This is a genomic window from Streptomyces sp. NPDC051364 (genome assembly GCF_040682115.1).
Classification (GTDB): domain Bacteria; phylum Actinomycetota; class Actinomycetes; order Streptomycetales; family Streptomycetaceae; genus Streptomyces.
Genome location: NZ_JBFBAH010000006.1, coordinates 391176 through 445078 on the forward strand (window position 1 = coordinate 391176; position 53903 = coordinate 445078).

Here is a 53903-nt window from a genome sequence, read left to right on the forward strand (position 1 = left end):
AGCATCTGCTCGAGGGCCTGCTGGTCGGGGCCGACGAACGGGTCGATGCCCGCCGCGAGGCTCACCGTCTCGACCATCCGCCCGGTGATCCCGGCGGCGGGCGGCAGGTGCGTGGAGACCACGATCTCCGGGTCCATCTCCCGCAGCGGCGCCAACGAGGCGAGGTAGCGGTCGCGGTCCACGACGTGCACCCACGGGCTGTCCACCGAGGCCCACAACAGCTGCGCCGCCCGCAGGTCCTCGGCTGCGACGGCCCCGGCATCGCCGCCGTCGGCGGTGTCCGCGTCCGGCATGGGCGCACCGAAGCAGTCGGAGCTGAAGCAGGCCCGCGAGCGGTCGTCGTAGAAGCCGACGGTCGCCGGGTTGTCGAAGAGCGGCGGCCGGAAGGCGGCGAGCGAGCGGTCGCCGACGTCCAGGGACTGCCCCGGGTTGAGCAGGAAGATCCTGTCCATGGGCAGCGGCCGCTCGCAGGACATGATCCCGGCGGCCAGGAAGGTGGTCACGAGTTTCGCCTTCGGGGCGGCCTCCAGCAGGGCGAAGATCCCGCCGGTGTGGTCCCGGTCGGGGTGGGTCAGCCAGATCCACCGGACGTCGGCGGGGTCGACGGCCGCGCCCAGCACCTCGAGGAAGTTCCGGTCGGGCAGGCCGAGCCCGGTGTCGACGACGACGGGCTCCCGGGCGTGCAAGACGTACGCGTTGACCGGGAGGAAGCCGATCCCGGGCACTTCGAGGCTGTCTCCGAGGACCGTGATGTCCGGGGCGACCTTGCGATTGGTCATGGCGCACTCCCATGGCCCCCTGGCATGAGAACGAACGCGGCCGCCCGAGGAGGTGGTGCCCCTCCTCTTGTGTCCATGGTGTCCCGCGCGGCGCGGACCCGCACGTGCGCGGGCGGCGCGCATCGGGCACCCCATCGGGTCCGCGCATCAGGATCCGCGCATTCCGGCGGGGCGGACGGAAACGGACAGAAAAGCGAAAAGAGGGGGAATTCCCGGGAAACGACATATCCCCCTACCGGAACCCGGGCCACCGCCCGGTAATTCGATCAGCAGAAGGGGCCGGAGGTGATCAGATGCGGGCGCCGTCCCCGCTCAGCAGCTCCACCGCGACATCCGCGGGATAGCCCGTGGTCGGTCCCGTACGACGGGCGAATTCCCTTACACCGGCCAACTGTTCGGGTCCGAAGCGGAAGTCGAGCGTCGTGAAGTAGCGCTGGAGAAGATCGGCGTCGAAGGCCTCCCAGCGGGCAGCCTGCTCGGCGACCTTGGCGACCTCCTCAAGGGAGAGGTCGCGGGAGTCGAGGAAGGCCTCGTGGACCTGGCGTACGACGACCGGCTCGCGGGCGAGGTAGTCCTTGCGGGCGGCCCAGACGGCGAAGACGAACGGCAGTCCGGTCCACTCCTTCCACATCAGCCCCAGGTCGTGCACGTCGAGGCCGAGCCGGGGCGCATCGTGCAGCGAGGCGCGCAGCGCGGCGTCGCCGATCAGCACGGCCGCGTCGGCCTCCTGCATCATCAGGCCCAGGTCGGGAGGACAGGTGTAGTAGTCCGGCTGGACCCCGTACCGCTCGGAAAGCAGCAGCTGGGCGAGGCGTACGGACGTACGGGAGGTCGAGCCGAGGGCGACCCGGGCCCCGTCCAGCTGCTCCAGCGGCACCTGCGAAACGATCACGCAGGACATGACCGGGCCGTCGCAGCCGACCGCGAGATCGGGGAACGCGACGAGCTGGTCGGCATTGCGGAGGAACTCCACGAGGGTGATCGGACCCATGTCCAAGTCCCCCTGCACGAGCCGCTCACTGAGCTTCTCGGGGGTGTCCTTGGTCAGCTCCAGGTCCAGCAGCGTGCCGGTTCTGGCCAGTCCCCAGTAGAGGGGAAGGCAGTTCAGGAACTGAATGTGGCCGACGCGGGGCCGGCTGCGATAGACGTCCACATCGCGAGACTAGCCCCCGGGTCTCCGTCAGCCTTCGGGCGGGCCTCAAACGTCCGGGTGACGTGATCTTTCCCTCTGGTCTCCGCCAGTGGGTGCGTGCTAGGCTCGTCGCAAGTTGCAGTTTGGTTTCCCTTGCAGTACGAGGCCTGCGGAGAATGTGACCCGCAGGCTTTTGTAGTTTTCAGACTTCTTAGCAGGTTCTGGAGCAGGGCGACCCTTTGGCCCATAGGAGGGCTCATGGCTACCGGAACCGTGAAGTGGTTCAACGCTGAAAAGGGCTTCGGCTTCATCGCCCAGGACGGCGGCGGCCCGGATGTCTTCGTCCACTACTCCGCGATCAACGCCTCTGGCTTCCGCTCCCTCGAGGAGAACCAGATGGTGAACTTCGACGTCACGCAGGGTCCGAAGGGCCCGCAGGCGGAGAACGTCACCCCGGCCTAGTCGCCTGGGCCAACTCTCGCGGTTGGATAGCAGTACCCAAGGAGCCCTGCCTCCTCCGTTCCGACGGAGATCGCGGGGCTCCTGCCTTTGCGTTGAACGCTTTTAAGGCCTTTGTACGCAAGCCGCCCCGGTCACCGTTGCACGGTGACCGGGGCGGTCGGCGTCTGAGCGCGGGCCCGCTACGCCGGAGGCGCCGTCGGGGCTGCCGTGATCTTCAGGTCCAGGATCAGGACCACGTTGTCCTTCGTGATCAGGCGGAGGTGGTACGTGCCCGGGGCGACGTCCGTGGTGAACAGCTCCGGCAGCACGATCTTGCCGTCCGCGCCGGTCGGGGCCAGCAGCAGGCTGGTCACCTTCGCGCCGTCCTTGTCCTTGAACCACGGGCCCTTGGCCTTCGCCGGGTCCACCGGCACCCAGGCACCGTCCTGGTTCTTCTCGACCAGCCCGGCGGTGACCTGCGCACCCTCCACCGCCTTGTCCTGGGCGGTGGCCGTGACCTGCACTCCCGTGAAGCTGCTCCCCGCCACGACCTCCAGCGGCTTCGCCGCGTCGGCGTCGGTACGGGTCAGCTTGTCCGCGACCGGGGCCGGCTTCGCCGTGACGGTACCGGTGAAGTTCACCGTGAGCTGGGCCTCGGTGTTGTAGGCCGCCACCCGCAGGGTGAACCCGCCCGCCTTGGCCCCGGCCTTCAGGCCGGGCAGGGCTGCGATGCCCTCGGCGTCGGTCTCGACCACGAGGAAGGTCTTGCCCTCGGCGCCGATGAAGCTGCCCGTGGTGTCGCCCTTGAGCTCGAACAGGATGGGCTTCGCGGCGGCCGGCTTGCCGTCGCTGAGCACCGCCTTGATCCGCGGGACCGCGGTGAACGCGGACCCGGCCTCGGCCTTGAGCTCCGGGCTGCCGAGCAGCTCCAGCTTGGCCAGGGTCGGGGCAGGCGTGGGCTTCTGGGGCTCGGCCGGCTTCGACGGCGTGGGCGTCGGAGTCGGAGTCGGCGTGGGCTTCGGCGTCGGCGTACTCGGAGTGCTCGGCTTCGTCTGCGACGGCGTGGGCAGCGTCGTCGTGGGCGGCGTCGGGTAGTTCCCGACGGGCGGGTTCGGCACCCCGGCGGCACCGTTCTGGTACTGGTGCATGTACCCGACCACGGTGTTCACGTACTCGCGCGAGTTGTTGTAGCTGAGGATCGCCCGGTCGAGCTGCGCCTGGTCCGAGAGGTTCCGGTCGCCCGCGCACAGGTAGAGGCCCGCGCCCAGCGCCGCGTCGTAGATGTTGTTCGGATCGCGCTTGGAGTCGCCGTTGCCGTCTGCGCCCCAGGTGGCCCAGGTGGACGGGATGAACTGGAGCGGGCCGACGGCGCGGTCGTAGACGGCGTCCCCGTCGAACTCGCCCTTGTCGGTGTCCTTGATCTCGGCGAAGCCGTTGCCGTCGAGGCGCGGGCCGCGGATCGGCTTCTCGGTGTAGCCGTCGGCCTTGAGGCCGTAGCCGGAGGCGTGCACGGACTCGACCCGGCCTATGCCGGCGAGCAGTTGCCAGGGCAGCTTGCAGCCGGGGAGCGCGGCGGCCACGGACACCTCGGCGCGCCGGTACGCGTCGAGGGCGGTCGCGGGAATGCCGCTGGCCCCCTCGTCCGCGCCGGTACCCGCGGTGGGCGGTACGGCCGGGTCGGCGAGCGGGTCGGGCAGATCGAGGCGGGCGTCGCCGCGGTCGGTGGCCTGGGGGCTGTCCGGGGTGGGCTCGGACTCGCCCGCGTCGGCGGTGGACGTGTTGGTCACCACCGCGGCGGTCGTCAGGCTGGCCGCGAGCGCGGCCGTGCACAGGACCTTGCGCGAGGTGTTGACGAGGTGACGGTGAAGCGGCTTCACAGTGCGGCGATCCCCCCAAGGCGGCCGACAAGGTATACGGCGGGTCGAGCCGTGAATATCCACTGTCTATCAGGTATTCGGATACGACTCGCCGCCGCCCCGGTAGATGTGACACACCATTCGTCTCGGCTTCACCGGGTCCTCACGACCGAACGAACAAAGGATCTAAGCCCTCGCCGGAATCACCCCAATACTCGCTGGTTTGACCGTTCTTGGCTCGTGAGCGCGCGGCACCGCACGTGAAGGAAATGATCCGGACACGCGGCCGGATTCGGCTAGATTCGGCGCCCATGACCGCTGACGCGTACGAGATAGCCTTCCGCGAGCGGGCGGAGCGCAAGCGGACCCTGGGGGTCTTCCTGTTCATCGCGACGGGCGGCATCTGGCTCTGGCTCGCCTACCAGTTGTTCGCCCCCTTCAGCCTCAGCGGCTCGAGCAGCAGCAGGACGTGCGCCTCCCGCGTCTTCTACGACGAGGGGGACTCCGGGAAGCGCAGCTACGCCGACGCCGAGGGCGACCGCTGCGCGGCCGCACGGGACTCGGCCGACCTGCTCGGCATGCTCGTGGTCTCCCTCCCGCTCGCGGCCGTCGGCCTCTTCCAGTACACCTCGGGCACCGTCAGCCTGGCCATGCGCCGCCACACCGAGGAACTGGCCGTACTCCGGGCCCTGCCCAAGCGCTGAATCACCGGCTCGCCGCGTGCGTGTACACGCACAGCAGAAGCGCGTGCAGGGTGGCCCGTTCCCCCTCGTCGAGAGGGTCCAGCAGGTCGTCGCGGACGGCGGCGACCTCCGAGGTCAGCTCGCGCAGGAGCCGCCGGCCCGGCTCGCTGATGCTCACCAGGACCCGGCGGCGGTCGGCCGTGTCGCGCTCCCGGTCGACGTGTCCGAGCCGTGCGAGTCCGTCGAGCACCTTGACCACGTCGCTCGGGTGCAGCTCGAGCCGCTCGGCGAGATCGCGCTGCGGCTGCGGCCCGTGATCGGCGAGGGCGGCGAGCACGGCCATGTCCCACAGCCGCAGACCGCGCGCGGCGACCCGCTCGGCGACGAGGGCGCGGGCCTCCTTGCCCACCGTGGAGAGCAAGTAGGGAGTGAGGGCGGTCAGTCGGGGCGTCGAGGGGGCAACCATGGCCACATTGTAGGGTGACACCAACCATTGGTGTCACCCTATTGATTGCGCGTGATCGGAGCCCCCATGGACGCCCTGCACACCCGCCTGCTCGTCGCCCGCTTCGGCGACACCTTCCGCTTCTACGACGCCCTGCTCCCCGCCCTGCTCGGCGCGACGCGCACCCGTGGCGGCGCCGAGGGCCCGTACGCCTCGTGGGACGTGGACGGGCAAGGCGTGCTGGCGCTGTTCGACCGTACGGCGATGGCGACGGCGACGGCCGCCACGACGGCATCGCCCGGTGACGGCGGCCCCGGCGGCCCCGATGACCGCACGATGCTGGTCAGCCGCGTCCTGGACGTGGACACCGCCTACGCCGCCTGCCTGGCCCGCGGCGCCACCCCGACCGGCCCGCCGACCGACCGCCCGGAGTGGGGCCCGACCCTGCGCAGCGCCCATGTCCGCGACCCCGAGGGCAACCTGTGGGAGCTCCAGTCGTACTGAGCGTCGCACCCGGGCGCCGGGCCCGCCGCTCACTACGGTGAGGAGCCATGACCGACACCGCACCGATCCGCGTCCCCGACCTGACGGAGCGCCCCCACCGGCTGACCGTCGAGCGCGCGATGATCGCCTCCGAGCACACTCTGTACGCGGCGTGGACCGAGGAGTTCGACCGCTGGTTCGCCGCGCCGGGCTCGGTGGTGATGACGGCCGAGGTGAACGCGCCGTTCTTCTTCGAAACGGAGTTCGCGACGGAGCCGGGGGCTCCACGGACCAGGCATCCGCACTACGGGCGCTTCCTGCGCCTGGTGCCCGACCGGCTGGTGGAGCTGACCTGGCTGACGGGCCGGGCCGGCACGGCCGGCGCCGAGACGGTGGTCACCGTCGAGCTCAGCCCCCACCCGATCGGCACACGGCTGCACCTCACCCACGCCGGCTTCTACGACGAAGCCGCCCGCGACGCCCACGAGTCGGCCTGGCACGAGGTCCTGGCGAACCAGGACGAGGCCCTGACGGGGCCGGGGTGACGCGCGTCACACCCGGCCGCGTCGGCGAGCTGTCACATCCGCCCGGGCTGTTCCGTCAGAGCTGTGTAACGGTCGATACGGCAAGGAGATCACGATGGAAGCTCGGCTCAACTTCTTCGGCAACGCCGTCGCCGCCAAGTTCGCGCGGTACATCAACTCGGCGGGCAAGGTCATCTCGGACTCGACGCTGCCGGCCCCCACGCAGGAGCTGGTGAAGCTGCGGGCCAGCCAGATCAACGGCTGCGGCTTCTGCACCGACATGCACTTCAAGGACGCCGTACACGCCGGGGAGACCGCCGTGCGGCTCAACCTGGTCGCGGCCTGGCGTGAGGCGACGGTGTTCAACGACGCCGAGCGGGCGGCCCTGGAGCTGACGGAGCAGGGCACGCGCATCGCCGACGCCGCCGGCGGTGTCACGGACGAGGCCTGGACGGAAGCCGCCAAGTACTACGACGAGGACCAGCTGGCCGCCCTGGTTTCCCTCATCGCCCTGATCAACACCTACAACCGGATGAACGTGATCGTCCAGCAGCCGGCGGGCGACTACCAGCCGGGCCAGTTCGGCTGATCACGAGCGGGTCTGCCCGACCGCTGCCTCCACCACGGCGGCGGTCGGGCCGTCCCGGCGGAACGACTGCGTCCCGACACGCCGGTCCTGCACCCTCGATGAGGACCCGTCAGGCAGTCGTCCCCTAAGCGGCCTCGGAGCTGGACCGCTGCAACAGCAATCCGAAGACCCAGTACGCGTTCTCGTACCGCTACAGCCGGGGCGGGATCACCATCAACGAGTACGTGTACTGCCTGGTCGGCCTCGGGTCGTACGCCCGCGACTGAGCAGGCCGGACAGCGTCAGCGGGTGGGCCTCATGCCGCGCCGCGCGCAGCTGCGCGGACACCTCCTCCCACGCCCACGAGCCGAGCCAAGCACCTGCCACCCGTGCGGAGTTCGCGATGGCGGCACCGTAGCGGGCCCCTCCGGCAGTCCCGGTCCTCCCTCAGCCGCGGCGGTCCGGCCCGTCCCCGTACAGCGCGTCGATCTCCGCCGCGTAGCGCTCCGCCACCGCCGTGCGGCGGAGCTTCAGGGTCGGGGTCAAGGTGCCCGCCTCGATGGTGAAGTCCTCGGGCAGGACGTGGAAGGCGCGGATGCGGGCCGGGCGGGAGACCGTGGCGTTGGCCGCCGTCACCGCCTCCTCGACCAGGGCGCGGACCGCCGGGTGGGCGGCCGCCCCGGCCGGGTCCAGGTCGATGCCCTCCCGCTTCGCCCACGTCGTGATCTCCTCCGCATCCAGGGTGATCAGGGCGACCGGGTGGGGCCGGTGGTCGCCGATCAGGACCGCCCGCGACACGTACCGGGAGCGCTGGACGGCGAACTCGACCTCCGTCGGGGTGATGTTCTTCCCCGACGAGGTGATGATCAGCTCCTTCTTGCGGCCCGTGATCGACAGGAACCCGTCGGCGTCCAGCTCCCCCAGGTCCCCGGTGTGCAGCCAGCCCTGCGCGTCGAGCGCCTGCGCCGTCGCGGCCGGGTTCGCGTGGTAGCCCGGGAAGACCATCGGCCCCCGGGCCAGCACCTCGCCGTCCCCCGCGATGCGGACCTCGCAGCCCGCGATCGGCCGGCCCACCGTGCCGTGGCGGACGGCCGCCGGGTGGTTCAGGCTGATCACCCCGCCCGACTCGGTCATTCCGTAGCCCTCGTAGACCGCGATCCCGCAGGCCCGCAGGAAGTCCAGGGTCGCCGGGGCGATCGGCGCTCCCCCGGTCAGCGCCCAGTTCAGCCGGCCCCCGAAGGCGCCCCTGACCAGGGAGTACAGGTTCTTCTCCGCCTCCTCGTACGCCGCCCGGGAGGAGGCGGGAAGCCGGCCCTCCGCCGCCAGTACACCGAGCCGTACCGCCTCCCGGAAGCGCGCGGCGCCGCCCTCCTGGGACTCCGCCAGGGACAGCACCACCGAGTGGACCTTCTCGAACAGGCGTGGTACGGACGGGAGATGGGTGGGCCGCGCCTCGGCGAGCTCGGACAGCACGTCCTCGATCCGGCCGCCGAAGTAGCACAGCTCACCGCCTTGCAGCAGCGTCGTGAACTGGATCAGCTGTGCCAGCAGGTGCGCCAGCGGCAGGTACAGGTACGTGGAGTCGCCCGGTCCGCCCCGGGTCAGCGGGAGCGTCGCGTCCTGGATGGCGCCCAGGTTGCCGTGCGTGAGGCGGCAGCCCTTCGGCAGGCCCGTCGTCCCCGAGGTGTAGACGATCGACGCGTCGGCACCCGGGGCCACCCGCCGGGCCCGGTCCAGGAGTTCCGCCTCCGGGGCGGGTTCGATCCCCGGCAGCCCCGGCAGCGCGTCCATCCGTACGACCGCGCGCAGCTGGTCCAGCGCCGGCAGCTTCGCCCGCAGCGCCTCCACCCGGTCCGCCTGCGCCGCGTCGTCGCAGACCACGGCCACCGCCTCCGAGTCCGCCAGGACCCAGGCCAGCTCCTCGTCCCCCGCCGTCGGGTACACCGGTACGAGGACGGCCCCCGCCGCCAGGATCCCGAAGTGGGTGTACGTCCACGCCGGCCGGGTCTCGGCCAGGACCGCCACCCGCTCCCCCGGCGCGACCCCCAGCCCGAGCAGCGCCCGCCCGGTCTGCCGTACGCGGGCGCGCAGTTCGGCGTACGTGACGGTGGTCCAGCCCCCGTCCCCTCTGAACCGCAGGGCGGTCTCGCCTCCGTACCGCTCCGCCGTCCACTCCGTGAACACCGCCAGCGTCTCCGGTCGCACAGCGTCCATCGCCCTCGCCTCCCTGGGGGTACGTCCGAGGTACGTACGTACGGACGACGCTAGGCAGGCCCGCATGCCCTGCGACATGACCGGAAGCGTCACCCCCGCTGACCCCAGCGCTCAATGGGGCTACCGTCGGAGCCATGGGGAGGCGGACGATCACCGTGCACCATGTCCGCGCCGTGCTCGCGGGAGCGGCGCGCAGCGGCATCGACACCGTGCCACTGCTCCAGGAGGCGCAGATCCCGCCGCTGCTGCTCGGCGACGACCGGGCGCGGATCACCCCGGCGCAGTTCGCCCGGCTGTTCCGGGCGCTGTACCGGACCACGCAGGACGAGTTCCTGGGGCTGTCCGCGGTGCCGAGCCGCCCGGGCACGTTCGCGATGATGTGCTACGCCTCGCTCGGCTGCCGGGACCTCGGCGCGGCCGTGGAGCGGGCCGCGACCTTCTACGGCCTCTTCCCGGGCGGCCCCGAACTGGCCCTGGAAGTAACGGATCACGAGGCGCGGTTCACCGTGCACAACGATTTCGCGCGGGACGAGGAGCGCTTCCTGACCGAGTGCGTGCTCGCCATCTGGCACCGGCTGAGCAGCTGGCTGATCGGGCGGCGCATCCCGCTCGCGTACGCGGCGTTCGCGTACCCTCCGCCGCCGCACGAGGCCGAGTACGAGATCCTCTTCGACTGTCCGGTCCGCTTCGGGGCGGACCGTACGGGCGTCGCCTTCGACGCGCACTGGCTGGCCGCACCGCTCGTACGGGACGAGGCCGCGCTGGACGCGATGCTGCGCCGGGCCCCCTTCGACCTGCTGTCGCGGCCGGAGTACGGGACGACGGTCGCGGAGCAGGTCCGCCGGGCCCTGGCACGGCAGTTGCGCAGCTCTCCGCGGCTGCCGGCGCTGGGGGAGGTGGCGGCGCGGCTGGCGGTGTCCCCGGCGACGCTGCGGCGCCGGCTCCGGCAGGAGGGGACCTCGTTCCAGCAGCTGAAGGACCATGTGCGGCGGGACGCGGCGATCGCGGGGCTGGCGGAGAGCGGGGAGCCGATCGCGGAACTGGCGGCCCGGCTGGGATTCTCGGAGGACACCGCCTTCCACCGCGCGTTCCGCCGCTGGACGGGCACGACGCCGGGCGCGTACCGGATCGCGTCCGGTGGTTGGCGGTGACGGGCCGGCGGCCTACGGGATGTTGGCGGTCGACTCGCAGTTGACGGCGACGTCGGCGTTGCCGGCCTCGCCGTCGCAGAAGTCGGTGTTCGCTCCGCCGTCGAGGAAGTCGTTGGCGGGGCCTGCGAAGATCGAGTCGTCGCCGGCCTGGCCGCGGAGCTGGTCCCGGCCGCCTGCTGTGCCGGCGGTCGCGTCCCCGTCGAAGTTGGAGTTGTCGCCGAAGAGGGTGTCGTCGCCGCCCCCGCCGTCGATCTGGTCGTTTCCGGCCGAGGTGACCGACGCGTCCCCGACGGAGCTGTCGCCGATGAGGATGTCGGCTGCGGAACCGCCGGTGATCCGGTCGTTGCCCGCGCCCGTGGCCTGCCCGCCGTCGGGGTCACCGATGTTGTGGTCGCCCAGGGCGAAGACGCCGCCGTCGGCTCCCATGTCGATCAGGTCGTTGCCGCCGGCGCCGACGGCCCCCGCGATGCCCTCGCTGTCGCCGATGACGTTGTCGCCCGCGCCCGGGCCGGCGCGCAGGATGTCGTTGCCCGCACCGGTACCCGTCCCCTGCAAGGGCGCGGCCGAGTCCCCGAGCAGGCCATCGTCGCCGTTGCCGCCCTCCAGCAGGTCGTTGCCGCCGCCGGTGGCGTCTCCGCCCAAGGCGACGCTGTCGCCGGTGATGTGCTCGTCGTCGCCGTCGCCGCCGAACAGGCGGTCGTTGCCGCCGCCGACCGCGGTACCGGCGTCGAGGCTCCTGGAGTCGCCGGTCATGAAGTCGGCGCCCGCGCCGCCGTCCAGGAGGTCGTTCCCGCCACCCACGGCGTTCCCGCTGGCGGTGAACGAGTCGCCGGCCATGTCGTCGTCGCCGTCGCCGCCGCGCAGTTCGTCGTTGCCGCCGCCGACCGCGTTGCCGGTGTCGAGGGCCGTGTCGCCGCGCATGGCGTCGTTGCCGGCCGCCCCGTCGAGCCGGTCGTTGCCGAGGCCGCCGACCAGCCGGTCGTTGCCGCCGAGCCCGCAGATGAGGTCGTTGCCGCCGAGGCCGTCGATGGTGTCGGCCGCCGCCGATCCGACGATCACGTCGTTGCCCGGCGTGCCGGTGATCGTGCCCGTGCCGGTGAGGGTGGCCGCGACGCCGAAGCAGGTCGGCGGCGCGGCGCCGGCGGCGGGCAGCCCCAGGGTGAACAGGGCGGCGGTCGCCGCAGTGACGACACCGGCCGTGATCATGCGTGCCATACCGAGTCCTCCGACGGTCCGTAGCGGCATCGCAGGAGGACTGCCACGCAGCAGCCGGTCCGCAAGCGGTGGCTGCTCCGACTGGCTCACCTTCTCCGTCGTACGGGTGCCGGACCGGGCGGGTGCGATCCCGGGCCAGGAAAGGTGAGCTGCGCGGTCAGCGACGTGCCGACCGGTCGGTCACTACCTTCTCCTCACCTGCCCCCCGCACGAAACGTTCCGTTGGGAGAGCCGCCATGCGTTTGCGAACCCCCACCCGCAGGACCGCCGTCGCCGCCGTAGCTGCACTGGCCGCCGCCTCGGCCGGGATCCCCGCCACGGCCACCGCATCCGAAGCCGGAGCCGGTCGGCCCGGCGACATCGTCGATGTCGCCCCCTCGGCCTTCCGCCCGCTGCCCGGCCAGCCGACCAACACGAAGGCGTGGAAGATCCACTACCGCTCCACCACCGCCGAAGGCGCCCCGAACACCGTCTCCGGCACCGTGATCGTCCCGCAGGACGGCCGGACCGGCCCGCGCCCGCTCGTCACGTACGCCGTCGGCACCGTCGGCATGGGCGACTCCTGCGCGCCGAGCAACAACCTCCCGTACGGCACCGCCATGGAGGCCAACCTGATCCAGCAGCTCACCCTGCGCGGCTGGGCCGTGGTCGTCACCGACTACGAGGGCCTCGGCACCCCGGGGGTCCACACCTACACGGTCGGCCCCTCGGCCGGCCGCGCCATGCTCGATGCGGCGCGCGCCGCCGAGCGCCTCCCGGAGGCGGGCCTGGGGGCCGGCACCCCGGTCGGCATCATGGGCTACTCCCAGGGCGGCCAGGCCGGCAGCTGGGCCGCCGAGCTGCAGGGTTCGTACGCCCCCGAGCTGAAGGTGAAGGGCACGGCGACCGGCGGGGTCCCGGCCGACCTGATGAAGGTGGCCGACTTCAACAACGGCTCGTACGGCTCCGGCCTCATCTTCATGGCGGCGGCGGGTCAGGATGCGGCCTTCCCCGAGCTCCGGCTCGACTCGTACCTCAACCCGGCGGGCAAGGCCCTGGTCGCCGGCATGAAGGAGAACTGCGTGGCGATCGACGCGATCGCCGGCTCCTTCAAGCGGATCTCCGACCTCACCACCCGCAACCCCCTCGAACAGCCGGACTGGCAGGCCCGGTTGAACCAGAGCAGGCTCGGGCGGACGGCTCCGGCCGCGCCGGTGCACCAGTACCACGCGCTCGGCGACGAGCTCATCCCGTACGCCGTCGGGCGGCAGCTGCGCTCCGAGTGGTGCGCGAAGGGCGCGAACGTGGAGTGGGACACGATCTGGGTCGGCGAGCACGTCAGCGGCGTGATCACCCACTCCCTGGCGGCGGGCGACTGGCTGGCGGACCGCTTCGCGGACCGCCCGACGCACGCCAACTGCTGACCGGCGGACCCGGGCCCCAGGAGTCGGCCCCAGGAGTCGGACCCCAGGACTCAGAGGCCTGGGGTCTCGGCGTTGCGGATGATCCGGGTGAGCAGATCCCGTACGGCGGCCGACTCGTCCTCGGACAGCCCCTCGGCGAGCCGGGCGTCGAGCTTCGCCACCAGCGCGTCGGCCTGGGCGAACACCTCCGCGCCGCGCTCGGTCATCCGGATCTCGATGAGCGTGCCGTGGATCGGGTGCGGGGTACGGGCGACCAGGCCGCGCGCCTCCAGCCGGCCGAGCAGGCTGTTCATCGTCTGCGGAGTCACCGAGAGCTTGCGCGCCAGCTCGGCGGCATTGATCCCGGGGTTGTCGCTGAGCACGGCGAGCGCGCCCTGCTGCGCAGCGGTGATCCCCGCCTCGCGCACGGCGGCCTCCTTCGCGGCCTGGGTCACGCGCTCGGCCTGCTTGATGAAGACCAACAGTCGCTCGGAGTAATGCATGCGCCGAGTGTAGGAGACGGTCGCCAGTTCCCGCCGAGATGGCAGGCAGCTTGCGTAGAGCTATTCGCATGCTGTTAGCTGCATGCATACGAACAATCGACAGCCACTTCTGCAAGGAGCCCGACATGACTGCCGTTCGCACCCGCCCCGCCCTCAGCAATGACCTCGCGCGCGCCATCGTCGACGCCGCCCTCGCCGCGGCTCGGGAGACGGAGCTGCGGTTCGCCATCGCGGTGGTCGACGAGTCCGGCCACCTCAGCGCGTTCGCCCGGATGGACGGGTCGGGCCTGATGACCATCCAGATCGCCCAGGACAAGGCCTACACCGCGGCCGCCTTCGGCCTGAGCACCACCGACTGGCACGAGTTCGTCGAGAACGACGCACAGCTGTCGGTGGGCGCCCGGACCGGTATCGACCGCCTGGTCACCTTCGGCGGCGGCCTCCCGGTCGTCGTGGACGGCCAGCTCGTCGGCGGCATAGGCGTCTCGGGCGGCCACTGGTCGGACGACGTAAAGATCGCCGAGGCCGGCCTGGCGGCCATCCCGGCGTAGCCAAATCCAGCCCCGCCGGCGTTTGAGGCGCTGGGGGTCCCCCCAGCGCAGCGAGGGGGAGGGTCCGGGGGCGGAGCCCCCGGCACGGGGCCGGGCAGAGCCCGGGAGACGGAGAAAGGGCGGGGCAGGGAGAGGCTCCGCGCAGCGGCACCCCGCGCCCGCCCTCGGCAACGCGCGCCCGCCCCGGGCCCGGCACGGTCAGCCCGCACCCAACAGCCCGCACCCGGCACGGGATCGGCCCGGGATCGGCACGTGATCGGCACGGTCAGGCCCTGCGGTACAGATCCTCGATCTCCCGCTCGAAATCCCTGGCGATGACCCCCCGCTTCAGCTTCAGCGACGGCGTCAGATGGCCACGGGCCTCCGTGAACTCCCCCGGCAGCACCGCGAAGCGGCGTATCGACTCCGGCCGCGACACCAGCTGGTTCGCCTCGTCCACCGCCCGCTGGAGCTCCGCCCGCAGTTCCTCGTCCCGTACCAGCTCCCGCATCGGCATCGCCGTCTTCTTCCGCATCTGCCGCCAGTGCGCCAGCCCCTCCGGCTCCAGCGTGATCAGCGCCACGACGTACGGCCGGTTGTCGCCGATCACCATGCACTGGCCGACCAGCGGGTGCGCCCGCAGCCAGTCCTCGAGCGGGGCCGGGGCCACGTTCTTGCCGCCGGACGTGATGATCAGGTCCTTCTTCCGCCCGGTGATCGTCAGGTACCCCTCCCCGTCCAGCTCCCCGATGTCCCCGGTGGCGAGCCAGCCCCCAGCCCCCACGCCCCCGTGAGCGGCGTTGTTCCAGTACCCCGCGAACACGTGGCGCCCCCGCAGCAGCACCTCACCGTCGTCCGCGATGCGCACCGCCGTGCCCGGCAGCGGCCACCCCACCGTCCCGAGCCTCGGCTTCAGCGGCGGGGTGACCGTGCTGGCCCCGGTCGTCTCCGTGAGCCCGTACCCCTCGAAGACCTCGATCCCGGCTCCGGTGTAGAACGCCGCGAGCCGCCGCCCGAGCGGCGAGCCCCCGCTCAGGATGTAGCGCACGCGCCCGCCCAGCGCCGCCCGGATCCGCCGGTAGACGAGCGGGTCGTACAGCGCCCGCGCCGCCCGCAGGCTCACCCCCGGGGTCCGGCCCTCGACGATCTCCCCGTACCGCTGCGCGATCCGCGCCGCCCGGTCGAACGACGAGGCCCGGCCCATCCGTTCGGCCGTGGCCCGCGCGGTGTTGTAGACCTTCTCCAGCACGTACGGGATGGCCAGTAGGAACGTCGGCTGGAAGCCCGCGAGATCGGCGAGCAGGTCCTCGGTCTGGATGCTCGGCGCATGCCCGAGCTTCACCCGCGCGCGCAGGCACCCCACGGCCACCATCCGCCCGAACACGTGCGACAGCGGCAGAAAGAGCAGCGTAGAGGCCGCATCCTTACTGACGGACTTGAAGACGGGATGCAGCAGCTCGACCGCATTGTCCGCATCGGCGAAGAAGTTGGCGTGCGTGATCACGCAGCCCTTGGGCTGCCCGGTCGTGCCGGACGTGTAGATGAGGGTGGCCACGGAGTCCGGCGTACGGACGGACCGGCGCGCGTGCACCACTGCGTCGGGCAGGCTCTCGCCGGCCTTGACCAGCCGCGCCAGCGCGCCGGTGTCGAACTCCCACAGGTGCGCCAGCCAGGGCAGGTGCGCCCGCTCGGCGCTGATGATGCGGGCCTGCGCGGTGTCCTCGACGGCGCAGGCCACGGCGCCGGAGTCCTGGATGATCCAGCGGGCCTGGAGCGCGGAGGAGGTCGGGTAGATGGGCACGGTGACCAGCCCTGCGGCCCATCCGGCGAAGTCCAGCAGGGTCCACTCGTAGGTGGTCCGGGCCATGATCGCGAGCCGGTCGCCCTCGCGCAGCCCCTCGGCGATCAGGCCCTTGGCGACGGCCGTGACCTCGGCCGCGAACTCGGCGGCGGTGACGTCCCGCCAGCTCCCGTCCCGCTCCTTGCGGGCGAGCACCACCTCGCCGGGGGCCTCGCGGGCGTTCTGGAACGGGATGTCCCCGAGCGACCCGCTCCCCGGCAGCCCGGCCAGCGCGGGCACCTCCACCTGCCGCACCACCCCGTCGACGACGGTCAACACGGGCGGTACCAGCCTCGGCCCGGCTCCCAGGGCTTCCACGGCGCTCTCCTCGGATCGACTCGAGAGTTACCGCCGGTAATCTATGCACGGGCAACCCCGCTGACCACCCCTCCGCCCACCCCGACCCGAACCCACCCGACACCTCCACACCACCCGCACCACCGACACCATCTGGGATCGGCGGAGGCGGCACCCTGGAAACCGGAACAGCCCCCGGAGCAGCGGGAGTTGGCGCTCGCGTCTACAGTGGGCCGCCTGCGAGAGGGGTGAGTGTGGGGGCACGCGATTTGCCGCGCGAGTACCGGGCCAGAGGGCGGAAGGCTGCCGTCGCCTTGACCGTCCTGGGGCTCATGACGCTCGGGTGGCTGGTGGAGGCGTGGACCGAGGAGCTCATCCCCTACTGGGCGAAGCTGCTGTCGAGCGCGGTGGCGCTGTTCGTCGTGGGGATCGCCGTCACCCTCCCACGGTCCGGGACCTCGGCGGACCGCACCGGCCTCAAGGTCAAGGGACCTCTCCGGACGCGCCGGCTGGCCTGGTCGGAGATCCAGGACATCAAGGCCCAGTCCATCGGGGGCTCATCCCGCGGCGAGGGACTGGTGCCGACCGTGATCACGTACGCCTACAGGGCCGGCGGCCGCCGCCTGATGCTCCTCCACCTCAACGACATGTACTACGACATCGACCGCGAGGTCGGCGTCCTGCGCGCCGCCTGGGCCGAGCTGCGCGACGCCGCCTGAAGGGCGTTGCGCGAGGCCGGCCCCCATCACATCTCAACCTCGCACGGGTGTGCGGCTGCGTCGGCGTCTCCGAGGGGCGGTACGCAGGGACGTTCGCCACCGCCGGGCAGACGCAGTGCCTGGAACTGCCGAGCCCCCAGGGCGCCCGGATCGCCGCCCTCACCTCTCTCGGCGGCGCGGGCGTAACCGTCCAGGTCGAGGTGGTCGACAAGAACGGCACCGCACAGTGCACCGCCGGTGATCTCGACCGGGGCGGCTGCGCCCTGACCGGAGCGGCACCGTTCCGTGCGCTGGTGCGCGCCGGCGACGCCACCGCTACCGGACCGTACGGCGTCCACTTCGTCCGTACGGACGTGACGCAGAACGGCTGTCAGGTCCTGCCCGCCGGGAGTTTCGCCGACGATGCGGCGGCCGTGCGGCTGGAGACCGGCAACGGCGTCTTCTCGCACTGCCTGACCATCCCGGCCGACGCACACTCCACCTCCGAGCTCCTCCGTATCCGCTACGGCCTCCCGGACGACAACGAGCTGTTCCCGCGCTACACGATCAGCGTGGTCGACACCGACGGCAACGGGCCGTCCTGCTACGACCACCCCGCCCCGGGCCAGCAGCTCCGGACGGACGGCCTCACCAGCTGCTCCTTCACCTCCGGCAAGGCGTACACCGTCCTCCTGCAGGGCCAGGACGCCGCGCGCAGCCACACCCTGGACCGCCGGGACGTCACCGCCACGGCCAAGGGCTGCGCCGCGTCCGCCGCTACGGCGGTCGGCGCCCCGGCAACGACCGGAACCTCCGGCCAGAACGGCACCCTGCGCTGCCACCGGATCACCACGGCCGCCGCCACGGACCGGCTGCACATCAACCCCCGGGACGCCCACGACGGCACGAACGTGCTGGTCATGGACAACAACGGCGGCATCGCCTGCCACCAGCGGACCTGGGCGTGCACCCCCACGGGCTCCACCGGCTACCAGGTGGTCACCCAGGTCCCGGAGAACTACCACCTGCCCGCTTCCTACCGCCTCGACGCCTGGCGGATCGCCACGGCCGCCGGGCCCGTCCCCGAATGCCTCCGGGTCGGATCGGTCGCGTACGGGTACGGCCCGCTGACCGGCACGCTCTCCGAGCAGCGCACCGGCGCGTGCGCTGTCCTGCCGAGCGTCTCGGGCGACCAGTTCAGGGCCGACATCACCTCCACCGCCACGGACGGGTCCCCCGGCCCGCAGCCCGCGCTCTACGACAACACGGGGCGCAACCTCTGCACGGGCAGCTCGTCCACGTACGACTGCCAGGGCGCCGACCGGAGCCTGTTCGTCCTCTCTCTGCAGGACTGGGCCGACCATTCGGCCTACCGCGCGAATCTCGTCTGCACCAACGCGCCCTGCGGCTCCGAGGACGTGTCCGTCGGGACGGTCACGCCGGACACCGCGCAGAGCGGTACGGTCGCGACCCGCACCGTGCAGGGCACGGCGCTGGGCATGAACACCACCGTCAAGCTGACCGGCGGCCCGGCGCCGCTGACGGCCACGACCGTCTCGGTCTCCGACGACGCCCGGACGCTGAAAGCGACCGTGGACCTGCGCACGGCACCCGCCGGCACCTGGAACATCAGCGTCGACGCGCTCAACAGCCAGTACCCGCGCGGCACGCTGACGGTGACGCCGCCCGCGGTCTCGGGCCTGGGTACGTACAAGCCGATCACGCCCACCCGGCTGATGGACACCCGTAGTGGGCTGGGCGTGCCGAAGGCCAAGGTGGGCCAGGGCGGCACCGCGACCCTGCAGGTCACAGGCACGGCGGGGATCCCGGCGGCGGGCGTGACGGCCGTGGTCCTGAACGTCACGGCGACCGACCCCACTTATGCCAGCTACGCCTCCGTCTACCCCAACGGCACGACCCGCACCAGCGCGTCCAACCTGAACGTCACCGCGGGCCAGACGATCCCGAACCTGGTCATCGTCCCCGTCGTCAACGGAAAGGTCAGCTTCTACAACAACGCAGGCTCCGTCGACCTCATCGCCGACGTCGCCGGCTACTACACGATGTAACGCCGGAGCACCTCCCCGTGCGTCGGCCTGCACCGGGCCGACGCACGGCGGCCGCCCCGCCCCGGCCCGGTGCAGGGTCCGTCAGTGCAGGGCGAGGCGCATCAGGATTCGGGGGTGCCCTGCCAGGACCGACGTGGTGTCGGCGGCGTGGACGAAGCCGGCGCGCTCGAAGTTCTTCCGGATCCCGGCGTACGCCATCGTCAGGTCGACCTTGGCGTCGCCGTTGTCGAGGGGGTACGCCTCGATCGCCGGCGCGCCGTGGGCGCGGGCGAACTCGACCGCACCGGCGATGAGGGCGTGCGAGATCCCCCGCTTGCGGTAGCCGGGGCGTACGCGGATGCACCACAGCGACCAGACCGGCAGGTCGTCGACGTGCGGGATCTTGCGGTTGCGCGCGAACGAGGTGTCCGCGCGCGGCGCCACGGCGGCCCAGCCGACCGGCTCGTCACCGTCGTACGCGATCACCCCCGGAGCCGGATCCGCACGACACAGCTCGGCGACGTACTCGCCGCGGGCCTCCCCGCGCAGCTCGTTGTTGAGCTTGGACGGGATCCGATGGCTCAGACACCAGCAGACGTTGGCCCCGGCCGACTTCGGCCCGAGCAGGGTCCGGACGTCCCCGAACACCCCGGCGGGGCGAACCTCGATGGTCATGGCACCAGAGTGGCACGCCGTACGGTCCGGGCATCGGCGGCGCTCGCGGTCAGGGCTTCGCCCGGATGGCCTCGAGCGGTTGCCCGGTGCAGGCGTCTGCGCCTGGATGGAAGTCCCGCCGGTCGCAAGGCGGAGCAGACGGAAGGACACCTATCTCGACGGCTCGTCCGACCCGGAAGGGTGGGACGTGGTGTTCATCTGACGCCTAGGCCGCCGCGCCTACCGCGCGCGGTGGTGGGCAGTCGCGGCAGTGGCCCGGGTGCGGGGACCGGAAGGCGCGTTCGCAGCCGTCGCAGGTCTGGAACGGGTCCGGCCGTCTGACCGGCCTCGGCGCCGGAGCGTGTGGCAGGGGCGGCGGGAGCAGCGCCTCGAGGCGGTATGCGAGTACCGAGGCGGGGCTGCGCATCGGCTCGGGGAGGTTCGTGGTCAGGGCCAGCCCGACCGCCTCGGGGTCCGCACCTCGGTCCAGCCAGGTCGATACGCCGGGTGCGAGGCGTTGTACGTCGCGCTCGGCCAGGAGCAGGCGCGGGTCGTAGCGGCGGAGGCCGGCGAGCAGATCGGCCGCCCCGGCGTGCAGCTGCCGTGGCTCGGGTGCAAGATCCGGCTCCGGCGCGGGCGAAGGCTTCCGCCTCGGCTCCGGGCCCGCCCCCGCCTTCGGTGAGGGGTCCGCCTCCGGTGTCGGCTCCGGCTCCCGGTCCGGGTCCGGGTCCGGGTCCGGGTCCGGGTCCGGGTCCCAGTCCGGTGCGGGCTTGCGGGACGGTGGGGGCGGGCCGTCCGGGGTGGCCAGCGGCTTGTTGTACGAGTACGTGCGGGTTGCCACCCGGCCGGTGGGCAGGCGCTCGGTTCGGCGTTCCAGGTAGCCGTGGCGCTCCAGCTCGTGGAGGGCGGAGCTGATCCGCCTCTCCCCCTCCGTGAACCGCTCGGTGAGCGCCTTGATGCCGACCGGGGAGCCTTCGGGCAGCGACTGGATGTACGCCGCGACCCCGATCGCCGTCGCCGACAGCTCGCGGTGCTGGAGGAGGTGGTTGCCGACCACGGTGTAGTGACTGGCGTGCCACGTGTTGACGTGGATGACACCGGATCGGGGGGTCCCGGTGCGAACTCGGGACGAGGCGCGCGAGGGCGCGCTAGGGTGCTGAAGAGCCATGGGGAAGCGAGTCACTTCCTGCTTGGTCAGGCCCTCGACCGGGATTGCAGTCCCGCCGGGGGCCGTCTCATGTCTGCGGTTGTCGGGGCGAGCATATGCCCGCCAACCGGACCGAAATCCAGCTCAGTTGGCACAGTTCACCCGACCGAGCGACGAGGGCCGGTGGGGTTGGGTTGGTTGGTTCTTTCCCCCGGTTCTTTAGGTCTTTATGCGTCTAAGCACGCCGGGTCGCGACGAATCGTGACGCGGCATCGAATGAGACCTCCGCCCACACCACCTTGCACGGGGTCGGCCCTTCCCTTACGCCCCAACGGTCTGCCAGTGCTTCGACCAGGACCAGACCCCGGCCCGCGTCGCGAATCTCCGGGATGCGGTCACCCCGGGTGTCCGTCACCTCGATGAGCAGCGTGCCGGGGGTGACGGTGAGGGCGAGCCGGAAGTCCCGTCCGGGGACGCGCCCGTGGGTGATCGCGTTGGCGGAGAGCTCGGCGATGATCTGCCCCGGCACCTCCAAGGGCAGCCCCCAGGCACGGAGTTGTTCGATGGCGAGCACGCGCCCGAGCCGAGCCCCGCGCGGGGTCGCGGACAGCTGGACGTGAAAGTCGACGAGTTGAGGAATCACGTCACTCAGCGTGGCGGTCCGTGCGTACCGTGGGAACCAACACCGCCCGTACGTCCCGCGTTTGTCCGGTGCTTGTCCAGTGCTGTCGCGGCTGTCCGGACCGACCTGACGGGTACGGGGCGCTGAGGACATCGGCTCGTCGGAAGTGGGCGCGCAATGAGCGTGGACAACATTGACGGTACGGAAGAACCCGGGTGGGACGTAGACCCGGAGGACGAACAGGGCGTAGCGGTGCTCGCCGCGCTGGCCCGCCAGCTCAAGACCTGGCGTGAGTCGGCGGGCATGCGGGCGGCCGACTTCGGGGCGGCCATCCGGTACGGGGAGGACCTGGTACGCAAGGTCGAAGCGGGCAAGCGGATCCCCCGCCCCGAGTACCTGGACAGGGCGGACAAGGTACTGAACGCGGGCGGCAAGATCGCCGCCATGAAGGTGGACCTGGAACAGGTCCGCTACCCGAGGAAGGTCCGGGACCTGAAGCAGAGGGAGGGCAAGGCCGTCGAAATCGGCACCTACAACAACCACAACATCCATGGCCTGTTGCAGACCGAGAACTATGCCCGGGCGCTCTTCGAGATGGCTCAGCCCCCTCAGTCACCGGAGCAGGTGGAGCGGGGAGTAGCCGCACGGCTGGCTCGGCAGTCGATCTTCGAGCGGTCGCCTGGGCCTGCTCTCAGTTTCGTCCAGGAAGAGGTGACCCTGCGACGCACCATCGGGGGCACAATGGTGTTGCGCGGCCAACTCGAACGACTGTTGGAGTTGGCCGGGTTGCGGAACGTCACGATCCAGGTGATGCCGACCATCTGCGAGGACCACGCCGGAATGGGAGGCCGCATCCAGGTGCTGAAGTTCGGTGACGGAACGGCAGTGGGACGCTCCGAAGGAATCTTCAACGGCCGTCCGGTCTCTGAACACAAGCAGTTGCAGATCCTTGATCTGCGCTATGGCATGATCCGGGCCCAGGCTCTCTCGCCCCGGGAGTCACGAGCCTTCATCGAGAAACTGCTGGGAGAGACGTGATCCACATGGCCGAGCTGGAGTGGTTCAAGAGCAGCTACAGCGACAGCAGCGACATCAACGACTGCGTCGAGGTGGCCAACACCCCCGGCGCCGTCCTGGTCCGGGACTCCAAGGACATCCAGCGGGACCACCTGGCCTTCGGGCCGCACGCGTGGGCCGGGTTCGTGGCCCACGCGTCCGGCATCTGACGACGTCCCTCAGGCGCGGGTGCAGACGTGCACCGACTCGCTGTGCCCGCCCTCGCTGTGGACGATCCGCAGCACGTTGTTCTTGTACGTCACCTTCAGCACCTGACCGTCGCTCGTGTCCTTGTGGCCCGGGGGCTTCCAGGGGAAGGTGAGCGAGACGTTGTCCCCGACCTCGTTGGGGACGGTGAGGGCTTCGCCGCCGGTCAGCCGGCTCACGCCCTTGGGGGCCTCGTACACGTCGAGGACCAGGTGGCCGCCGCGGTGCAGCCAGCCTCCGTGCCAGGTGACCGGCTCGGGGCCGCTGGTCCAGGTGATGGTCCAGCCGGAGTTCCCGCCGCCGTCCGCGTTCACGGTGGCGGTCCCCTTCACGGTCTCGCCGTTCGGCGTGGTCGACTCGAGGTGCCAGTCGCCCTTGATGAAGGCGTCGAAGGCCCTGGTCACCACGGTGGACGCGGTCGACGCCGGTGCCGGGGCGGCTGCGGAGGATGCGGCCCCGCCACCCGCCGGTCCCGAAGCCGAGGCCGAAGGAGCCGAGGACGATGCGTCCGCGCCCCCCGAGGCCGGGGCTGCGGCCTTGTCCTTGCCGCCGCACGCCGCGACCAGCGTGGCGCCGACCCCGATCGCCAGGTAGCGCATTGCGTTGCGCCGCCCGATCATCCGTGCCGCCGTTCGTATCTCTCGTACCGTCACCAGTCCCCCGTACACACTCAGTTGATCAGCAGCGACCGACTATAAGGGAGCCCTCGCACATTCATCCGTACGGCCCGGTTCGGCCGGTGGGGCCTGGGTAGGGACCGGGCCGTCCATCCCCCATCGGCAGCCCCGGAGGCATCCGTGCCCGACATGAACGGCCCCTACCAGGCAGGCACCCCCTGCTGGATCGACCTGATGGTCCCCGACCAGCAGGCCGCCCTCGACTTCTACCGCGACCTCTTCGGCTGGCAGGGGGAGATCGGCCCGGCGGAGACCGGCGGCTACTCCGTCTGCACCCTCAAGGGCAAGCCGGTCGCCGGGATCATGAAGGCCATGAACCCCGATGGGACGGTGCCGGACCCGATGCCGCCGACCGCGTGGACCACGTACCTGGCCACCGACGACGTCGACGCCACCCTCAAGACGGTCACCGACGCGGGCGGCTCAGTGATGATGGGCCCGATGGACGTCATGGACCTCGGACGGATGGCCGTCATCACCGACCCGACCGGCGCCGCAGTCGGCCTCTGGCAGTACGGCACCTTCCCCGGCGCGGGCATCGTCAACGAGCACGGCGCGCTGATCTGGAACGAGCTGAGCACCGGCGACACCGACGCCGCCGCCGCGTTCTACTCCGCCGTACTGCCGCTCACCACGGTCCCGTCGCAGATGCCGGACGCCCAGGGGTACACGGAGTTCAAGGTCGGCAGTCGCGCGGTCGGCGGGCTGATGGATCTCTCCTCGATGCCGCCTGGGGTTCCGCCGCACTGGCAGCCCTACTTCCACGTCGACGACGTCGACAGCATCCAGGCGGCCGCGGAGCGGGCCGGCGGCAGCGTCAAAGCCCCGGCGTTCGACATGGCAGCCGGCCGGATGGCCGTCCTCGCCGACCCCCAGGGCGGCACCTTCGCAGTGATCAAGGCCACTGCGCCGGAGCAGCCCGCCTGAGCAGGGGCGGCCGTTGCCCCCGGCCGTCACGGCCGGGGCAACGGGCTGTCGCTTCCACCGCTTGGAACCGTGTGCTCCCCATCCGCGTCCCTCATGAACATGATCAGCCGAATCTGGTCATGTCCGGTTATCAACTACTCAGGGGACACATGTCGTTCGACGCGGAATGGGCTCAGCACAAGGCCGCCGTACTCGCGCAGCAGTCGCCCGCCATGCGCCTCAACCACGTGCCCGCCGAGGCGAGCACCCCGGGCAGCCCGGCCGGGAGCCTCGTGGCCGGGGCGCAGTCCATCAACGGCAACGCCAACCTGCTGATCGAGATCGCCGCGCTCCTCCACGAGGGCCGGCCCGACGGCGACGCGAGCACCATGGCCCGCGCCCCGCGGGCCCACGCGGACGTCTCGGCGGAGGCCCTGCGCTTCGCCCGCTTCGCCGACGACCAGTTCAAGGACACGATCAACCTGTTCGCCGCCCTGGCCACCAAGCTCAAGACCACCGGCACCAGCTTCGCGCAGGTAGACGACGGGACGGCCCGCAACTTTCTGGGCGGCATCCTCGACGGCGGCCAGTACGTGAAGCCGGAGTCCAAGTGAGCCTGAGCCACCGCAAGGACGTCCAGTTCCTGGAGGAGTGCAACCCGGCGCTGGTGGAGCGCAACGCCGCCGAGTTCAAGCGGCTGCGCGATCTGCTGGTGCAGGCCGAGGATCCCGCGCGGCGCGCGGAGACCGGTACGCAATGGCAGAGCGACGGCAGCCACACGTACACCGACCGCCTGTCGGAGGCCCGTCAGCTCGTGCTCCACATGGCCGAGGGGTACGACAAGGCGGCAAGCGCCCTGCACGCGTACGCGGCGGCCCTGACGACCGCCAAGTCGCACTACTCGAACGGCAAGCGCACCGAGCGCAAGCTCGCGGCGCTCATCGCCACGAAGGGTACGGCGATCACGCGCACGGCGCAGGAGGCGGAGCCGATGTGCCAGTGGGAGGACATGCGGGCGACGACCGGGGTCATGGACTTCTTCGCCGAGCTGACGATGGACGTGGACGACATCCGCGAGGAGGCGAACCGGCTGCACGATGACGCGGGCGGCAGTTTCCACCTGGCGAAGACGGCCGAGCAGGAGGCTCGGAGCGTGTGCGTCCACGCGATGAAGCAGGCGTACGAGCTGCTGCCCGAGTTCAAGGTCAAGGGCGGCGGGGGCGGGGTCGACGTGTACGCGGCGATGGCCGACATCCGCCGCGAGGCGGCGGAGGCCCGTACGAACCCCCTGACGCACCTGCCGGGCAGCGGCCCGAAGAAGGAGATGACCGGCCCGTTCGGGAACGAGCCCGTCTCACCCGAGCTGCGCGACATCCGGATGCGGGTGGCGGGGCTGCCGGAGGCGGACGACAACTACTGGGACCCGCCGCAGTCGGACGAGGGCCGGGCCGAGTGGATCCGCAACAACAAGGAGATCCTGCGCGCGGCCGCGCAGCGGGCGGGGCTACCGGAGGAGATGGTCGCGGGCATCGCGTGGAAGGAGGTCGGCGGCCAGCCGGGCATCTTCGACGACGGCGTGGACTTCTTCCGCCAGGCGGCGGACGCCCCGTGGGGCCTGAGCCCGGTCACGGCCGAGAACCTGCCGGACCGCGCGGGCGGCAAGCCGGACGAGACCTCCTTCGGCCCGATCGCGGTCCAGCTGCGGCGCGGGGCGGAGGTACTGGGCTACGACCCGGAGAACCTCACGGACCAGCAGCGCAACGTGGTGAAGTCCGCGCTCCAGGACCCGAAGCAGAACGCCTTCATAGCCGCCGGCTTCCTGGCGCAGATCAAGGAGGAGACCGGCTACGCGAACATCCCGGCGGACCAGCTGACCGAGGCCCAGATGCAGGAGATCGCCGCCCGCTACAACGGCGGCCCGTACTGGGAGTCGAAGAAGGCCCAGGACTACGGCGATGATTTCCGGAACAACCTCGGCAACGTGAAGAAGGCAATGCAATGACGTACGGGAGCGGGCGCGAGAGCATCGACCTGCCCGAGGACCGGGGCTGCCTCCAGTGGGTCCTCGGCGTCCCCCTCGCCCTCATCTACCTGCCCGCGGTGTACATCTGCGTCCTCCTGCTGGTGGCCGACCCGATTGCGGCTGAGGACCAGCGCACGCGCGACGACGCCCACGCGATGGGCGCTGTAGCCCTGTGCCTCAGCTTCGCCGGCCTGCTCCTCTCCCTCCTCCCGGTCTACCGCCGGACGATGAACCGCTGGTGGTACGCCGTCCCGCTGGTCCTCGCCACGCTCGCCCACTTCGCCGCGACGGCCCTGTGAACGCACCGCAGCCCCCGCCCGGACGGGGGCGGGGGCTGCGGGGTGGTGGGACGGTCAGGCCGGGACGGGGACCGCGGTGGGGTCGTCCAGCGGGGAGGACGAGGCGGCCTCGTAGGCCTTCTTGTCCAGGATTCCCTCGCGGGCCGCGACCACGACCGGGACCAGGGCTTGCCCCGCGACGTTCGTGGCGGTGCGCATCATGTCCAGGATCGGGTCGATCGCCATCAGCAGGCCGACGCCCTCCAGGGGCAGGCCCAGGGTGGAGAGGGTCAGCGTCAGCATGACCGTGGCGCCCGTCAGGCCGGCCGTGGCGGCCGAGCCGACGACCGAGACGAAGGCGATCAGCAGGTAGTCGGTGATCGTCAGCTGGACGTCGAAGATCTGCGCGATGAAGATCGCGGCGAGCGCCGGGTAGATCGCGGCGCAGCCGTCCATCTTCGTGGTGGCGCCGAACGGGACGGCGAAGGAGGCGTACTCCTTCGGGACGCCGAGGCGCTCGGTGACCTTCTGGGTGACCGGCATGGTGCCGACCGAGGAGCGGGAGACGAAGGCCAGCTGGATCGCGGGCCAGGCGCCCTTGAAGAACTGGATCGGGTTGACCTTGGCGACCGTCGCGAGGAGCAGCGGGTAGACGCCGAACATCACGAGCGCCGAGCCGATGTACACGTCGGCGGTGAAGGTCGCGTACTTGCCGATGAGTTCCCAGCCGTACGAGGCGATCGCGGTGCCGATCAGGCCGACGGTGCCGATCGGGGCGAGGCGGATGACCCACCACAGGGCCTTCTGGAGCAGCTCCAGGACCGATTCGGCGACGTTCAGGAGCGGCTGCGCCTTGTTGCCGAGCTGGAGGGCGGCGATACCGGCGACGGCGGCCAGGAAGACGATCTGAAGCACGTTCAGCTCGGTGAACGGCGTGATGACGTCCTTCGGGACGATGCCGGTCAGGAAGTCGAGCCAGGAGCCGGTGCGCTTGGGGAGCTTGCCGTCCTGCGGGGTGAGGCCGGTGCCGGCGCCCGGGTTGGTCAGCAGGCCGATCGCGAGGCCGATGCCGACGGCGATCAGCGAGGTGATCATGAACCAGAGCAGGGTGCGCGAGGCGAGGCGGGCGGCGTTGTTCACCTTCCGCAGGTTGGTGATGGACACCAGGATCGCGAAGAAGACGAGGGGGGCCACGGCCAGCTTCAGCAGCTGGACGAAGATGTCGCCGATCTGCTCGAGAGTCTTGGCGAGCCAGCTGACGTCCTGGCTGCGGGCGAGCCAGCCGAACAGGACACCGAGCACGAGGCCGGTGACGATCTGGGCCCAGAAGGGGAACTTGAAAGAGGCCTTGGCGGGGGCCTGAGGGGTCGCGGACACGGACACACTCCGGGGGTGATGCGCAAAGAAAGTGGGGACGGAAGAACGGCGTGGACTCAGCGACAGCCACAACAGGCCGCGGACACGCGGCGGCAGAGGTCGACGTGCAGGCGCGCCACGAGCAGGACACCCGTGGTCATTTCATGCGCAACTGTGGTCAACATGTTTAACACGCTAACACTTTCCCTTTGAGGATCTCAAAGGTGCACTTTGAGACATGGGCACCCCGAAAACGCCGAACCGCCCCAGCACGCAGGGGAAGTTCCCGGTGCTGGGGCGGTTCGGTGCGCTTTGGGCTGTGACGCAGCTAACGCATGTGCGGGAACTTACGCGCGGGCGGCGTCGTCGGCCGCGTCCTCCTGGGAGCGGTTCGCGGCGAGCCGCTCCTTCGCGCCCGCGACGCGTCCGGAGATCTGCGTGGACATCTCGTCGCGCTGCTTGCGCAGGAGTACGAAGGACACCGGCGCGGAGATGACGAGGGCGAGCAGCACGACCCAGGCGGGGTTGGCGTCGCCGAGGCCGGCGGGCACCCAGCCCACGTTGACCAGGACGGAGACCAGGACGAGGCATCCGACGAAGATGCCCAGGCGCATCGCGGTGTAGCGGATCGTTGCGCTCGGCTTGAGGGACACGGTGACCCCTTCTCTCTCGTCGGTACGTCGTCAGGTGCCCGTCCAGTGAAGCACGCCGCAGCTACGGACAAACCCTCCGGGGGTCAATGCAGCGGCAGCAGCATCGTGATGTCGTCGCGGTCGTCGCCCGGGGCCACCCGGATGGCGTCCGGGACGCGGCCGACCTCCTTGTAGCCGCAGGCCGCGTAGAAGTGCTCCAGGCCCATGCCGCCGCGGCAGCCGAGCCGGATCGCCTCGATGCCGTCGAACGAGCGCGCGGCGTCGGCGACGGCCTCCATCAGCGCCCGGCCGGCGCCCTGCCCCTGGAGGCCGGGGCTGACCATGACGGTGTAGGCCCAGACCCAGTGCGTCTGCAACCGGTGCGTGTTGAACGCGAGGACGGCGGCGGCCTGTACCCGCCCGTGCGCATCACGGCCGACGACCAGCCGGTGGCGCCCCTCGGCCATCGCGACGAGGTGCTTCACCAGCTCGGGCCGGATGTCCTCGGCGGTGACGGGCGGCACGAATCCGACCGCGCCGCCGGCGTTGGAGACCTCGGTCCAGAGTTCGGCGACGCCGTCGCGCAGCGCGGGGTCGACAACCGGGTCGACCGTGAAAGTAAGGGCCATGGAGGCAGATTATCTATTACCGGCAGTCTCGGCAACGAAAGAGCGCGCCGACATGCGAACGGCCCCGGTCCTCGTGGGACCAGGGCCGTTCGAGCAACGGAGCGCCTCAGACGCGCATCGCCTGCGGGGTCTCGCGCAGGGCTGCGTCCGGGCCGGGGTACTCGCGGATGATCTCGTAGCGCGTGTTCCGCTCGACCGGGCGGAAGCCCGCCTCGCGGATCAGCTCGAGCAGATCGTCACGGCCGAGCTTGTTCGGCGTGCCGTAGTTGTCCGCGTCGTGCGTGATCTTGTACTCGACGACCGAGCCGTCCATGTCGTCCGCGCCGTGCAGCAGCGCCAGCTGGGCGGTCTGCACGCCGTGCATCACCCAGAACACCTTGACGTGCGGCACGTTGTCGAACAGCAGTCGCGAGACGGCGAAGGTCTTCAGCGCCTCCGCGCCCGTCGCCATCGTCGTCCGCGCCTGGAGCTTGTTGCGGACCTTGCCGTCCTGCATGTCCACGAAGTCGTGCTGGTAGCGCAGCGGGATGAAGACCTGGAAGCCGCCGGTCTCGTCCTGGAGCTCGCGCAGCCGCAGCACGTGGTCCACGCGGTGGCGCGGCTCCTCGATGTGCCCGTACAGCATCGTGCTCGGGGTCTTGAGACCCTTCTCGTGCGCGAGCCGGTGGATGCGCGACCAGTCCTCCCAGTGGGTGCGGTGGTCGACGATGTGCTGGCGGACCTCCCAGTCGAAGATCTCCGCGCCGCCGCCGGTCAGCGACTCCAGACCGGCCTCGATCAGCTCGTCCAGGATGTCGGAGGCCGACATTCCGGAGATCGTCTCGAAGTGGTGGATCTCGGTCGCCGTGAACGCCTTCAGCGAGACGTTCGGCAGCGCCTCCTTCAGCGCGGAGAGCGAGCGCGGGTAGTACCGCCACGGCAGGCTCGGGTGCAGGCCGTTGACGATGTGCAGCTCGGTGAGGTTCTCGTTCTCCATGGCCTTGGCCAGGCGCACGGCCTCCTCGATGCGCATCGTGTACGCGTCCTTCTCGCCCGGCTTGCGCTGGAACGAGCAGTAGGCGCACGACGCGGTGCACACGTTCGTCATGTTGAGGTGGCGGTTGACGTTGAAGTGGACGACGTCGCCGTTCTTGCGCATGCGGACCTCGTGGGCGAGGCCGCCCAGCCAGGCCAGGTCGTCGGACTCGTAGAGGGCGATGCCGTCCTCACGGGTCAGCCGCTCGCCGGAGCGGACCTTCTCCTCCAGCTCGCGCTTGAGCCCAGCGTCCATTCCGGTCATCCCGGTCGTCTCCTCTACGCGTCCCGTCCTGCCTGCAAACCGCCACCCACCGTACTCTTAGCGCTCCTCGGGCAGGTCCCCGACCCGGTTCTCCCACTTGGTGGAGAGCACGATGGTGGTACGGGTACGGGAGACGCCCTTGGTGCTGGAGAGCTTGCGGATGATCCGCTCCAGCCCGTCCACGTCGCCGGCGCGCACCTTGAGCATGTACGAGTCGTCGCCGGCGATGAACCAGCAGTCCTCGATCTCCGCCAGGTCGCGCAGCCGGCGGGCCACGTCCTCGTGGTCCGCGGCGTCGGAGAGGGAGATGCCGATCAGCGCCGTGACGCCGAGGCCGAGCGAGGCCGCGTCGACGGTCGCGCGGTAGCCGGTGATCACGCCGGCCGACTCGAGCCGGTTGATCCGGTCGGTGACGCTGGGGCCGGAGAGGCCCACGAGCCGGCCCAGCTCCGCGTACGAGGCACGTCCGTTCTCCCGGAGTGCCTGGATGAGCTGCCTATCCACCGCGTCCATATACCTGGAGCCTTCCATTATTCGGCGATCCCGCAAGTTTACGTATAGAATCAAAGGCACACAGGGTCAACACCCTGTGAATCTTTCAACAGATTGGCGATGATCTCGCTGATCTGACGACATCAGGAGTGGTTCACCGTGTACACGATCGAGATGGCCTACGCGCACATGCGACAGCTCCAGGAGCTGGCCAACCGATCCCGCACCGACCAGCCCGCCGCCGCCCACCGCGTCGACCGGACCCGCAAGCCGAGCACGGCGAAGAAGCGCTAGTCACGGCTTGCCTCCCGGGGGGCGGGAGCCACCGAGCTCCCCCTCCCACCGGCGGTACAGCTTGTGCGGCACCCCTGCCGCATCAAGCACCCGCCCCGCGACGAAATCCACCAGGTCCTGGATGTGCGTCGCACCCGCATAGAACGCCGGAGAGGCGGGCAGCACCACTGCGCCCGCCTCGTCCAGCGCCACCAGATGCCGCAGCGTCTGCCCGTTCAGCGGGGTCTCCCGCACCGCGACCACCAGCCGGCGCCGCTCCTTGAGCGTCACGCTCGCGACGCGCTGGAGCAGGTCCTTCGACAGTCCGAGCGCCACCCCCGCCACACAGGCCGTGGACGCCGGCACGATCAGCATCCCCTTCACGGGGTACGAGCCCGAGCTCGGCCCGGCGGCCAGGTCGCCGGCGCCCCAGTAGCGGACGTCGCCCAGTTCCGGCCGGGCGAAGGTCGCGGGCTTGCCGTCCGCCCCGTGCTCGAGCCAGGCGCCGAGATCGTCGCGCCAGTGCGCATCGCGGAAGGCGATCCCGGTCTCGTCCAGCAGGGTCAGCCGCGAGGCCCGGCTGACCACCAGGTCCACGCTCTCCCCCGCCGCCAGCAGTCCGCGGATCACCGCGGCCGCGTACGGCGTCCCGGACGCCCCGGAAACCCCGACCACCCACGGGGTGCGCTTGCCGTCAGTCATAGCTCCGAGACTATCCGGCCACTCCAAAACGACGCTGAGTAAGGTGACCTGAGCGTCGACGGGTGGTCGGCGGGCAGGGGGATCAGGACATGGCCGAGATGCGCCCCGAAGAGTGGAGCCAGGCCGAACGGGCCAAGGCCGCCGGGAAGCTGATGCTGGGCTGGGTGGCCCTGCTGTGGCTGATCGAGGTGGTGGACCTGGCCACCGGGCACGCGCTGGACGCGTACGGGATCATCCCGCGCACCGCCGACGGACTGACCGGGATTCCCCTTTCCCCATTCCTCCACTTCGGCTTCGGCCATGTGGCGTCCAACAGCGTGCCGCTGCTCGCGCTCGGGTTCGTCGCCGCGTTGAGCGGGATTCGACGGTTTCTCGTGCTGTGCGCGGTGGTCGTGCTCGTGGACGGGCTCGGGGTGTGGCTGGTTTCCGCGTCGAACACCGTCACGGCCGGGGCTTCGGGGCTGGTCTTCGGGCTCTTCGGCTATCTGCTGGTCCGCGGGTTCGTGGAGCGGCGGGTGCTGGGGGTGCTGGTCGGCGTCGTGATCGCCGCGTACTGGGGGGCGGGGATCCTGACCGGCATCCTGCCGACGAACACCACGGTCAGCTGGCAGGGCCACCTCTTCGGCCTCCTGACGGGCGTCACCGCGGCTTTCCTGTTCGGCCGCCGGACCGCCCGGGGGTAGGGCCTGCGGGGCGGTCGCGCCCGGCACCATCGAGTTACAGGGTCAGGCCCCGGGCCACCAGGTCGGACAGGGCGCAGACGAAGAGCGCCATGCCGATGAAGCCGTTCACCGTGAAGAAGGCGCGGTTCAGGCGGGACAGGTCGTGCGGCTTCACGATCGTGTGCTCGTAGAGGAAGGCACCGACCACCACCAGCAGGCCGAACCAGAAGAACGGGCCCGCGTCCGTCGCGAGTGCGTACCACGCCAGCAGGGCCGTGGTCATGACATGCGCGCCTCGCGCGCCCCACAGGGCCGCCGGGACACCGAACCGCGCCGGGACGGACTTGACGCCGTCCGCGCGGTCCGCGGCCACGTCCTGGCAGGCGAAGATCAGGTCGAAGCCGCCGATCCAGACACCCACCGCCAGGCCCAGGATCACCGCGTCCCAGGACCACTCGCCGGTGATCGCCAGCCACGCCCCGACCGGCCCCATCGCCTGGGCCAGGCCCAGGATGGCGTGCGGGAAGTCCGTGAACCGCTTGCCGTACGGGTACACCACCATCGGGATCACCGCGACCGGCGCCAGCGCCAGGCACAGCGGGTTCAGCAGCGCCGCCGAGCCGAGGAACACGGCCAGCGCGATGCCGGCCCCGGTCCAGGCCGACCGTACGGACACGGCCCCCGTGACGAGCTCGCGCCCGGCGGTACGCGGGTTCCGCGCGTCGATCTCCCGGTCGATGATCCGGTTCGCGGCCATTGCGAAGGTCCGCAGCCCCACCATGCAGACGGTGACGAGCAGCAGCTCGGCCCAGTGCATGGTCCGGTCGAGCCGGAACATGGCCGTCAGCGCCGCGATGTAGGCGAACGGCAGCGCGAAGACCGAGTGCTCGATCATCACGAGCCGGAGGAACGCCTTCACCTTGCCGGTCGGCTGCGGCGCCGGGCCCGGCCCGATCACCCCGTCGGCGGTCGTCATCATGCGAGGGCTCTCCGGAAGTCTTCGAGGTCGGCCAGCAGTTCCGCCGCCGGGAGCGCGCCGAGCTCCAGGGTGTGGGGGACGCCGTCGTGGCCCTCCGGCGGGGTGACGTACGCAGTGACCTGCCAGGTGTCGGCAGCCGGGCGCGCGTCGAGGCGGAGGAAGTTCCCGGCCTCGGCGGTGAACGGCTCGCCGGCCGCCAGGGCCTGCTGGAGCTGCTCCGCGAAGTCGTCCGCCTCGACGTCCCGCGCGCCGGGCAGCTCGAAGCCGTCCCCCTCGCCGTCCTCGTCGAGCATCAGCGCCCAGATGTTGCCGGGCCCCGCGAACTCCTCCGGCGAGACGCCGGCTTGTTCGGCTGCCAGCCGGACGCCCGGGTCCGCCGGGTCGATCTCCGGGCGCAGCAGGGCCACGTAGACGTCGTCGGTGCCGAGGACGAGCTCGGGACCGCCAACCGCGATCGGGCTCACAGGCCGTACTCCTTCCAGCGGCGGTTCACCAGTGCCGCCGTCGCCGGGTCGGACTCCACCATGTCGGGCCAGCCGCCGTCGCGGGTGTAACCCTCCTCGGGGAGCTTCTTCGTGGCGTCGATGCCCGCCTTGCCGCCCCAGAACTGCTGGTACGAGGCGTGGTCGAGGTGGTCGACCGGACCCTCCACCACCGTGAGGTCGCGGGAGTAGTCCGTGTTGCCGAGCGCCCGCCAGGACACCTCGTGCAGGTCGTGGACGTCGCAGTCGGCGTCCACCACGATGATCAGCTTGGTCAGCGACATCATGTGCGCGCCCCAGATGGCGTGCATGACCTTCTGGGCGTGCTTCGGGTACTTCTTGTCGATCGAGACGATCGCGCAGTTGTGGAAGCCGCCCGACTCGGGCAGGTGGTAGTCCACGATGTCCGGCACGATGATCTTCAGGAGCGGGAGGAAGAAGCGCTCCGTGGCGCGGCCCAGCGGGCCGTCCTCCGTCGGCGGCCGGCCGACCACGATCGACTGGAGCAGCGGGCGCTTGCGCATCGTCACGCAGTCGATCTTCAGCGCGGGGAACGGCTCCTGCGGGGTGTAGAAGCCGGTGTGGTCGCCGAAGGGACCCTCCGGCAGCATCTCCCCCGGCTCCAGCCAGCCCTCGATGACGACTTCGGCGTTGGCCGGGACCTGGAGCGGGACGGTCTTGCAGTCGACCATCTCGATCCGCTTGCCCGCGACGAACCCGGCGAAGAGGTACTCGTCGATGTCGCCGGGCAGCGGCGCGGTCGACGCGTACGTCACGGCCGGCGGGCAGCCGAAGGCGATCGCGACCGGCAGCCGCTCGCCGCGCTTGGCGGCGACCGCGTAGTGGTTGCGGCTGTCCTTGTGGATCTGCCAGTGCATGCCGATGGTGCGCTTGTCGTGGCGCTGGAGGCGGTAGAGGCCGAGGTTGCGCACGCCCGTCTCGGGGTGCTTGGTGTGGGTGAGGCCGAGGTTGAAGAAGGACCCGCCGTCCTTGGGCCAGGTGAAGAGCGCGGGGAGCTGGTCCAGGTCGACGTCGTCGCCGGTGAGGACGACCTCCTGGACGGGGGCGGCGTCGCCCTTCACCTTCTTCGGCGGCACGTGCACCATCGAGCCGAGCTTGCCGAACGCCTCGCGGACCCCGATGAAGCCCTGCGGCAGCTCCGGCTTGAGCAGGCCGCCGATCTTCTCGCTGATCTCGCCGTACGACGTGAGACCGAGGGCCTTCAGGAGGCGGCGGTCGGTCCCGAAGACGTTCATGGCCAGCGGCATCGCCGAGCCCTTGACGTTCTCGAAGAGGAGGGCGGGGCCTCCCGCCTTGTTCACTCTGTCGACGATCTCCCCGACCTCGAGGTACGGGTCGACTTCGGCCTTGATGCGCTTGAGGTCGCCCTCCCGCTCCAGAGCCCGGAGCAGCGAGCGGAGATCGTCGTAAGCCATAGGGGCCAGTATCCGTCACCGACTAACCTGGGAGCGTCACCGGGGCCCGAGGCGGGTCCCCCGTCACTGCTGGGGAGTCGGTCCCACACCGTGCTGCGCTACCTGCCGTTCCTGCTGATCATCGCACTGACCATCTACGCCTTCATCGACTGCCTGAACACCCCCGAAGAGGAGGTCAAGCACCTCCCCAAGGTGGTCTGGGTGATCATCATCCTGCTCTTCTCGATCGTCGGGCCGGTGGTGTGGCTGTTCGCGGGCAGGCAGCGGTCCGTGGTCGGCGGCGGCCGGGCGCGCCGGACGCAGTGGGTCGCGCCCGACGACAACCCGGAGTTCCTGCGGTCGCTCGGCGAGGAGCACGACAAGAACAAGGACCGGGACACGAACCGGGACACCGACAAGGACTGAGCGCCGCGGCTCCTCCGTGTGGCGCAGCGCACAATTGAACGCGTTCAAGACGACTGCAACAATGGGCGGATGCCGGAGAACTGCGGAGGGCCGCGGGTCGTCGACACGATCCTGCGCAATCTGCTCGCGTACGGGGTCGCCGTCGCCGCCCTGCTCGCCATGGCCGGCGGCAATCCGCACACCCACCACGCCGCCCCGGCCGTCTACGACGCGCGCAGCGACGAGATCGTCGGCACCTGGCGCTGCGTCGGGGGCACCGAGGTCGTCTTCCGGGCCGACGGGAGCGCCACCGTCACCCTCCTCGACGGGCAGGAGCGCGACTACGACCACGGCTGGCGGCTCTCCGGCTCCGGAACCTGGAAGCTGATCAGCCGGGAGCCCGCCGGCTGGAACTACGGCCAGCACGTCCGCCTCCACCTGCCCGCCCCGGCCTTCGCCGGGGCCAGGGGCGGCGCACCGGACCGGCAGGCCGCGCCCGCACGGTACAAGTGGACCTTCGAGCTGCGCCGCGACCACCGGCAGACCCTCGAGCTGTACTTCTTCCTCGGCGATCCGGGCGCGCGCAGCGCCTACGTCCTGGAGAAGGACGCGTAGGACGCGCGCAGCTCCGCCCAGCGGGCGTCGGTCCACCGGGACCAGTCCGCCGGATGGCCTTGCAGTGCGGATTCCAGCAGCTCGAAGTGGTGGTGCCAGCCGGCGAGGGAGTCGAGGCGGTCCTCGTCGGAGCCGGCCCGCTCGTTCAGGAAGCGGATCACGGTCGAGTCCGTCCCCACCGCCTCCAGGTGGAAGCGGATCCGGCCGTGCTCGCTCACCGTGTACTCCACGACCCGCTCGACGTCCCAGGCCGTGACGTGGCCGGAGACCGTCGTCCCGCCGTTCAGCCAGTGCAGCGTGACGACCCCGCCGAGCCTGCGCTCCAGGACGTCCGCCGCGGCCAGCCAGCCGCGCAGCCCGTCCGGTGTGGTCAGGGCGGGCCACACGGTCTCGTATGCACTCGGCACGTGGACCTCGAAGCGCAGCAGCCAGCGGTTCCCGCCGCGGCTCTCACTGGTGGCATGACTCACAGGTGCCATGCCACCAGCGTCCCACTCCCGCGGGTCAGACGCCTGCGTACGAGTGCTTGCCGCTGAGCAGGATGTTCACGCCGTAGTAGTTCCAGATCCAGCAGGCGAAGGCGAAGAGTGCGAGGTACGCGGCCTTGCGGCCCTTCCAGCCTGCGGTGGCGCGGGCGTGCAGGTAGCAGGCGTACGCCACCCAGGTCACGAAGGACCAGACCTCCTTGGGGTCCCAGCCCCAGTAGCGGCCCCAGGCGTCGCCCGCCCAGATCGCGCCCGCGACGATGGTGAAGGTCCACAGCGGGAACACGGCCGCGTTGATCCGGTACGAGAACTTGTCGAGCGAGGCGGCCGAGGGCAGCCGCTCCAGCACCGAGGAGCGGAAGCGGCCCGGCGTGCGGCCCTGCTCCAGGTGGCTCTCGTAGGAGTCGCGGAAGAGGTAGAGCACCGCGCCGGCCGCGCCGATGTAGAAGACCGCGCCGCAGAAGATCGCGGTGGAGACGTGGATCCACAGCCAGTACGAGTGCAGGGCCGGGACCAGCTGGTCGCTGTCGGTGTAGAGCCAGGTGGTGGCGATGCCGAGGTCCAGCAGGACGGTGGTGACCAGGATCAGGCCGAGCCAGCGGACGTTCTTCTTCAGCGCCAGGAGCAGCAGGTAGGCGCCGACGGCGACGGCGGAGAAGGTCACCGAGAACTCGTACATGTTGCCCCAGGGGGCCCGCTGCACGGACATCGCGCGGGTGACCACGCCGCCCGCCTCGATGAGGAAGCCGAGCGCGGTCAGCGAGACCGCGATCCGGCCGTACAGGTCGCCGTTCTCGGTGCCGCCGGCCGCGCCGGGGCCGTCCGGGACGTCGCGGGCGCCGGCGGCGGAGCGCGTGACGACCTTCGGCTTGTCGAGGACGGCCGTGCCCCCCTTGCCGCGCACCTGGACGGCGGGAGCGTCGGCGGCCCCGGCCTTGACGGCCTTGGCGGCGGTCAGCGCGGCGGCCGTACGGCCCACCTTGCTGCGGCTGCCGAAGGTCCACTCGGCGATGTGGGCGAAGAAGGCGAGCATGTAGACCGCCATCGACGAATAGACCAGGTAGTTACTGATCTGAGCCAAATTCTCGTTGACTTCGGCTGCGAGCGGCGTCATCCGCGCTCCCCTTCAACAGTTTCCTTGACAGGTTGGTCGGGCGCCGTGGGCGCCTGCTGGTGGAGGGCGGCGGCGAGCTGTCCCAGCTCCTCCGGGAGCTTGGCCGACTCGCTGCGGCCGAGGCCCGCCATCTCGACGACGGTCACGCCGTCCTTGCCGGCCACCGCGCGCACCCAGACCCGGCGGCGCTGGATGAACAGCGACGCGGCCAGGCCGCCGATCGCGGCGATCGCGCCCGAGAGGGCGAGGCCGCTGCCCGGCTGCCGGGTGATCGAGAAGGTGGCCCAGCGCTCGACGCCCTCGAACTTCACGGTGCCCGCGCCGTTCGGCAGCTCCATCGCCTCGCCGGGCAGCAGCCGCTTCTTGAACAGCTGCCCGTCGGCGTCCTTGAACTCCTGCATCTTGGAGGTGTTCAGCTGGTACACGTTCTGCGGCAGGCCCGCGTCCACGCCCAGGCTGCCGTGGTAGGCGCTCAGCGCGAGGACGGGGAACTTCAGGTCCGGGAACTGGGAGAGCATCGTGCCCTTGCCCTCACCGGCGAAGGTCGGCACGAACATGGCGTTGAAGCCGAGCTGCTCCTTCTTGCCGTCCTTGTCGCTGTAGCCGTCCGGGACCTTCACGGCGCCGGAGGAGCTGAGGTTCGCGTCGAAGGGCAGCATCGGCACGGCGTCCTTGAAGACCACCTTGCCGGTCGGGTCGGTCACCGAGACGATCGGCGCGTAGCCGTGGCCGAGCAGGTAGACCTTGGAGCCGTCGACCTCCATGGGCTTGTTGACCTGGATCTCGCGCTTCTGCGGTGCGCCGTCCGCGCCGTCGCTGAAGGTGACGTACGCCTTGAAGTCGCGCGCGGTGCCCTTCTGCGGGCCGCTCTCCTCGTACGTGGCGTCGAACCTGTCGAGCGTGAAGGAGAAGGGCGCCAGGTCGTCGGGGCTGAAGAAGCTGCCGTACTTGAAGTCGTCGTACTGGGTCAGCGTGTTCGCGAAGCCCTTGCCGCGCAGCACGAGCTTGCCGCCCTCGGACTTGAACAGCTGGCCCCAGGCGAACGCGACCAGCATCACGATCAGGGCGATGTGGAAGGCCAGGTTCCCGGCCTCGCGGAGGTAGCCCTTCTCGGCGGCGACGGAGGCCGCTCCGGCCTCGGTGCGAAAACGCCGCCCGCCGAGGACCGACTTCGCGTGTGCGAGCACCTCGTCGGGGGCCTTCTCCGTACGCCACGTCGCGTACGCGGGCAGCCGGTCCAGCCGCTTGGGGGCGCCGGGCGGGCGGCCGGTGAGCTGGCCGACGAACTGCCAGCTGCGCGGGACGATGCAGCCGATCAGCGAGATGAACAGCAGCAGGTAGATCGCGGAGAACCACACCGAGCTGTACACGTCGAAGAGCTGGAGCTTCTCGGCGAGCGGGACCCAGAAGGAGTGGTCCTTCTTCCACTGGGCCACCTTCATCGCGTCGACCTGGTTCTGCGGGACGAGCGAGCCCGGGATGGAGCCCAGGGAAAGCAGGAAGAGGAGGATCAGCGCCACACGCATGGAGGTGAGCTGCCGCCAGAACCAGCGGATCCAGCCGATCACGCCGATGCCGACGGGGCCGCCGGTGTCCTCCGCGGGGGCGGTGGACAGCTGCGCGCCGGCGGCTTCCTCGGCTGCGTTCTCGCGGGCCTCGGCGGAATCCGCGGCTTCCTCGGACGGGTTCGGCGCCTCGGTGGACGCCTTGTCTGTCGTACTCATGTGTATGTAGTCCTCAGATCCCCACCGTGAAGCCTTGGGTCCAAATCCGCATGTCGTCGACGATGCCGGCCCACAAACCTGTGACGAGCAGCAGCCCGGTCAGGACCAGCATGCCGCCGCCGATCCGCATCACCCATGCATAGTGCTGCTTCACCCAGCCGAAAGCACCGAGCGCCTTGCGGAAGGCGATCGCGGCGAGGATGAAGGGCAGGCCCAGGCCCAGACAGTAGGCGACGGTCAGCAGCGCGCCCCGGCCGGCGCTCGCCTGGTCGAGGGAGAGCGTGCTCACCGCGGCGAGGGTCGGGCCCATGCAGGGGGTCCAGCCGACACCGAACAGGACGCCGAGCAGCGGCGCGCCGATCAGGCCCGCGGCCGGCTTCTTGTGGAAGCGGAACTCCCGCATCGTCAGGCCCGGGATCAGGCCCATGAAGAAGAGGCCGAGGACGATCACCAGACCGCCGAGGATCCGGGAGATGATCTCCCTGTTCGCCTGGAGCGTGCCGCCGAAGTACCCGAAGAGCGCGCCGGTGGAGACGAACACGGCCGTGAAGCCGACGATGAACAGGCTCGCGCCGGCCAGCATCCGGCCGCGCCGGGCCTCGGCGAGGTCGGCCCCGCCGATGCCGGTGACGTACGAGAGGTAGCCGGGGACCAGCGGCAGCACGCAGGGCGAGAAGAACGAGACGAGTCCGGCGAGGACCGAGATGGGCAGCGCCAGCATCAGGGCCCCGTCGAGGACCGTCGTGTTCACGCCGGTCGGCTCGGCGGCCAGGGTGAGGAGCTCGGAGACCACGAGGTCACTGCTCCGCGAGAACGGGGTCGATCATGGAGCGCAGCTGCTGGTCGTTGATCGCGACGAGGGTGCGGGCGGCGATCCGGCCCTGCTTGTCGAGGACGATCGTGGAGGGGATGGCCTGCGGGTTCAGGGTGCCCGCGGGGAAGCGGAGCATCAGCTTCCCGTCCGGGTCGTAGAGGCTCGGGTAGGTGATCCCGAAGTTCTCCTCGAACGCGATGGCGTTCTGCTTGCTGTTGTCGCGGGTGTTGATTCCGACGAAGGCGACGTCCTTGCCGCCGTCGGCGAGCTCCTTGGACACCTGCGCGAAGTACTTGGCCTCGTTGCGGCACGGCGGGCACCAGGAGCCCCACACGTTGAGGACGACGACCTTGCCCTTGAGGCTGGTGACGTCGAGGGTCTTGCCGTCGACGGTCTCGCCGTCGAGCTTGGGTGCCTCGGTGCGCGAGCCCTGGGCGACGGTGGAGATGCCGGCGGCGCCGGTCACGTAGTTGCCGCCGGCGGAGCCGTTCGGCTTGCCGCCGTCGTCGCACGCCGACAGGGTCACGGCGCTCGCGAGGGTCACCGCGGTGAGCAGGAGAGCACGGCCAATTCTCATGTGAAAAGTTTCGCATGAGCGATTTGCGGATCTTTCCCGCCCCCCGGAGGTGTACCGAGCCGCTGGTCAGCCGGTCGGCCGGCCGGCCGGTCAGGCGGCGGAGAGGTACGTGCCCCAGCCGCCGGCCGGCGACTGACCCGGGGCCAGCTCCTGGAGCCGGGCGAGCAGCTTGGGGTCCTGGACGTCGAGCCAGTCGGCGAACTGCCGGAAGGAGAGCAGCCGTACGTCCTTTTTGTCCGACATGCCCTTGAGGGCTTCCTCGACGGCGTCCATGTAGATGCCGCCGTTCCATTCCTCGAAGTGGTTGCCGATGAAGAGCGGTGCGCGGTTCGTCTCGTACGCGCGCCGGAAGCCGCCGAGGTAGGTGGCGATGGCCTGGGTGCGCCAGGCGGGGTAGTTGGAGGGCATGCCCCGGGTGGTGTTCTTCGACTGGTTGGCGAGGATGTTGTAGTCCATCGACAGCACCTCGAAGGAGTGCCCGGGGAACGGCATGGACTGCAGCGGCAGGTCCCAGATGCCCGACTTCTTCCCCGGCCACACCTGGAGGCCGCCGGGCGAGGAGGCGTCGTAGCGCCAGCCCAGCTTCTGCGCGACCGGCAGCATGCCGTCCCGGCCGAGCAGGCAGGGGGTGCGGCCGCCGACCAGTTCCTTGCGGTAGTCGAAGGGCAGGGGCTCGAGGTCGGTGAAGCCGGTGTTGGTGCGCCAGCTGGTGACGAAGGCCACGGCCTGGTCGATCTCGCTCTGCCAGTCGTCCGGGGTCCAGTGGGCCACGGAGCCGGAGCCGGCGCAGAAGTGGCCGTTGAAGTGGGTCCCGACCTCGTGGCCGTCGAGCCACGCCTCGCGGACGCACTTCAGGGTGTTGCGGACGTTCTCGTCCTTGAGGTAGCCGATGTCGGAGGCCCCGGCCGGGTTGTTCGGCGGCGTGTAGAGGTCCTTCTTCGACTCGGGCAAGAGGTAGATGCCGGAGAGGAAGAACGTCATGGCCGCGCCGTGGTCCTTGGCGAGCTTGAGGAAGCGCGGGAAGAGCCCGTTGCCGATCTCCCCCGCGCCGTCCCAGCTGAACACCACGAACTGCGGCGGGGTCTCGCCCGGCTGGAGCGGTACGGGCTTGCCCGGCTGCCGGGGCTGCGGGCCGGAGTCTGCGGTGGAGCCGTCGCCGATCGGCCGGACCGCGGCCGCGGACCCGGACGGGCCTGAGCCGCCGGGTCCGGGACGGGCCGGGTGGTCGTCGGCGCCGCAGCCGACGACCCCGGCCGCCACCGCGGCTGCGCCGAGCCCGAGCAGTCCCCTTCGGGTGAAGTCGCGCTTCGCTTCGCTCATGAATAGTCACATAAACGGACTTTTCAATGAAGTCGAGGCTCCGCGCGGCGATTCGACAGGACTTGTATGAACTTTTAGGCGCCGAAGGCCTTCGACTTGCCCTTCACCGGCTTCGCCCCCGCGAGGAGATGCGCCGGGACCAGGTCCCGGGCCGGCTCGCTGTAGCCCACCGACACCAGCCGGTCGCCCCGGTACGTGAACGACGTGAGCGAGGCCAGCGTGCACTGCCGGCGCCGCGGGTCGTGCCACAGCCGGCGCTTCTCCGCGAAGCTGCGCACGATCCAGATCGGCAGCTGGTGGCTGACCGCCACCGCCTCGTGGCCGCGGGCCGCATCACGCGCCGCCTCGACGGCGCTCGTCATCCGGACGACCTGCTCCACGTACGGCTCGCCCCAGGACGGCTTGAACGGGTTCGTCAGGTGCTTCCAGTTGGCGGGCTTGCGCAGCGCGCCGTCCCCGACACCGAAGGTCTTGCCCTCGAAGACGTTCTCCGCCTCCAGCAGCCGCGCGTCCGTCGCCACGTCCAGGCCGTGGCCCTTGGCGACCGGCGCCGCCGTCTCCTGCGCCCGCTCCAGCGGGGAGGAGACCACGTACGTGATGTCACGGTTCTGCAGGTGCTCGGCGACGCGCTCGGCCATCTCCCGGCCCAGCTCGGAGAGGTGGTAGCCGGAACGGCGCCCGTAGAGCACCCCGTCCGGGTTGTGCACCTCGCCGTGCCGCATCAGGTGGACGACGGTGATCTCGCTGCTGCTCATGCGGTCCCCTCCGGGGTGGCTTGCGCGGCGGCGCGGGCGGCGGCGGGCAGCGCAGCCGCGATGCGCTCGACCGCCTGCTCGTCGTGGGCGGTGGAGACGAACCACGACTCGAAGGCCGACGGCGGCAGGTACACGCCCTGCGACAGCATCGAGTGGAAGAAGCCGTTGAAGCGGAAGGACTCCTGCTTCTTGGCGTCGTCGTAGTTCTTCACCTCGTCCTCGGTGAAGAAGACGGAGAACATGTTGGACGCGGTCTGCAGCCGGTGCGCCACGCCCTCCTTGGCGAGCGCGTCCGTGACCAGGCCCTGGATCTGCGCGGAGACCGCGTCGACCTTCTCGTACGCGGCCTCGTCGAGCAGCCGCAGCTGCGCGAGGCCGGCAGCGGTGGCGATCGGGTTACCGGAGAGCGTGCCCGCCTGGTAGACCGGGCCCGCCGGGGCCAGGTACCCCATCACGTCGGCGCGGCCGCCGAACGCCGCGGCCGGGAAACCGCCGCCCATGACCTTGCCGAAGGTCATCAGGTCGGGCCTGACCCCGTCGACGCCGTACCAGCCGGCGCGGGAGGTACGGAAACCGGTCATCACCTCGTCGGAGATGTACAGCGCGCCGTTCTCCCGGCACAGGTCGGCGAGCCCCTGGTTGAACCCTTCGGCCGGGGTCACGACGCCCATGTTGCCGGGCGCGGCCTCGGTGATCACGCAGGCGATCTCGCCGGGGTGCGCGGCGAACGCCGCCCGTACCGCTTCCAGGTCGTTGTACGGCAGCACGATCGTGTCGCCGGCCTGCGCCCCCGTCACCCCGGGGGTGTCCGGCAGCGCGAAGGTCGCGAGCCCGGAACCGGCGGCGGCCAGCAGCGCGTCCACATGACCGTGGTAGCAGCCGGCGAACTTCACGACCTTGGCCCGGCCCGTGAAGCCGCGCGCCAGCCGGATCGCCGACATGGTCGCCTCGGTGCCCGAGGACACCAGGCGGACCTGCTCGACGGGCTCGATGCGCTCGACGATCTCCTCGGCGAGCGCGACCTCGCCCTCACCGGGCGTGCCGAAGGAGGTGCCGCGGACGACGGCGGCCTGGATGGCCTCCACCACGGCCGGGTGGGCGTGGCCGAGAATCATCGGCCCCCACGAGCAGACCAGGTCGACGTACTCGCGGCCGTCGGCATCGGTCAGGTACGGACCGGTACCGGACACCATGAACCTGGGCGTTCCGCCCACGGCGCGGAAGGCGCGCACGGGAGAGTTCACGCCGCCAGGCGTCACGAGGGACGCGCGGTCAAAGAGAGTCTGCGAGACTTTGGCTTCATACGGGTACGGGTAGCTCACACCAGCCATGGTCTCATCAGGCCGCGACTGACTTGCGGACGGGCGTTTCACCGCGCCGCCCCTGGGGAGGTCACTGCCATGATGATCAGGCTGCGTGGCGGGGGCCGCGGGGCCGGGGCAGGCAAGACCAGTCGGGTGGAGATATGCAACGCGGTGGTGGACCGGGCGAGGGTACGGACGGCCTCGACCCGCAGCGCGCCCGCGAGGCGCGCGAAGCCCGCCGCCGCGGCAAGCACCGGCGCCGGGCAGCGGACGCGGCCGATCCGGTACCCGGAGCCCTCGAGCTCCCCGACGGCCTGCCCAAGGGCCGCGGCATGGGAGTGACGTACAAGTACTTCGGCGCGCCCGACGGCGCGACGGCGGCCCGGGTCCCGGTCACGATGCGGCCGGAGGAGCTCGGCGGCGACGAGCTCGGCATGGGCGGCCTGTTCACCAAGATCAAGCCGGAGACGGTGGCCGCGATGGTCCTGACCGGCATCGAGGGCATACCCCTGCACAAGGTGCCCCCGCTGGAGCTGGTCGTCCTCCACCCCGACTACGCGGTGGTCAAGCTCCCGATGACGGTGGTCGACCCGCTGCGCGGCATCGGCGAGGAGTCGGTCGGCGCCGCGGCGTTCATCTGGTCCACGGTCCCGGACCGCGGCGGCCCGCGCGACGCCTTCAACGTCTACCAGCTGCTCCACGAGTGGCAGGACTTCAGCCACCGCCTGCACGAGGCGGGCCACCAGCCGTACTGCCTGGTCTGGCCGTGACGGCTCCCCTTCGCCCGGTCAGCCGGCCGCGAGGGTCTTGAGGGCAAGCTCGCGCAGCGGGGTGATCCGGATGCGGGCGGCGGCGCCGTTGTGGACGGCGTTGCTGACGATCACCACGTACCGGCCGGTGGCGGGAGCGAGGTGGAGACTCGTACCGGTGAAACCGTGGTGGTAGGCCACCGCGCCTCCGGCGGCGAGGATCCAGCCCAGGCCCCGCTGCAGACCCGGCTCGATCTCGGCCTGCGGGACGAGGCCGGCGCGGAACCACCGGCCCAGCGGGCTCCCGTCCCCGGCGAGCAGGTGCTCGGCGTACGTGGCGAGGTCGGCGGCCGGCGCGAAGACCCCGGCGTGGCCCGCGACGCCGCCCATGACCGCCGCGTTCCCGTCGTGGACGGCACCCCAGAACCGGTCGTGGCCGTCGTGCCGCTCGGTCGGCGCGACCCGGGGCGACTGCTCGACGGGCCCGTACGCGGTGTCCTCCATGCCCAGCTCGGCCCACAGGACGGCGGCGAGCTCGTCCAGCGGCTGCCGGTGGACGTGGGCGAGCGCGAGGCCGAGGAGGATGTAGCCGCGGTTGATGTAGCGGTGGGTGCCCGGCAGGCTCTCCATGAGCTCACGGCAGATCAGCTCGTGCAGGGGCCGCTCGGTCAGGTCGCAGAGGTCGAGCCGGGTGGCGGCCTGCAGGCCGGAGGTGTGCGAGAGCAGCTGTCGCACGGTGGCCTCCGCGCTCGGCATCGGCCCGTCCATGACCGGCAGGAACTCCCGGACGGGGGTGTCGAGCCCGAGCAGGCCCGCATCGACGGCACGGCCGACGAGCGGCCAGGTGGCGGTGACCTTCGTCAGGGACGCGATGTCGTAGACGGTGTCCGCGTCGGGAGTGCCGGGGCCCGTGAACGGGGAGACGACGCCGGCCGACCGGACGGTGCGGTCCCCGGCCGCCGTACCGCAGACGACGACCCCGCCCGGGGTGGCGCCGTCGGCGACGATCTCGCGCAGCGCGTCGTGCAGTCCGCTGGTCTCGGCGGTCGCGAACGGTACGGCCTGGTTCATCTGTGCCTCCGGCTCGGTGGTGGCCTCTGGTCTCCCCACCCAGCCTGGCCATGCCGCCGCGCGAGTGCCCGTAGCCGCGCCGGAGGCGGGCAGGGCTGGAGGCGGGCAGGGCTGGAGGCGGGCAGGGCTGGAGGCGGGCCGGCGGCGGGCTTCGGCTACGCGGCGGTCCGGGCCGCCGGCGGGATGTTCTGGTTGAGGCGGAACACGTTCCCCGGGTCCCACTCGGCCTTCAGCGCCCGCAGCCGGTCCAGCTTCCGCTCCCGCGCACCGTAGGCCTGGCGGATCCGCTGCTCGCCCTCGTCCATCAGGAAGTTCACGTACACACCCGCGTGGTACGGCTCCAGCGCGGACCAGAACTCCCGGACCCACCGGCACTCCTCGGCGAAACCCTCCGCCGTCTTCCGGATCCCGTTGATGTTGAGCATGTGGCCCAGGCCCCGCCCGCCGACCGCCGTGTCGTCCTCGCCGACCCGGGCCACCGCACCGCCCAGCTGGAACAGCGGGAACCCGCTCTGCGGAGAGGCGATCCGCGCCGCGTACTCGGCCATCGTCTCCACGGCCCCGTCGGCGAGCCGGTCGAGGCCGCAGCCCCGGAAGTAGTACCACCAGCCGTGCGGGAACGACGGGTCGAACATCGCCTGGTGCGCCAGGTACGGCTTGGGCCGGCACAGATCGAGCAGCGGCCGCCCGAACTCCCGCATCGGCCTCATCACTTCCTCACCGGCCTCCACCTCCCCCACCCAGCAGCCGATCACCATCACCACGCGCCGTCCGTACAGCTCCGGCGGGATCGCCGGCAGCGGCGGGACCTTGCGGTGAACCACGATCGTCGTCAGCTCGTCGGGCACCCCCGCGATCCACTCCCGGTAGCGGCCGAGCACCTGTGCCGAATCCTCCACCGGCCACATCACCGGCCCGGCGAGGACGGTCGGGCCGACCGGGTTCAGCCGGAACGTGAACTCCGTGACGATCCCGAAATTGCCGCCCGCCCCGCGCATCCCCCAGAACAGCTCCGGCTCGTGCGAGGCACTCGCCGTGAACCGGTCCCCGCCCGCGGTGACCAGGTCCACCGACAGCAGCTGGTCCACGCTCAGCCCGTACTTGCGGCTCAGCCAGCCGATCCCGCCGCCCAGGGTGAGCCCCGCGACCCCCGTGTGCGTCACGATCCCCGACGGCACCGCCAGCCCGAACGGCTGCGTCGCCGCGTCCAGCTCGCCCAGCAGCACCCCCGCCTGGACCCGGACCGTACGGGCCTCGGGGTCCACCCGGACCTCCTTCATCCCCGACAGGTCGATCACCACGCCACCGTCGCAGACCGAATGCCCGGGGAAGCTGTGCCCGCCGCTGCGCACCGCGACCGGCGCACCCGTCTCCACCGCCCACTTCAGCGCCGCCACCACATCGGCCGAACCGGTGCAGGGGGCGATCAGGGCGGGATGCCGGTCGATCGAACCGTTCCAGATCCGCCGGCGCTCCTCGTACGGGGCGTCCCCGGCCCGCACCAGGCTCCCCCGGAAGGACCGCGCCAGCTCGTGGTACGCGGAGTCGTCCAGCCGGACCGGCACAGTCGAGGTACCCATGGGACACTCCCGGCGGCTCGTCGCCGCTCTCCCCCGAGTGTTCCACCGCGGTGCCGGGCAGGCCAGCCGTAGACCGCTTGCGCCGGCTTCTTCCTCCAGGGCTTCGCCTGGCAGATGCCGGGAGACCCCACCGGCTACGCCCGGTTCCACTGTGGCCCGGGCCCCCGGGCGGCCCGCCTGCGGCGACACCGTAAATTCGGCCGCGCCGCCACGGCCCCGATGGCATGCTGACAGCGTGAACGGAACCGGCATTCAGCTCACCCTCGCCCCCGAACTACGCCTGTTCGCCCCGCCCAGCCGGCGGGCCGAACGCGTACCGACCGCCACCGACGGCGCCTCCAGCCTCGGCCACGTCGTGGAATCGGCAGGCGTCCCGCTCACCGAGGTCGGCCGGCTCCTCGTCGACGGCCACGAAGTGCCCGTCTCGTACGTGCCCAGCGCCGGCCAGTCCGTCGAGGTCTTCGGCGTCGAGCGACCCCAGCACATCCCCGGCGCCCCGCTGCGCTTCCTCCTCGACGTCCACCTCGGCACCCTCGCCCGCCGCCTGCGCCTGCTCGGCGTGGACGCCGCGTACGAGAACGAGGACATCGGCGACCCCGCCCTCGCCACCCGCTCCGCCGCCGAGCAGCGCGTCCTGCTCTCCCGCGACCGCGGGCTGCTGCGCCGCCGCGAGCTCTTCGCCGGCGCGTACGTCTACAGCGACAACCCCGACGAGCAACTGCGCGACGTCCTCGGCCGGTTCGCCCCCGCGCTCGCCCCCTGGACCCGCTGCACCGCGTGCAACGGGCCCCTCCGCAGCGCCGACAAGGACAGCGTCGGCGACCGCCTCGAGAGCGGCACGCACCGCTCGTACGACGTCTTCGCCCAGTGCACGGCGTGCGAGCGCGTCTACTGGCGCGGCGCCCACCACGCCCGCCTGGAGCGGATCGTCAGCGAGGCCGTCGAGGAGTTCGGCGGCGTGGCCACCCCGTAGCCGGTCGGCCCCGCCCCCGGCTCAGAAGGCGTAGGCGTCGCCCGTGTCCAGCGCCAGCACCGCGTGCTGGTTGTTGGACAGGTCCCGGTCGGACGCCCCGCCGTTCCACCACGTGTCGATCCGGACCACGACCTCCGGCACCCGCTCCTTCAGCTCCAGCAGCAGCCCGATGTGCCGGCCCCGCCCGTGCAGCGGCAGCGCGCCCGTCTCGCACATCACCTCGCGCAGTCCGGCCCGCGCGCAGCCCTCCGCCAGCTCCTGCCGGTCCGCGAGCTCCGCCGACAGCCGGACCCGGAGCGTCGCGTTCGGCAGCGCGGCCGGCCCTTCGTTCTGCGGCACCACCCACACCCGCAGCCGCCCCTGCGACAGGGACACCCGCCCGTGGTACGCCAAGTCCGCCTCGGGTCCGCTCCACGCCTCGGCGCTCCCGGACATCCCCGGCACCCCGGAGACCCCGGAGACCCCGAGCACCAGCAAGCCCGCCACCACCACACTCCGTACGGCACCACGGCGCACCGCCACCACCTCCACGCGCGGAGGCTAGCCAGCACCGCCCCCGTCCGGTCGGACCATCACACGAACGAGGGCGAGCCCTCGCCCAACCGGCGGGCGGCGGCCCGGGCCCGCCTGCGTACGCTTCGAGCCATGCCGATCGCCCGCTCCGCCGCCCTGTTCGCCCTCGCCGCCCTCCTCGAGATCGGCGGCGCGTGGCTCGTCTGGCAGGGCGTCCGCGAGCACAAGGGCTGGGCCTGGATCGGCGCCGGCGTCATCGCCCTCGGCCTCTACGGCTTCGTCGCCACCCTCCAGCCCCAGGGCGACTTCGCCCGCGTCCTCGCCGCGTACGGCGGAGTCTTCGTCGCCGGCTCCCTCGTGTGGGGCATGGCCGCCGACGGCTACCGCCCCGACCGCTGGGACATTGCCGGCGCCCTCGTCTGCCTCGCCGGCATGGCGGTGATCATGTACGCCCCGCGCGGCCGCTGACCCCCCGCCTATGCTGGCGGGTATTCGCCCGTACGAACGACCGAACGCCCGAGGAGCCCCGCACATGAGCACGGCCACCCGAACCGCCGTAGTCACCGGCGCGAGCAGCGGCATCGGCGCGGCCACCGCCCGGCAGCTCGCCGACGCCGGCTACCACGTCGTCCTCACGGCCCGCCGCAAGGACCGCATCGAGGCCCTCGCCGCGGAGCTCACGGCAGCCGGCCACTCCGCCGCGGCCCACGCCCTCGACGTCACCGACCGGCCCGCCGTCGACGCCTTCGCGGCCTCCCTCGACCGCTGCGACGTACTCGTCAACAACGCCGGCGGCGCCATCGGAGCCGAGCCCGTCGCCACCGGCGACCCCGCCGACTGGCGCACCATGTACGAGGTCAACGTCATCGGCACGCTCAACGTCACCCAGGCCCTCCTCCCCGCCCTCGTCGCCTCCGGCGACGGCACGGTCGTGGTCCTGTCCTCCACCGCCGGCCACTCCACGTACGAGGGCGGCGCCGGCTACGTCGCCGCCAAGAACGGCGCCCGCGTCCTGGCCGAGACCCTCCGCCTGGAGATCGTCGGCCAGCCCGTCCGCGTCATCGAGATCGCCCCGGGCATGGTGAAGACCGAGGAATTCGCCAAGACCCGCTTCCGCGGCGACGCGGAGAAGGCCGAGAAGGTCTACGCGGGCGTCGCGGCCCCCCTCACCGCCGACGACGTGGCCGACACCATCACCTGGGCCGTGACCCGCCCCAGCCACGTCAACATCGACCTCCTGGTGGTCCGCCCCCGCGCCCAGGCCTCGAACACGAAGGTCCACCGCGACCTCTAGACGATTCCCGCCGCGTTCAGATGCGGCATGAGGGCCGCCGGCTTCAACCCGGCGGCCTTCGCCGCATCCAGGGCCCGCTCCAGATCCGCGGCCGGCGTCGGCGTGAAGTGCAGCAGCACGATGTCCCCGGCCCTCAGCTGCGGAGTCGGCGGGGTCTCGCCCCAGGTCGTGAAGTCGTACGTCCTCGTGACCAGCGCCTTCACCCCGTGCTCGACTGACCGGTCCACGCGGAGGGGCCCGGACCGATCGTGATCGGTCCGGGCCCCTCCACTCCCCCGACAGCTGCGCCCGGGCCTCAGCCCTTCACGCAGATGACCTGCTTGAGCTTGGCCACGACCTCGACGAGGTCCGTCTGCTGGTCGATGACCTGCTCGATCGACTTGTACGCGCCCGGGATCTCGTCGACGACGCCCGAGTCCTTGCGGCACTCCACACCCTTGGTCTGCTCCGCCAGATCCCGCGCAGAGAAGCGCTTCTTCGCCGCTGTCCGGCTCATCTTCCGGCCCGCGCCGTGCGAGGCGGAGTTGAACGACTTCTCGTTGCCGAGGCCCTTCACGATGTACGAGCCCGTCCCCATGGAGCCCGGGATGATCCCGTAGTCACCGCTGCCGGCGCGGATCGCGCCCTTGCGGGTGACCAGCAGGTCCATGCCGTCGTACCGCTCCTCCGCCACGTAGTTGTGGTGGCAGCTGATCTCCCGGTCGAAGGAGACCTTCGCCTTGCGGAACTCCTTGCGCACGACCTCCTTGAAGAGACTCATCATCGCCGCGCGGTTGTACTTGGCGTACTCCTGCGCCCAGAAGAGGTCGTTGCGGTACGCCCCCATCTCCGGTGTCGCGGACAGGAACACCGCCAGGTCCCGGTCGACCAGGTTCTGGTTGTGGTCCAGGCCGCGGGCCACGCCGATGTGGTGCGCGGCGAGCTCGTTGCCGATGTTCCGGGACCCGGAGTGCAGCATCAGCCAGACCGAACCCGTCTCATCGAGACAGAACTCGATGAAGTGGTTGCCGCTTCCGAGCGTTCCGATCTGCTTCGTGGCACGCTCCTGACGGAACTTGACCGCATCGGTGAGGTAATCGAAGCGCGCCCAGAGGTCCTCGTACCCTGCCTCCGAGAAGCCGTACAGCCGCGACGGGTCCACCGCCTCCTTGTGGAGGCCCATGCCCACCGGGATCGCCTGCTCGATCTTCGAGCGGAGCTTGGACAGGTCCCCCGGGAGGTCGTTCGCCGTCAGGGACGTCTTCACCGCCGACATGCCGCAGCCGATGTCCACCCCCACCGCCGCCGGGCACACCGCGTCCTTCATCGCGATCACCGAGCCGACCGTGGCGCCCTTGCCGTAGTGGACGTCCGGCATGACCGCCAGGCCCTTGATCCACGGAAGGGTGGCGACGTTGTGCAGCTGCTGCATCGCGCCGGCCTCGACCGACGCCGGGTCGGTCCACATCCGGATCGGGACCTTCGCTCCCGGTACCTCTACATACGACATACGGCTTCAATCCCCCGAGAAGCATAGAAAATTCGTTATACGCAAAAAGCCTCGCTCTTAGCCCCAAACCAGACAGGGGACCGGCGCCAGCACCAGCGTGTGCGATAGACATTGTGTTCATCCGCGTCGAAAGCGCGGCAACATATTTTCCTGACCGCCGGGCCGCCGGCCGGTCGAAGGGAGCCAGTGGACGTGCAGCGCAAGGCGGTACGGCGACGAGTCCTGCCGGGCATCGCGATGCTGACCGCACTCATGGCCGGCCTGACCGGCCTGACCGGGTGCACCAGCGGCAACGGCGTCGGGGACGACACCGACTCCAAGGCGGGCGACAGCAGCCCCGCACCCGCACCGGCCGGCAAGTACCGCAGCCTGCCCGCGCCGTGCAGGGCCGCCGACGGCAAGCGCCTGAAGGCCATGCTCCCGGCCGCGGACAGCCTCACCGACGAGCAGCGCGCGCAGCTGTACGCCGGCGCCGCGGACACCTCGTACGACGGCGACCGGCACGTCGGCTGCCGCTGGACGGCGCAGACGCCCGAGGAGACGCGGCTGCTGTCGGTCGGCTTCGAGCGCGTCGTCTCGTACGACCGGACCACCATGAGCGACGACGACAAGGCGCGGCAGGTGTACGTGCGCCGGCTGACGGATGCGCACCTGCCCTTCCCCGGCCCCACGCCGAGCCCCAGTACGAGTACGGGTGCCAGCACCGCTCCCAGCACCGCCCCCAGCGCCCCGCCGGCCGCAAGCGCTCCCCCGCCGGCCGGGCAGTCGCCGTCCCCCGGCGCCGGCAGCCCCTCCGCGCCGCCGCCCGAGCTCGGTTCCCGGGTCATCGAAGGGCTCGGGACCGAGGCGTTCCTCGAGGACAAGCTGAGCACGGCCGGGGCCAGCGCGGCGCAGGCGCGGACCGTGCGGATTGTGTTCCGCACCTCGAACGTCATCGTCACCGTCGAGTACAGCGTGCAGCCCGCGCTGCCCGGTACGGTCCCGGCGAGCCCCGAAACCCAGGACAAGGCACGGCAGTTGGCGCAGGCTCTCGTCGAGCGTTTCAACGACTGAGAGGGCGACCGGGAGCGGGCGCGGGGGGCTCGGCGTGACGGCGCGCACAGCAGGCGCGCGCCGGGTCGGGCTACCGTTGCTCGGGTCCCGCGCCCGCGCCACACCCGCACCACGCCCGTACCGCGTCCGTACCGCGTCCGTACCGCGTCCGTACCGCGTCCACAGAACGCGCCTCACAACGTACTGAAGGAACCATGCACCGATCAGCCTCGCGCCTCACTCGCGTTCTCGCCTGCGCAGCCGTCCCGGTGATCCTCACCGTCGCCGGCTGTTCGTCCGACTCGGGCAAGGACTCGGGTTCGGGCGGCGACAAGAAGCCCGGCGCGTCCTCGTCCGCCAAGCCGAGCGGCAAGCCGTCGGCCGAGCTGGAGAAGGCGGCGTTCGCGACGCTGCCCGACCCGTGCAAGTCGATCCAGACGAAGACGGTCGAGACCCTCGTCCCCGAGGCGAAGGACAAGAACGGCACCGCGACCAAGTCGAACGACCTGACCTCCCGCGCCAGCTGCTCCTGGAACGGCCTGGACGAGGACGGCCTGAAGGGCTCGCAGTACCGCTGGCTGTCGATCTCCCTGGTCCGCTACGAGTCGCACGCCTCGCTCGGCGGCGCGAACAAGCGCGCCGAGGATCAGTTCAACAAGCAGGTCGAGACCGCGAAGACGGCGGAGGGCGCGCACGACGTGAAGGTCGAGCAGGCGGCCGGCATCGGCGACCAGGCGTCGTCGGTCGTGTACGGCGTGAAGAAGGACGTCGACTTCTTCAACACGACGATCGTGGCGCGCACGCAGAACATCGTGATCACGCTCGACTA

Annotated in this window: 60 protein-coding genes and 1 pseudogene (2 of these 61 cut by a window edge); 26 read left to right on the forward strand and 35 right to left on the reverse strand. The window is 71.0% G+C overall.

Translation table 11 applies throughout. The features are described 5' to 3' along the window. Together AB0M76_RS16530 and AB0M76_RS16535 are read right to left on the reverse strand one after the other, a co-directional pair. On the reverse strand, positions 1-779 hold the 5' portion of the coding sequence (locus AB0M76_RS16530; RefSeq protein WP_365953471.1) for an MBL fold metallo-hydrolase. The gene continues 52 nt to the left of window position 1, outside the view; only the first 779 of its 831 coding nucleotides appear in the window; the start codon lies at positions 777-779; the stop codon falls past the left edge of the window. A 289-nt stretch (positions 780-1068) separates the two neighbouring features. Next, on the reverse strand, positions 1069-1932 hold the full coding sequence (locus AB0M76_RS16535; RefSeq protein WP_266664919.1) for a menaquinone biosynthesis protein: 864 nt from the start codon (positions 1930-1932) through the stop codon (positions 1069-1071). A 237-nt stretch (positions 1933-2169) separates the two neighbouring features. Between AB0M76_RS16535 and AB0M76_RS16540 the strand changes: the two genes are divergently transcribed. Next, on the forward strand, positions 2170-2373 hold the full coding sequence (locus AB0M76_RS16540) for a cold-shock protein (RefSeq protein ID WP_030162033.1): 204 nt from the start codon (positions 2170-2172) through the stop codon (positions 2371-2373). Positions 2374-2552: 179 nt separating this feature from the next. Here AB0M76_RS16540 and AB0M76_RS16545 read toward each other — a convergent pair whose 3' ends face one another. Then, positions 2553-4229, reverse strand: coding sequence for a hypothetical protein (locus tag AB0M76_RS16545; RefSeq protein ID WP_365953472.1), 1677 nt, complete (start codon positions 4227-4229; stop codon positions 2553-2555). Positions 4230-4519: 290 nt separating this feature from the next. Between AB0M76_RS16545 and AB0M76_RS16550 the strand changes: the two genes are divergently transcribed. After that, positions 4520-4912 (forward strand): hypothetical protein, encoded by a 393-nt coding sequence (locus tag AB0M76_RS16550; RefSeq protein WP_365953473.1) that lies wholly within the window; start codon positions 4520-4522, stop codon positions 4910-4912. Position 4913: 1 nt separating this feature from the next. Here the strand turns inward: AB0M76_RS16550 and AB0M76_RS16555 are convergent, their stop codons facing one another. Next, positions 4914-5357 carry a MarR family transcriptional regulator gene (locus AB0M76_RS16555; RefSeq protein WP_365953474.1) on the reverse strand — a complete coding sequence of 148 codons (444 nt, stop codon included), beginning with the start codon at positions 5355-5357 and terminating at the stop codon, positions 4914-4916. A 51-nt stretch (positions 5358-5408) separates the two neighbouring features. Between AB0M76_RS16555 and AB0M76_RS16560 the strand changes: the two genes are divergently transcribed. From AB0M76_RS16560 to AB0M76_RS16570, 3 genes are all read left to right on the forward strand, one after another. Further along, complete coding sequence (locus AB0M76_RS16560; protein ID WP_365953475.1) at positions 5409-5840, forward strand: VOC family protein; 432 nt, start codon at positions 5409-5411, stop codon at positions 5838-5840. A gap of 47 nt (positions 5841-5887) precedes the next feature. After that, the gene (locus tag AB0M76_RS16565) at positions 5888-6364 is read left to right on the forward strand and encodes an SRPBCC domain-containing protein (RefSeq protein ID WP_365953476.1); all 477 of its coding nucleotides are present in this window, start codon (positions 5888-5890) and stop codon (positions 6362-6364) included. 94 nt (positions 6365-6458) lie between these two features. Beyond that, complete coding sequence (locus AB0M76_RS16570) at positions 6459-6932, forward strand: carboxymuconolactone decarboxylase family protein (RefSeq protein ID WP_365953477.1); 474 nt, start codon at positions 6459-6461, stop codon at positions 6930-6932. A 267-nt stretch (positions 6933-7199) separates the two neighbouring features. Here AB0M76_RS16570 and AB0M76_RS16575 read toward each other — a convergent pair. Together AB0M76_RS16575 and AB0M76_RS16580 are read right to left on the reverse strand one after the other, a co-directional pair. Continuing rightward, positions 7200-7316, reverse strand: a pseudogene (locus tag AB0M76_RS16575) (alpha/beta hydrolase); the annotation flags it as partial. Between the two features lie 42 nt (positions 7317-7358). Continuing rightward, positions 7359-9125 carry an AMP-dependent synthetase/ligase gene (locus AB0M76_RS16580; protein ID WP_365953478.1) on the reverse strand — a complete coding sequence of 589 codons (1767 nt, stop codon included), beginning with the start codon at positions 9123-9125 and terminating at the stop codon, positions 7359-7361. 134 nt (positions 9126-9259) lie between these two features. On the opposite strand from AB0M76_RS16580, the gene AB0M76_RS16585 reads away from it, so the two are divergent. After that, entirely contained in the window at positions 9260-10276 is a 1017-nt protein-coding gene (locus AB0M76_RS16585; RefSeq protein WP_365953479.1) for an AraC family transcriptional regulator, read from the forward strand. 12 nt (positions 10277-10288) lie between these two features. Here AB0M76_RS16585 and AB0M76_RS16590 read toward each other — a convergent pair whose 3' ends face one another. Next, on the reverse strand, positions 10289-11491 hold the full coding sequence (locus AB0M76_RS16590; RefSeq protein WP_365953480.1) for a calcium-binding protein: 1203 nt from the start codon (positions 11489-11491) through the stop codon (positions 10289-10291). A gap of 236 nt (positions 11492-11727) precedes the next feature. Here AB0M76_RS16590 and AB0M76_RS16595 point away from each other — a divergent pair, with 236 nt between their 5' ends. Next, positions 11728-12894 (forward strand): lipase family protein, encoded by a 1167-nt coding sequence (locus tag AB0M76_RS16595; protein WP_365953481.1) that lies wholly within the window; start codon positions 11728-11730, stop codon positions 12892-12894. Between the two features lie 50 nt (positions 12895-12944). On the opposite strand, the gene AB0M76_RS16600 is transcribed toward AB0M76_RS16595, so the two are convergent. Further along, a complete protein-coding gene (locus tag AB0M76_RS16600; RefSeq protein ID WP_365953482.1) occupies positions 12945-13376 on the reverse strand; it encodes a MarR family transcriptional regulator in 432 nt (143 codons plus the stop codon). Positions 13377-13501: 125 nt separating this feature from the next. On the opposite strand from AB0M76_RS16600, the gene AB0M76_RS16605 reads away from it, so the two are divergent. Then, on the forward strand, positions 13502-13927 hold the full coding sequence (locus AB0M76_RS16605) for a heme-binding protein (RefSeq protein WP_365953483.1): 426 nt from the start codon (positions 13502-13504) through the stop codon (positions 13925-13927). Between the two features lie 265 nt (positions 13928-14192). On the opposite strand, the gene AB0M76_RS16610 is transcribed toward AB0M76_RS16605, so the two are convergent. Further along, the gene (locus AB0M76_RS16610; protein WP_365953484.1) at positions 14193-16064 is read right to left on the reverse strand and encodes a long-chain fatty acid--CoA ligase; all 1872 of its coding nucleotides are present in this window, start codon (positions 16062-16064) and stop codon (positions 14193-14195) included. A 311-nt stretch (positions 16065-16375) separates the two neighbouring features. Between AB0M76_RS16610 and AB0M76_RS16615 the strand changes: the two genes are divergently transcribed. Then, positions 16376-16762: a PH domain-containing protein gene (locus AB0M76_RS16615; protein ID WP_365953485.1), complete on the forward strand. Its 387-nt coding sequence runs from the start codon at positions 16376-16378 to the stop codon at positions 16760-16762. A gap of 47 nt (positions 16763-16809) precedes the next feature. Further along, positions 16810-18810 carry a hypothetical protein gene (locus AB0M76_RS16620; RefSeq protein WP_365953486.1) on the forward strand — a complete coding sequence of 667 codons (2001 nt, stop codon included), beginning with the start codon at positions 16810-16812 and terminating at the stop codon, positions 18808-18810. An 81-nt stretch (positions 18811-18891) separates the two neighbouring features. Here the strand turns inward: AB0M76_RS16620 and AB0M76_RS16625 are convergent, their stop codons facing one another. From AB0M76_RS16625 to AB0M76_RS16635, 3 genes are all read right to left on the reverse strand, one after another. Next, entirely contained in the window at positions 18892-19464 is a 573-nt protein-coding gene (locus AB0M76_RS16625; RefSeq protein ID WP_365953487.1) for a GNAT family N-acetyltransferase, read from the reverse strand. 205 nt (positions 19465-19669) lie between these two features. Continuing rightward, positions 19670-20500 (reverse strand): helix-turn-helix domain-containing protein, encoded by an 831-nt coding sequence (locus AB0M76_RS16630; protein WP_365953488.1) that lies wholly within the window; start codon positions 20498-20500, stop codon positions 19670-19672. A 325-nt stretch (positions 20501-20825) separates the two neighbouring features. Then, entirely contained in the window at positions 20826-21233 is a 408-nt protein-coding gene (locus tag AB0M76_RS16635; protein WP_365953489.1) for an ATP-binding protein, read from the reverse strand. A 156-nt stretch (positions 21234-21389) separates the two neighbouring features. On the opposite strand from AB0M76_RS16635, the gene AB0M76_RS16640 reads away from it, so the two are divergent. Both AB0M76_RS16640 and AB0M76_RS16645 read left to right on the forward strand, forming a co-directional pair. Further along, positions 21390-22250 (forward strand): helix-turn-helix transcriptional regulator, encoded by an 861-nt coding sequence (locus AB0M76_RS16640; RefSeq protein WP_365953490.1) that lies wholly within the window; start codon positions 21390-21392, stop codon positions 22248-22250. Positions 22251-22255: 5 nt separating this feature from the next. Further along, the gene (locus tag AB0M76_RS16645) at positions 22256-22438 is read left to right on the forward strand and encodes a DUF397 domain-containing protein (protein ID WP_365953560.1); all 183 of its coding nucleotides are present in this window, start codon (positions 22256-22258) and stop codon (positions 22436-22438) included. A 9-nt stretch (positions 22439-22447) separates the two neighbouring features. Here the strand turns inward: AB0M76_RS16645 and AB0M76_RS16650 are convergent, their stop codons facing one another. Further along, on the reverse strand, positions 22448-23128 hold the full coding sequence (locus AB0M76_RS16650; protein ID WP_365953491.1) for a hypothetical protein: 681 nt from the start codon (positions 23126-23128) through the stop codon (positions 22448-22450). Positions 23129-23281: 153 nt separating this feature from the next. Here AB0M76_RS16650 and AB0M76_RS16655 point away from each other — a divergent pair, with 153 nt between their 5' ends. From AB0M76_RS16655 to AB0M76_RS16670, 4 genes are all read left to right on the forward strand, one after another. After that, positions 23282-24079 carry a VOC family protein gene (locus AB0M76_RS16655; RefSeq protein ID WP_365953561.1) on the forward strand — a complete coding sequence of 266 codons (798 nt, stop codon included), beginning with the start codon at positions 23282-23284 and terminating at the stop codon, positions 24077-24079. Positions 24080-24228: 149 nt separating this feature from the next. Further along, a complete protein-coding gene (locus tag AB0M76_RS16660; RefSeq protein WP_365953492.1) occupies positions 24229-24672 on the forward strand; it encodes a hypothetical protein in 444 nt (147 codons plus the stop codon). Further along, on the forward strand, positions 24669-26060 hold the full coding sequence (locus tag AB0M76_RS16665) for a hypothetical protein (protein WP_365953493.1): 1392 nt from the start codon (positions 24669-24671) through the stop codon (positions 26058-26060). Before AB0M76_RS16660 ends, AB0M76_RS16665 begins: the two co-directional genes overlap by 4 nt. Then, positions 26057-26380: a hypothetical protein gene (locus tag AB0M76_RS16670; RefSeq protein WP_365953494.1), complete on the forward strand. Its 324-nt coding sequence runs from the start codon at positions 26057-26059 to the stop codon at positions 26378-26380. Before AB0M76_RS16665 ends, AB0M76_RS16670 begins: the two co-directional genes overlap by 4 nt. A 54-nt stretch (positions 26381-26434) precedes the next feature. On the opposite strand, the gene AB0M76_RS16675 is transcribed toward AB0M76_RS16670, so the two are convergent. The 5 genes from AB0M76_RS16675 to AB0M76_RS16695 all read right to left on the reverse strand — a co-directional run bounded on the left by AB0M76_RS16675 (position 26435) and on the right by AB0M76_RS16695 (position 30768). Then, entirely contained in the window at positions 26435-27742 is a 1308-nt protein-coding gene (locus AB0M76_RS16675) for a dicarboxylate/amino acid:cation symporter (protein ID WP_365953495.1), read from the reverse strand. Positions 27743-28062: 320 nt separating this feature from the next. Then, entirely contained in the window at positions 28063-28368 is a 306-nt protein-coding gene (locus AB0M76_RS16680) for a DUF4229 domain-containing protein (protein ID WP_365953496.1), read from the reverse strand. 83 nt (positions 28369-28451) lie between these two features. Further along, positions 28452-28976 (reverse strand): GNAT family N-acetyltransferase, encoded by a 525-nt coding sequence (locus AB0M76_RS16685; RefSeq protein WP_365953497.1) that lies wholly within the window; start codon positions 28974-28976, stop codon positions 28452-28454. Positions 28977-29082: 106 nt separating this feature from the next. Further along, entirely contained in the window at positions 29083-30246 is a 1164-nt protein-coding gene (gene mqnE, locus AB0M76_RS16690; RefSeq protein WP_365953562.1) for an aminofutalosine synthase MqnE, read from the reverse strand. A gap of 66 nt (positions 30247-30312) precedes the next feature. Beyond that, positions 30313-30768, reverse strand: a complete 456-nt coding sequence (locus AB0M76_RS16695) for an Lrp/AsnC family transcriptional regulator (protein WP_030302184.1) — start codon at positions 30766-30768, stop codon at positions 30313-30315. A gap of 138 nt (positions 30769-30906) precedes the next feature. Between AB0M76_RS16695 and AB0M76_RS16700 the strand changes: the two genes are divergently transcribed. Next, complete coding sequence (locus AB0M76_RS16700; protein WP_266626677.1) at positions 30907-31041, forward strand: hypothetical protein; 135 nt, start codon at positions 30907-30909, stop codon at positions 31039-31041. Here the strand turns inward: AB0M76_RS16700 and AB0M76_RS16705 are convergent, their stop codons facing one another. Next, the gene (locus AB0M76_RS16705; RefSeq protein ID WP_365953498.1) at positions 31042-31722 is read right to left on the reverse strand and encodes a UbiX family flavin prenyltransferase; all 681 of its coding nucleotides are present in this window, start codon (positions 31720-31722) and stop codon (positions 31042-31044) included. A gap of 89 nt (positions 31723-31811) precedes the next feature. Between AB0M76_RS16705 and AB0M76_RS16710 the strand changes: the two genes are divergently transcribed. Further along, complete coding sequence (locus tag AB0M76_RS16710) at positions 31812-32405, forward strand: rhomboid family intramembrane serine protease (RefSeq protein ID WP_365953499.1); 594 nt, start codon at positions 31812-31814, stop codon at positions 32403-32405. A gap of 34 nt (positions 32406-32439) precedes the next feature. Here AB0M76_RS16710 and mqnP read toward each other — a convergent pair whose 3' ends face one another. Genes mqnP through AB0M76_RS16725 form a run of 3 tightly spaced genes read right to left on the reverse strand, consistent with a single transcriptional unit; the run spans position 32440 to position 35281 of the window. Next, positions 32440-33363 (reverse strand): menaquinone biosynthesis prenyltransferase MqnP, encoded by a 924-nt coding sequence (mqnP, locus tag AB0M76_RS16715; RefSeq protein WP_365953500.1) that lies wholly within the window; start codon positions 33361-33363, stop codon positions 32440-32442. Next, complete coding sequence (locus AB0M76_RS16720; RefSeq protein WP_365953501.1) at positions 33360-33827, reverse strand: hypothetical protein; 468 nt, start codon at positions 33825-33827, stop codon at positions 33360-33362. The genes mqnP and AB0M76_RS16720 overlap by 4 nt, the downstream gene beginning before the upstream one ends. Continuing rightward, positions 33824-35281: a menaquinone biosynthesis decarboxylase gene (locus tag AB0M76_RS16725; RefSeq protein WP_365953502.1), complete on the reverse strand. Its 1458-nt coding sequence runs from the start codon at positions 35279-35281 to the stop codon at positions 33824-33826. Before AB0M76_RS16725 ends, AB0M76_RS16720 begins: the two co-directional genes overlap by 4 nt. A gap of 90 nt (positions 35282-35371) precedes the next feature. Here AB0M76_RS16725 and AB0M76_RS16730 point away from each other — a divergent pair, with 90 nt between their 5' ends. Beyond that, positions 35372-35686, forward strand: a complete 315-nt coding sequence (locus AB0M76_RS16730) for a PLD nuclease N-terminal domain-containing protein (RefSeq protein WP_365953503.1) — start codon at positions 35372-35374, stop codon at positions 35684-35686. Between the two features lie 69 nt (positions 35687-35755). Next, positions 35756-36280 (forward strand): hypothetical protein, encoded by a 525-nt coding sequence (locus AB0M76_RS16735; protein WP_365953504.1) that lies wholly within the window; start codon positions 35756-35758, stop codon positions 36278-36280. On the opposite strand, the gene AB0M76_RS16740 is transcribed toward AB0M76_RS16735, so the two are convergent. From AB0M76_RS16740 to hemL, 8 genes are all read right to left on the reverse strand, one after another. After that, positions 36256-36759 (reverse strand): SRPBCC domain-containing protein, encoded by a 504-nt coding sequence (locus AB0M76_RS16740; protein ID WP_266665001.1) that lies wholly within the window; start codon positions 36757-36759, stop codon positions 36256-36258. The genes AB0M76_RS16735 and AB0M76_RS16740 overlap by 25 nt on opposite strands. Before the next feature lie 25 nt (positions 36760-36784). Continuing rightward, entirely contained in the window at positions 36785-37879 is a 1095-nt protein-coding gene (gene ccsB, locus AB0M76_RS16745) for a c-type cytochrome biogenesis protein CcsB (protein ID WP_365953505.1), read from the reverse strand. Next, positions 37876-39603 carry a cytochrome c biogenesis protein ResB gene (locus AB0M76_RS16750; RefSeq protein ID WP_365953506.1) on the reverse strand — a complete coding sequence of 576 codons (1728 nt, stop codon included), beginning with the start codon at positions 39601-39603 and terminating at the stop codon, positions 37876-37878. The genes ccsB and AB0M76_RS16750 overlap by 4 nt, the downstream gene beginning before the upstream one ends. Positions 39604-39616: 13 nt before the next feature. Then, positions 39617-40396 (reverse strand): cytochrome c biogenesis protein CcdA, encoded by a 780-nt coding sequence (locus AB0M76_RS16755; protein WP_365953507.1) that lies wholly within the window; start codon positions 40394-40396, stop codon positions 39617-39619. A gap of 4 nt (positions 40397-40400) precedes the next feature. Then, the gene (locus AB0M76_RS16760; protein WP_365953508.1) at positions 40401-40994 is read right to left on the reverse strand and encodes a TlpA disulfide reductase family protein; all 594 of its coding nucleotides are present in this window, start codon (positions 40992-40994) and stop codon (positions 40401-40403) included. Positions 40995-41084: 90 nt separating this feature from the next. Beyond that, on the reverse strand, positions 41085-42314 hold the full coding sequence (locus tag AB0M76_RS16765) for a hypothetical protein (protein ID WP_365953509.1): 1230 nt from the start codon (positions 42312-42314) through the stop codon (positions 41085-41087). Positions 42315-42388: 74 nt separating this feature from the next. Further along, positions 42389-43069 (reverse strand): histidine phosphatase family protein, encoded by a 681-nt coding sequence (locus AB0M76_RS16770; RefSeq protein ID WP_365953510.1) that lies wholly within the window; start codon positions 43067-43069, stop codon positions 42389-42391. After that, a complete protein-coding gene (hemL, locus tag AB0M76_RS16775; protein ID WP_365953511.1) occupies positions 43066-44400 on the reverse strand; it encodes a glutamate-1-semialdehyde 2,1-aminomutase in 1335 nt (444 codons plus the stop codon). The genes AB0M76_RS16770 and hemL overlap by 4 nt, the downstream gene beginning before the upstream one ends. A gap of 305 nt (positions 44401-44705) precedes the next feature. Here hemL and AB0M76_RS16780 point away from each other — a divergent pair, with 305 nt between their 5' ends. Next, positions 44706-45143, forward strand: coding sequence for a hypothetical protein (locus tag AB0M76_RS16780; protein WP_030161262.1), 438 nt, complete (start codon positions 44706-44708; stop codon positions 45141-45143). An 18-nt stretch (positions 45144-45161) separates the two neighbouring features. Here AB0M76_RS16780 and AB0M76_RS16785 read toward each other — a convergent pair whose 3' ends face one another. Together AB0M76_RS16785 and AB0M76_RS16790 are read right to left on the reverse strand one after the other, a co-directional pair. Continuing rightward, positions 45162-46193 (reverse strand): serine hydrolase domain-containing protein, encoded by a 1032-nt coding sequence (locus tag AB0M76_RS16785; protein ID WP_365953512.1) that lies wholly within the window; start codon positions 46191-46193, stop codon positions 45162-45164. Between the two features lie 155 nt (positions 46194-46348). Continuing rightward, on the reverse strand, positions 46349-47773 hold the full coding sequence (locus AB0M76_RS16790; RefSeq protein ID WP_365953513.1) for an FAD-binding oxidoreductase: 1425 nt from the start codon (positions 47771-47773) through the stop codon (positions 46349-46351). Between the two features lie 235 nt (positions 47774-48008). Between AB0M76_RS16790 and AB0M76_RS16795 the strand changes: the two genes are divergently transcribed. After that, entirely contained in the window at positions 48009-48746 is a 738-nt protein-coding gene (locus AB0M76_RS16795; protein WP_365953514.1) for a Mut7-C RNAse domain-containing protein, read from the forward strand. Positions 48747-48767: 21 nt separating this feature from the next. Here AB0M76_RS16795 and AB0M76_RS16800 read toward each other — a convergent pair whose 3' ends face one another. Continuing rightward, entirely contained in the window at positions 48768-49277 is a 510-nt protein-coding gene (locus AB0M76_RS16800) for a hypothetical protein (protein WP_365953515.1), read from the reverse strand. A gap of 114 nt (positions 49278-49391) precedes the next feature. Between AB0M76_RS16800 and AB0M76_RS16805 the strand changes: the two genes are divergently transcribed. Further along, on the forward strand, positions 49392-49727 hold the full coding sequence (locus tag AB0M76_RS16805) for a YnfA family protein (protein WP_266626713.1): 336 nt from the start codon (positions 49392-49394) through the stop codon (positions 49725-49727). A 64-nt stretch (positions 49728-49791) separates the two neighbouring features. Further along, positions 49792-50553, forward strand: coding sequence for an SDR family NAD(P)-dependent oxidoreductase (locus AB0M76_RS16810; RefSeq protein ID WP_365953516.1), 762 nt, complete (start codon positions 49792-49794; stop codon positions 50551-50553). On the opposite strand, the gene AB0M76_RS16815 is transcribed toward AB0M76_RS16810, so the two are convergent. Further along, the gene (locus AB0M76_RS16815; RefSeq protein ID WP_365953517.1) at positions 50550-50780 is read right to left on the reverse strand and encodes a hypothetical protein; all 231 of its coding nucleotides are present in this window, start codon (positions 50778-50780) and stop codon (positions 50550-50552) included. The two genes, AB0M76_RS16810 and AB0M76_RS16815, sit on opposite strands and share 4 nt — an antisense overlap. A 68-nt stretch (positions 50781-50848) precedes the next feature. Then, a complete protein-coding gene (locus AB0M76_RS16820) occupies positions 50849-52042 on the reverse strand; it encodes an RtcB family protein (RefSeq protein ID WP_365953518.1) in 1194 nt (397 codons plus the stop codon). A 192-nt stretch (positions 52043-52234) separates the two neighbouring features. Here AB0M76_RS16820 and AB0M76_RS16825 point away from each other — a divergent pair, with 192 nt between their 5' ends. Then, entirely contained in the window at positions 52235-53095 is an 861-nt protein-coding gene (locus tag AB0M76_RS16825) for a DUF3558 domain-containing protein (protein WP_365953519.1), read from the forward strand. 194 nt (positions 53096-53289) lie between these two features. Further along, on the forward strand, positions 53290-53903 hold the 5' portion of the coding sequence (locus tag AB0M76_RS16830) for a DUF3558 family protein (RefSeq protein WP_365953520.1). It continues 154 nt past the right edge of the window; only the first 614 of its 768 coding nucleotides appear in the window; the start codon lies at positions 53290-53292; its stop codon lies off the right edge, out of view.

What these genes read in the sequence shown, in the direction of transcription:
- AB0M76_RS16590 (WP_365953480.1), bottom strand. Translation starts at nt 11,491, where the DNA reads ATGGCACGCATGATCACGGCCGGTGTCGTCACTGCGGCGACCGCCGCC.
- AB0M76_RS16750 (WP_365953506.1), bottom strand. Translation starts at nt 39,603, where the DNA reads ATGAGTACGACAGACAAGGCGTCCACCGAGGCGCCGAACCCGTCCGAG.
- AB0M76_RS16660 (WP_365953492.1), top strand. Translation starts at nt 24,229, where the DNA reads ATGTCGTTCGACGCGGAATGGGCTCAGCACAAGGCCGCCGTACTCGCG.
- AB0M76_RS16770 (WP_365953510.1), bottom strand. Translation starts at nt 43,069, where the DNA reads ATGAGCAGCAGCGAGATCACCGTCGTCCACCTGATGCGGCACGGCGAG.
- AB0M76_RS16710 (WP_365953499.1), top strand. Translation starts at nt 31,812, where the DNA reads ATGGCCGAGATGCGCCCCGAAGAGTGGAGCCAGGCCGAACGGGCCAAG.
- AB0M76_RS16810 (WP_365953516.1), top strand. Translation starts at nt 49,792, where the DNA reads ATGAGCACGGCCACCCGAACCGCCGTAGTCACCGGCGCGAGCAGCGGC.
- AB0M76_RS16705 (WP_365953498.1), bottom strand. Translation starts at nt 31,722, where the DNA reads ATGACTGACGGCAAGCGCACCCCGTGGGTGGTCGGGGTTTCCGGGGCG.
- AB0M76_RS16555 (WP_365953474.1), bottom strand. Translation starts at nt 5,357, where the DNA reads ATGGTTGCCCCCTCGACGCCCCGACTGACCGCCCTCACTCCCTACTTG.
- mqnP (WP_365953500.1), bottom strand. Translation starts at nt 33,363, where the DNA reads ATGATGACGACCGCCGACGGGGTGATCGGGCCGGGCCCGGCGCCGCAG.
- AB0M76_RS16760 (WP_365953508.1), bottom strand. Translation starts at nt 40,994, where the DNA reads ATGAGAATTGGCCGTGCTCTCCTGCTCACCGCGGTGACCCTCGCGAGC.
- AB0M76_RS16740 (WP_266665001.1), bottom strand. Translation starts at nt 36,759, where the DNA reads ATGGCACCTGTGAGTCATGCCACCAGTGAGAGCCGCGGCGGGAACCGC.
- AB0M76_RS16820 (WP_365953518.1), bottom strand. Translation starts at nt 52,042, where the DNA reads ATGTCGTATGTAGAGGTACCGGGAGCGAAGGTCCCGATCCGGATGTGG.
- AB0M76_RS16785 (WP_365953512.1), bottom strand. Translation starts at nt 46,193, where the DNA reads ATGAACCAGGCCGTACCGTTCGCGACCGCCGAGACCAGCGGACTGCAC.
- AB0M76_RS16655 (WP_365953561.1), top strand. Translation starts at nt 23,282, where the DNA reads ATGAACGGCCCCTACCAGGCAGGCACCCCCTGCTGGATCGACCTGATG.
- AB0M76_RS16595 (WP_365953481.1), top strand. Translation starts at nt 11,728, where the DNA reads ATGCGTTTGCGAACCCCCACCCGCAGGACCGCCGTCGCCGCCGTAGCT.
- AB0M76_RS16780 (WP_030161262.1), top strand. Translation starts at nt 44,706, where the DNA reads ATGGGAGTGACGTACAAGTACTTCGGCGCGCCCGACGGCGCGACGGCG.
- AB0M76_RS16735 (WP_365953504.1), top strand. Translation starts at nt 35,756, where the DNA reads ATGCCGGAGAACTGCGGAGGGCCGCGGGTCGTCGACACGATCCTGCGC.
- AB0M76_RS16645 (WP_365953560.1), top strand. Translation starts at nt 22,256, where the DNA reads ATGGCCGAGCTGGAGTGGTTCAAGAGCAGCTACAGCGACAGCAGCGAC.
- AB0M76_RS16640 (WP_365953490.1), top strand. Translation starts at nt 21,390, where the DNA reads ATGAGCGTGGACAACATTGACGGTACGGAAGAACCCGGGTGGGACGTA.
- AB0M76_RS16580 (WP_365953478.1), bottom strand. Translation starts at nt 9,125, where the DNA reads ATGGACGCTGTGCGACCGGAGACGCTGGCGGTGTTCACGGAGTGGACG.
- AB0M76_RS16540 (WP_030162033.1), top strand. Translation starts at nt 2,170, where the DNA reads ATGGCTACCGGAACCGTGAAGTGGTTCAACGCTGAAAAGGGCTTCGGC.
- AB0M76_RS16615 (WP_365953485.1), top strand. Translation starts at nt 16,376, where the DNA reads ATGACGCTCGGGTGGCTGGTGGAGGCGTGGACCGAGGAGCTCATCCCC.
- AB0M76_RS16765 (WP_365953509.1), bottom strand. Translation starts at nt 42,314, where the DNA reads ATGAGCGAAGCGAAGCGCGACTTCACCCGAAGGGGACTGCTCGGGCTC.
- AB0M76_RS16670 (WP_365953494.1), top strand. Translation starts at nt 26,057, where the DNA reads ATGACGTACGGGAGCGGGCGCGAGAGCATCGACCTGCCCGAGGACCGG.
- AB0M76_RS16695 (WP_030302184.1), bottom strand. Translation starts at nt 30,768, where the DNA reads ATGGACGCGGTGGATAGGCAGCTCATCCAGGCACTCCGGGAGAACGGA.
- AB0M76_RS16625 (WP_365953487.1), bottom strand. Translation starts at nt 19,464, where the DNA reads ATGACCATCGAGGTTCGCCCCGCCGGGGTGTTCGGGGACGTCCGGACC.
- hemL (WP_365953511.1), bottom strand. Translation starts at nt 44,400, where the DNA reads ATGGCTGGTGTGAGCTACCCGTACCCGTATGAAGCCAAAGTCTCGCAG.
- AB0M76_RS16600 (WP_365953482.1), bottom strand. Translation starts at nt 13,376, where the DNA reads ATGCATTACTCCGAGCGACTGTTGGTCTTCATCAAGCAGGCCGAGCGC.
- AB0M76_RS16550 (WP_365953473.1), top strand. Translation starts at nt 4,520, where the DNA reads ATGACCGCTGACGCGTACGAGATAGCCTTCCGCGAGCGGGCGGAGCGC.
- AB0M76_RS16585 (WP_365953479.1), top strand. Translation starts at nt 9,260, where the DNA reads ATGGGGAGGCGGACGATCACCGTGCACCATGTCCGCGCCGTGCTCGCG.
- mqnE (WP_365953562.1), bottom strand. Translation starts at nt 30,246, where the DNA reads ATGGACGCTGGGCTCAAGCGCGAGCTGGAGGAGAAGGTCCGCTCCGGC.
- AB0M76_RS16725 (WP_365953502.1), bottom strand. Translation starts at nt 35,281, where the DNA reads ATGGCTTACGACGATCTCCGCTCGCTGCTCCGGGCTCTGGAGCGGGAG.
- AB0M76_RS16685 (WP_365953497.1), bottom strand. Translation starts at nt 28,976, where the DNA reads ATGGCCCTTACTTTCACGGTCGACCCGGTTGTCGACCCCGCGCTGCGC.
- AB0M76_RS16565 (WP_365953476.1), top strand. Translation starts at nt 5,888, where the DNA reads ATGACCGACACCGCACCGATCCGCGTCCCCGACCTGACGGAGCGCCCC.
- AB0M76_RS16805 (WP_266626713.1), top strand. Translation starts at nt 49,392, where the DNA reads ATGCCGATCGCCCGCTCCGCCGCCCTGTTCGCCCTCGCCGCCCTCCTC.
- ccsB (WP_365953505.1), bottom strand. Translation starts at nt 37,879, where the DNA reads ATGACGCCGCTCGCAGCCGAAGTCAACGAGAATTTGGCTCAGATCAGT.
- AB0M76_RS16605 (WP_365953483.1), top strand. Translation starts at nt 13,502, where the DNA reads ATGACTGCCGTTCGCACCCGCCCCGCCCTCAGCAATGACCTCGCGCGC.
- AB0M76_RS16570 (WP_365953477.1), top strand. Translation starts at nt 6,459, where the DNA reads ATGGAAGCTCGGCTCAACTTCTTCGGCAACGCCGTCGCCGCCAAGTTC.
- AB0M76_RS16790 (WP_365953513.1), bottom strand. Translation starts at nt 47,773, where the DNA reads ATGGGTACCTCGACTGTGCCGGTCCGGCTGGACGACTCCGCGTACCAC.